The organism is Acinetobacter sp. 24-47-62, from assembly GCF_056779765.1.
In genome coordinates this window covers 1-57,671 of the sequence record NZ_JBWYIN010000010.1, presented here as the reverse complement: position 1 = coordinate 57,671, position 57,671 = coordinate 1, and the positions used below count along the sequence as shown (strand labels likewise).

Here is a 57,671-nt window from a genome sequence, read left to right as displayed (position 1 = left end):
ATATTATATTTTCACCTGAGTTTCTCAGAGAAGGAAAAGCATTGCTAGATAACTTATATCCTTCAAGAATTATAATGGGTGAAAATTCTGAACGAGCACATCAATTTGCAAACATGCTCATAGAGGGTGCTTATAAAAAAGATTGTCCAGTCTTGTTCACTGACTCCACCGAGGCAGAAGCAATCAAACTTTTTGCAAACACCTATTTAGCTATGCGCGTTGCATTCTTCAATGAACTAGATACTTACGCTCAAATATACCGATTGGACACTCGCCAAATGATCGAGGGTGTTTGTTTAGATCCTCGAATTGGTAAATTTTATAACAATCCATCATTCGGTTACGGCGGATATTGTCTTCCTAAAGATACTAAACAATTACTCGCCAACTACGACCAAGTTCCAAGCAATTTAATTCAAGCCATTGTAGATGCGAATATTACTCGCAAAGATTTTATTGCACAGTCTATTTTGGAAAGATGCCCTAGCGTTGTTGGGATATATCGTTTGGTCATGAAAAGTGGTTCAGACAATTTTCGATCTTCAGCAATACAAGGTGTTATGCGTCGTCTCAAAGCGCAAGGAATCAAGATCATTATTTACGAACCAACGCTTTCAGAGAAAAAATTTCAAAACTCAAAAATCATCAAAACACTGGAAGAATTTAAAAAAAGAGCAGATTTAATTATTAGTAATCGTCATTGCGATGAACTAAATGATGTTGCAGATAAAGTGTATACCAGAGATATTTTTGGTAAAGATGATTAAAAAAGGACTCAATTGAGTCCTTTTTCAAAGCATTAATTATTTCACATATGTTAACCAGTGAGCATATTTAGGGTCTTTACCTTGTACGGCATCGAAGTATGCTTTTTGGATTTGTGTTGTGATTGGACCACGAACACCCTCACCAATTTGACGGTCATCATATTCACGGATTGGCGTTACTTCAGCAGCAGTACCCGTAAAGAATGCCTCATCAGCAATGTAGAACTCATCACGCGTAATACGGCGTTCAACCACTTCATAACCAAGGTCTTTCGCAATCGTAATAATCGTTTGACGTGTAATACCATCAAGAGCACCACCAGCGATATCAGGGGTATGAATCACGCCATCACGCACTAAGAATACGTTTTCACCTGAACCTTGACACACATAACCTTGTGGATCAAGTAACATTGCTTCGTCGTAACCTGAGTGCGCAACTTCTTGGTGTGCCAAGATAGACAGCGTATAGTTTCCTGATGCTTTCGCCTTACACATCGTCACGTTAGGGTGATGGTGTGTAAAAGAAGAAGTTTTTACACGAATACCCTTCGCCATTGCTTCTTCACCAAGGTAAGCGCCCCAGCTCCACGCAGCAACCACTGCATGAATTGTATTATCCGTCGCTGCAATACCTAGCTTTTCCGAACCAATAAAGATAATTGGACGTAAATAGCAAGAAGCCAATTTATTTTCACGCACCACATCAATTTGAGCTTGTTCTAATGCCGCCTGATCAAACGGAACTTTCATTTGATAAATTTTGGCAGAGTTTAAAAGACGTTTAGTGTGTTCTTTTAAACGGAAAATTGCCGTTCCATTCGGAGTTTCGTAGGCACGGACACCCTCAAACACACCCATACTGTAGTGTAAAGTGTGTGTTAAGACGTGAGTTTTTGCTTCACGCCAATCAACTAATTGTCCATCTTGCCAAATAAAACCATCACGATCAGCCAAATTCATGACCTAAACTCCAAATTTTTATACACAGTCATTTCTATCCAACTACTGATGCAGTTGGATCTATTAATCTTTGCCATAGCTTGCAAACGACCTTACGGGTATCGAGCCAATTCGCAGCACTCACTTGCATGGATTGATTTGCAAGGGCTAAACGATGACTCTCGGCACGTTCACGGAGATAAGCTTGAATCAATGCTGTCGCATCGGCGCTGGATAAGCAGCCAGTTTTTGCGGCATCCTCAAGGATTCGTACATTGTCGGAGTAATGGGCGAGATCAGGATTCGTCCCACTCCATGCTAATACTGCATACTGTGCCATAAATTCGATATCAACGATACCACCTGCATCCTGTTTTAAATGAAAAATTCCATCTTTTTTTTGCTCATTTGATGAGCCTAAATGGTCTTTCATTTTTTGACGCATTTTTAGCACTTCTGCTCTCACCGTTTCTTCATTTCGAGGCAAAGTTAAAATACGACAGCGTAATTCCTCAAACTTTTCTCTTAAGCTTTGCTCACCCGCTATACTACGCGCACGAACAATCGCTTGATGCTCCCAAAGCCATGCATTTTTAAGTTGGTATTGCTCAAAAGCCTTAAGGCTTGTGACGAGAAGCCCAGCTTCTCCTGAAGGACGCAATCGTGTATCAATCTCATACACACGACCATCTAAAGTTTGGGTTGTCATCAGCGACATGAGCTTTTGCCCAACACGCATCGCAAATTCAAAACCACTAATTGGTTTCAAGCCATCTGTATCTGCCTGCTCATCCATATAGTGGATAAAGACTAAATCAAGGTCTGAACCATACCCAAGTTCAATACCGCCTAATTTCCCATACCCAATGACACTGAATGCCATATGATTTTTTGAACAACGTTGACCATCTGCATCTACTGGGTAACCATGTTTTTTTGCTGTAATTTGATATGCTAAATTCAAAGTTGCTTGAACTGAAACCTCAGCAATATCGGTGAGCGCATCAGACACACGCATCAGTGGACTTTCAGCCAATACATCACTTGCTGCTACAGTCAAAACATTCGATTTTTTAAATAAGCGCAATACGCGCATTTGATCTTCCACTTGATCAATTTCAATACGCAGCAGCTGCTGTCTGAGTGAATCCTCCAAATCTTGGCGTTTAGGTAACTCAAAATCCATCGATAAAAACTCATCGAGTAAAACTGGATAATGAGTTAACTCTTCACAAATCCATGGGCTTACAGTCGCCATTTTAACGAGTCGCTGTAATGCTCCTTTGCTTTCAATTAACATCACTAGATAGACTGTTCGCCGCATCACAGATTCAACCAGTGGCATGAGTCTTACCAAAGCGACTTGTGGATTATCCGATTCGAGAACAGCTTGAATCAGATGAGGCCAAAACTCTTTTAAACGATTAACTGCTTTAGCGGGTAATTTTTTGATGGCATGTCCATACCAAAACTCACGAACCAAATTTTTAGCAGACTCATCTAAAACTTCATTCAATTGCTGCTCTATTTGGCTAAAGCTTTCAACCAATGGATCTACTTCTTTTTCTTTAATTAAATGCTCAAACTGATAAGTTACTATAGCGCGCTGATCATTGAGAACATTTAAGAAAGCATCCCAACTCTCAAATCCAAGTGTCTCTACGATGCGATTTCTTTGGTCAGGTTCTGTAGGCAGTGATTGAGTTTGTTGGTCGTTCAACGCTTGAATGGCATGTTCCACACGACGCAAGAATAAATAAGCATTTTCAAGCTCATCCACCACTTCAGGTTCAAGTAATCCAACACCCCCCAAATGATGTAGACTCACTAAACATTGACGGTCTTGTAGCTCAAGTTTTGAACCACCATAAATCAACTGGAAAACTTGAACGATAAACTCGACTTCACGAATACCACCTGCACCAAGTTTAATATCATCTTCAATATTTCTACGTTGAACTTCACGCTCAATCATCGCTTTCATTTCACGCATCGCTGCAAAAGCGGTGTAATCCACATAACGGCGGAATACAAAAGGTCGAGTCATTTCCAGAAGCTCATCCCCTTCCTTTCCTCCTGTAACAATACGCGCCTTTATCCATGCATAACGCTCCCACTCACGCCCATGTTGACTGAGATACTTTTCAAGTGCCGCATGACTGATTGCAAGTGCTGAACCATCGCCCCATGGGCGTAATCGCATATCCACTCGGAACACAAATCCATCTGCGGTGATATGTTCCAACAAATAAATAATTTTTTGCCCCCAAAGGATGCAAAATTGCTGAACATCAATACATTTACGACCATTTGTTTCACCTTGCTCATCGAAGGCAAATATAAGATCAATATCACTGGATAAATTAAGTTCCTGAGCCCCCAATTTACCCATTGCAATCACGATAAGGTCTTGAAGCTTACCGTTATAGCCGATCGGCTCTCCATGTTTGGCTTGCAATGGACGATAAGCGAAGCTTTTGGCTGCATCAATACTGGCATCGGCAAAGTCTGAAAGTTCACGAGTCAATGTAATAACTGAAATGAGGCGGTTCGCATCCTGCCAAATCCACCGAAACATTAAACGTGCTCGCAAAATTCGAATTTTTTGCATCCATTCTTTTTCATCCTGAATGTCAGCAAGTTCTTTTTGTACAATGTGATAGATTTGTTCAGTACTTAAAAATTTATTAAATTGATCAGATGAATAATCTTGTTCTAATAATGTTTGATGTAAATTATAAACTTGTTCCGCGTATTGACTGGCTCTAAGAGTTTTTTGCAACTGATCAGCATTCATTTGAAAAAAAGCCTGAATAAATCTAAAACTCTTTTATATCAGTCCTTACGCAATTTGTGGACTATTTAGTTCACTTTTTCCAAAGATGTTTGATTACTCGTATTGGGGGTGGTAGGTAACGCTGCATGAGTGTCTGCTTCAGGTAATATGACTTTAAAAGTCGTACCTTGACCTTGTTGAGAACTGACACCAATTTCACCATGATTCAAATCAACAAATCTTTTACATAACACCAAACCTAAACCAGCACCTTTTTCACCAGATGTACCACGAATAGATACCTTCAAATCCGGTTGAAAAAGCTTCTCAATTTGCTGTGATGTCATACCTAAACCTGTATCGCGAATGGCAATTTCGACACCTTGATCGCATTTTGATGCTTCGATATAAACTTTTCCAGTTCCATCCACATGAGTAAACTTCAAAGCATTGGATACCAAGTTTTGAATCACTGATGTGATCATATTAATGTCGGCAAAGACTTTTAACTCTTGCGGCACACTTTCAATTAATTGAATATTTTTTTTCACAGCCAACGTGTTTAAAACGTCAAAAACGATTTTTGTCACCTGTTTAAGCTCAAACTGAATAGGGTGATAGACAAATCTCCCGCCTTCAGCCATTGCCCAATTTAATAGGCTTTCCAATAAGTTATAAGTCGATTGAGCGGTATCATGTAAATACTCAGCGATATTCTGTACACTGTCCTCATCCAAACTTTCACGCTCATTGGCCAATACATCAGAAAAACCTAATAAGCCATGAAATGGTGCACGTAAATCGTGTGCAATGATTTGAAAGAATTTTGTTTTACTGAAATTAAGCGCCGATTGTTGTTCATATAATTCTTTGAGTTCCGCATAATCCGAATGAAGCTCTAATATACGAATTAAGCTCATGGAAAAATCATAAACCAGTTCTAAATTATGATCATCAAAAGGTTGGTGCTGATTATCAAATAAAATCACTTGACCAATTGAAAAATCATCATTCACTTTTAAATCAATGGCTATAATTCGCTCGTGATCAACTCCGAGTTGATGAATATGTGCTGAAAAAGATGAATAATTAGGATGATCACGACTGATCGAAGTTTGACCCGCGAAATATGGTAATAATTTTGCTTTTTTATTGGCATTAAAAGCTTTAAATCCATTTGGAGAAGAATGCCACACATATGGTTCATCATGAAAAGCTAAGATTGCTGACTCCGCATTTAAAATGCCACGCGCAAATCTTAAAAAACTCTCAAGTTGATTTTTTGGCGTTGATACACCGAGTAAAAGAGACATTTTGCAGGCACTGAGCTGATCAGCTTGATCGACATCTATAAATTCTATTTTCATGTCTACATCCTGCCATGGAGTAAAGGGGAATAATGATCGATTACATTTTATTTTTTCATTTCGCAGTAAAGAAATGAAACCTTATTTCATCAAGACTAATACATTCTCAAATATTAAGAAAGTGCATTTTTGAGGACTGAATATCTAGCTAAAGCATGAGTCATACTTTATAAAACGTAAGCGTCTAGTGAAGATCGATTGAATAAACCATAACTATTTATTATTAAAATAAAATTTACTCAATCCTTATCTTATATTATTCATCAAATCTTCATTTGAAATTTTAAAATTCCTTAATTTATTTAAAACAAATAAAAAGGCCCTCAAGTCTGAATATGCTTGAAGGCCTTTAAGTATTTGGTCCCGAGGGTCGGACTCGAACCGACACGTCATCTCTGACAGCGGATTTTGAGTCCGCCGCGTCTACCAATTTCACCACCTCGGGAAAGGTTGTGTTCGGTATAATATCGTTTTTCTTTTCTTTGTCAATGCAAAACCTGACTCAAGCGCCTATTTTTAAATCAATAGCATGCATTATGCTTTTTTAACCACCAAACTCAACTCGAACTGGGCAAAAAAAGCATATACTAATGCCAAAATTTTTGCTGATTCCATTTTTATATTCTTATGCAACTTTCTGATTTTAGCTTTGAACTCCCAGACGAACTTATTGCCCGTTACCCTCTTGAAGAACGAAGTGCTTCTCGCCTGCTTCATCTTAAGGCGGATGGTCAATATGACGATCACCAATTTACCGATATTTTAGACCTGTTTAATGAAGGTGATTTATTAGTTCTCAATGATACTAAGGTAATGAAAGCTCGCTTGAAAGGTAAGCGTGCTTCGGGTGGTGCGATTGAGGTTCTGGTTGAAAGAATGCTTGATCAATTTATTGCTCATTGCCATATCAAAGCAAGTAACTCACCAAAACCAGGTGCTGAACTTTTTGTCGGATCAGATGAGGTTAAAGTTACGGTTCAAGGGCGTCATGAAAATCTCTATGTGGTGGAATTTTCCAAACCAATCTTAGATGTATTGGATCAGTATGGTGCATTGCCTATTCCACCTTACTTCAACCGAGAAGCAGAAGATATTGATACTGTTCGTTATCAAACCGTATTTAATGATCCTACAAAAATTGCTAGCGTTGCTGCTCCAACGGCGTCTCTACATTTTGATGAACAACTATTAAAAAAACTTGAAGATAAAGGTGTAAACAAGACATTTGTCACCTTACATGTGGGTGCAGGTACCTTCTTACCAGTACGCACCACTGATATCGAAAATCACATCATGCACAGTGAATGGTGCCAAGTCAGCGATGAAGCTATGGCGTTGATTAAGGCGACTAAAGATCGAGGCAATAAAGTGATTGCCGTCGGAACGACTGCAACACGGGCAACTGAAAGTGCGGCTCAAGCCAATGATGGCCAACTGAAGGGCTGGACTGGTGATACTCAGATTTTTATTTATCCTGGTTATGAATTTAAAGTAGTAGATCGCTTAATTACTAACTTCCACCTTCCAGAATCAACATTATTAATGCTTGTCTCAGCCCTGTCCAATCGTGATTATATTTTGAATGCGTATCAACATGCTGTAAAAGAACGCTATCGTTTCTTTAGTTATGGTGACGCAATGTTGATTGACCAAGCAAAAGATTAGGATCTGATCTATGCCGATTGATTCTGTTCAGCAACTGCTTCACCTTCGCACCCGAAAGAACAAGCAAATTATGGCCAGTGTTGATCGGCTTTGGGCTCTTGGACGTTCTGCTCAACATTCTGATGACATCCTGCAAGGATTACATCCATGGGGTTCGAATACCCAACTCTTTTTTCACAATGGCATACCTAAATTTTTAGTTACGCTTGCCATCATATTCAGTGTTTTTTCGCTCTTTCCTATTTTTGACACATTAAAATGGATGGCATATAGCGCATCGGCGATACTTATCCTGATTGCATATATAATTTATGAACCGAATAAACCTATTCATGAAGTGATTTCATTTCTTGAAGAGCGAATGATTGGTTTTAAATTCGGTATAGAAGCTTATTCAACGCCATCACACCTTGGAACAAATAGACATAACACCTTGATCATAAGTCAGCTAAGGCAAAAATTTCCTTTGTTTAACCAAGGTAACCATGCCAATGATATTTTAAAGTTTGCCTCCACCACGTGGAAAAACGCGCAAAATCAAGATTTTCCTGTTATGCTTTTTCATTACCGATTTATTGATGAAATCAATCTGCCTGAACAAAACAAAACACCACAAAAATTAAAAAAAATTGAACGTCATCGTTGGGGCGTATTTGTATTTGATATATCACCACTAGGATTAGCGACAACCAGTAGAAAGAAAAGGTTCACAGCACCATATACAGAGCACTGGGAGAGCAGCGATTTAGAGCTACGTAAAAAAGTTCAGATTTACGGTACAGACCGCTTACAACTCGCAAAGATCATGACACCATCAACCACACTCAAACTAATTGAATTTTATCGACTTCACCAGGGCGACTTAATTTTCCACCCTCATGACCAAATCATGTGCTATTTGGGAGAGCGCGATTTATTTGAAGTCACGCACAAGCTTGAAATCAAAGACATTAAAAATATATCCGCTTTGCGCGGTTACTTAAGAACATTAACCATGCCAAATTATCAACAACTCAAACAGAGCATGCTAAACTTAGTTGCATAATAACGATCATATTAGGTAATGCGTGTGGGCTTATTCATTTTTCTTTCCATCTTTGTTTTGATTATTGTTTGGGGAATATGGGTTCGAAATAATATCGTTCGATATTTGAATGCTTCTCAGCGTGCTTGGTCAGATGTCGCAAATTTTGAACGTCAGAAAATTAAAACATTAGAGCATCTTGAGCAAAATTTATCTCAATACACTGAGTTTGAAAAATCAACATTAGAAAATATCACAGCCTTACGCCAACAAATCCTAAATCTCAATACACAATCAACTGATGTAGCTCAGCTTCAGCATATTGAAGCGCTAAGTCAGTCGTTAATGAAAAGTTTAAATGTGGTTGTTGAGAATTATCCAGATCTCAAAGCTGATCAGCTTTACAACCAAATGATGTATGACATTCAAGAGCAAAATGAAAATGTTAGTGCTGCAATTTCAATATTCAATCGAAATGTCGAAGAGTTTAATAACTTGATTCAAGTTTTTCCGAATAACTTAATCAACAGTATCAGCCTCGCAAAGAAACCTATTCGCCCATTTACCGATCATCAAGCGCAACAAAATTTTGATTATCGCCCTAATTTCAAATAAGGATTCCACCTTAAAAAGTGGCAATATCTTAGAGAATCACGTTGTTTATCCATTACGATTTATTCATATTAGGATACGCTAAAAACTGTATAGCTGGGCGAAAAATAAACAGATACCTTCATTGTTTAGCAAGATCATGAATCTCTTGTAATTTTTCATAAACAAAAATCCAAGTCGTTAAGAATAATGTAATTTTTCTAGCATAAACTGCGCGAATCTAGGAAAATAGAGCGCTTTATCGCTATCAATCAGCGAACTGTTTTTTCGCCTCGATTTGGACAATTTATGAAGTTTGAAAAATTAGGTCAGTCTGGTCGTGCTCGACGCGGACGCTTAACCTTGGAACACGGTGTCGTTGAAACACCGATGTTTATGCCTGTCGGAACTTACGGTACCGTCAAAGGCATGCTCCCACGTGATATTGAAGAAATTAAATCACAGGTCATTTTAGGGAATACCTTTCATTTATATCTACGCCCTGGTCTAGATGTCATTCGTGAGCACGGTGGTCTACATGGTTTTATGAAATGGAATAAACCAATTTTGACCGACTCTGGTGGCTTCCAAGTATTTAGCTTAGGCGCAATGCGTAGTATCAAAGAAGACGGCGTAACATTCCGCTCTCCAATTGATGGCTCTAAAGTCTTCCTTTCTCCTGAAATTTCGATGGATATTCAACATACATTGAATTCAGATATCGTGATGATTTTTGATGAATGTACACCCTATCCAGCGACTCACGAAGAAGCTCAGAAATCGCTACAACTTTCATTGCGTTGGGCAAAGCGTTGTAAGACTCAACATCATGATGTGTTAAAAAACCGCAATGCTCTGTTTGGTATTATTCAAGGCGGCATGTATGAAGACCTCCGCCAAGAATCACTAAATGGATTAAAAGAAATCGGTTTTGATGGTTATGCGATTGGCGGTCTTTCTGTAGGCGAGCCAAAAGAAGAGATGATCAAAGTCCTTGATTATCTTCCAGAGCAAATGCCTGCGGATAAACCACGTTATTTAATGGGTGTTGGCAAACCAGAAGACATCGTTGAAGCTGTTCGTCGTGGTGTAGACATGTTTGACTGTGTAATGCCAACTCGTAACGCACGTAATGGACATTATTTTTTTACGGACGGTTTAGTGCGTATACGAAATGCGAAATACCGCCATGATCAAAGCCCACTTGATCCGCATTGCGATTGTTACACCTGTACCAACTTTACCCGTTCGTATCTATACCATTTAGAAAAATGTGGTGAGATGCTTGCATCAATGCTTGGCACAATTCATAACCTTCGTTATTACTTGCGTTTAGCAGAAATGATGCGTGATGCATTAGATAACGGAACATTTGATGATTTTGTTCACGATTTTTATGCACGCCGTGGGCTTGAAGTACCCCCTTGTCCGCAAGATTAATACATCAGTATTTGCGCTGAGCAAAAAGACAATGTAAATTGCTGAACAAGCCGATTTTTTATCATCTTTTTTGATATTTTTAGTTTAGGAAAATGAAATGAGCCTTTTTATTTCGACTGCACACGCAGCTGGTGAAGCTGCACAACAACCAAGCTTAGTTGCTAACTTATTGATGATTGCAGTATTCATTGCAATTTTCTACTTCTTAATTTGGCGTCCTCAAGCAAAACGTGCGAAAGAACATCGCACTTTGGTTGAGAGCTTAGGCGTTGGCAGCGAAATCGTTTTTGCAGGCGGTTTAATGGGCCGTATTACTAAACTCGAAGGTGATTTCGCTGTGGTTGAATTAAACCGTGGCAACGAAGTTAAAATTCAGCGTGCAAGTGTGATTTCAGTATTACCTGAAGGCACTCTAAATAACCTTTAATTATAAAATAGTCGTGCAGCTGCACGACTTTTTTCATTTTAAGAAGAAAGCGAATGCGTTACCCAGCATGGAAATATTTACTCATTCTAGTTGTACTAGTCGTGAGTACATTATATGCCCTGCCAAGTTTGTATCCTGATGAACCAGCTGTCCAAATTTCTGGTGCAAAAGCTGGTTCTGTCATTGATGACACAGTGATTCAAAAAGCAGAGCAACTATTAAAAAGCAACAATATCCAGTCCCACAATAACAGCTTTACTCAAAATGCTGCCCTTCTACGTTTAGACAGTTCTGAAGCCCAATTAAAAGCAAAAGATATCCTACGTGAAGGTCTGGGTGAAAACTATGTTGTTGCATTAAACCTCGCACCAACAACACCTGAATGGTTACAGAAAATCGGTGCACGACCAATGAAACTTGGTCTTGATTTGCGCGGTGGTGTCCACTTCCTCCTTGAGGTGGATATGGACAAAGCTATTGCGCAGCGTATGGAAACTTCGGCTGCTGATTTGCGACGCGAATTCCGTGAGAACAAGATCAAATTCAATAGTCTTTCATTGAATAACAATGCGATCACTGTTCAATTTGCTAACAATGAAGATCGTGCAGCAGCGATGGATCAACTTCGTCGTAACGGCAATAAATATACTCAACAAGCACTTGCAACTGAAAATGGTGCCAGTCTTCGTTTAACCTATACAGACACCACGAAGCAAGAAATTCAGTCATATGCGTTAGATCAAAACTTAACAACACTTCGCAATCGTATTAATGAACTTGGTGTTGCAGAAGCATTGGTTCAAACCCAAGGTAGCAACCGTATTGTGGTTGAATTACCAGGTGTCCAAGACACCGCTGAAGCAAAACGTATCTTAGGTCGTACAGCAAACTTAGAATTCCGTTTGGTATCTGATCTAAATGATCAATATATTGATCCTTATTCAGGGAAATATAATGGTCAACCCTTACCTCCAGGGACAGAAGTATTCGCCTATGAGTCTTTAGACAGTGGTCGTGAACTTTTACTTAACCGTAATCGTATTCTGACGGGTGAGCGTGTACAAAATGCTTCTTCAGGCTTTGGACAAGATAGTGGTACAGCAGAAGTTAACATTACCCTTGATAATGCAGGTGGTAAGTTAATGTCAGATGCGACTCGTAGCGCTGTTGGTAAGCGTATGGCGGTACTGTTCATTGAGAATAAACAACGTATCAGTTACGTTGAAGATCCTGAAACAGGTGCACAAACTGAAGTACGCACACCATATACTGAATCTGTCGTCATTAATGCAGCAAATATTCAAGCAGTACTGGGTTCACAGTTCCGTATTACTGGTTTAGATTCACCTCAAGAAGCAGCTGAGCTAGCTTTAATGCTTCGTGCAGGTGCGCTCGCTGCGCCAATGTACTTTGTTGAAGAGCGTGTTATCGGTCCAAGCTTAGGTCAAGAAAACATCGATAAGGGTGTACTATCCACTCAAATTGGATTTATCCTAGTCGCAATTTGGATGGTGGTATTCTTCCGCTTATTCGGTGTCATTGCGAACTTCGCTCTAGTATTCAACTTAGCCATGATCTTGACGGTTATGTCTTGGATCGGTGCTTCATTAACGCTGCCAGGTATTGCAGGTATCGTTATTACCATCGGTATGGCGGTGGATGCAAACGTTCTAATTTGCGAGCGAATACGCGAGGAAATCAAATGGGGAGCATCGCCTAAACAGGCGATTGTTGCAGGTTATGATCGAGCTTATAACACCATCTTTGACTCGAACTTAACCACATTCCTTGTTGCATTTATCCTCTTTGCCATTGGTACTGGTCCGATCAAAGGATTTGCCGTGACACTCATGATTGGTATTGTTTGCTCGATGTTTACTGCGATTACAGTAACCCGTGCAATTGTACAGATCATTTACGGTAAAAAACGTAACTTGAAAAAGTTGAGCATTTAGGAGATCTATCATGACTGAAAATACTCAACTCGAATCAAAACAATACGGCCGTCCAGACAACGAACGCGTAATTCCTTTCATGAAGATTGCAAAGCCAGCAGCTTGGCTTTCAATCATCCTGACTATTGCAAGTATCTTCTTTATCGCGACTAAAGGTCTGAATTTAGGATTAGACTTTACTGGCGGTGTTGCAGCTGAATTGAATTATGCCAATCCTGTAAAACCCTCTGAAGTGACGCAAGCATTAAGTGATGCGGGTTTTAATGATGCTGTTGTTCAAACCTTAGGTTCTGAACGAGATTTAATGGTTCGTATGCCCGTACAAGAAGATATTGAAGCGGAAGATCTAACCAAAGCAATTACCACCGCAGTTCAATTAGACAATAATACCGTGACTGTACCTAAGGTAGATGTTGTTGGTGGTCAAGTCGGAAACGAACTTTACATTAAATCAGCAGGTGCTGTGGCTTTGGCTCTGATTATCATGCTGATTTATGTGACGATTCGCTTCGAATTCAAGTTGGCAATGGGTGCAGTTCTATCGCTATTTCACGATATTATCGTGACTCTTGGTATTTTTGCATTGATGCAGTGGCCATTTGACCTAACCGTTCTAGCTGCTCTTCTAGCGATTATTGGTTTCTCATTAAACGATAATATTGTTGTCTCGGATCGTATTCGTGAGAACTTCCGTAAAATTCGTGGGGCAGAACCTCTTGAGATCATCAATATTGCATTGACTGAAACCTTACGTCGTACCATCCACACTTCGATGACGCTATTGCTTGTGGTCGTTGCTATGATGATCATGGGCGGCGATGGTTTGAAATGGTTCTCGATTGCAATGTTTGTCGGTGTTTTTGTCGGAACATATTCTTCGATTTATATCGGTACTGCATTTGCATTGTGGCGTGGTCTGAACCGCCAAGACTTTATTGTTCAAGTAAAACCTGAATTTGAAGAGGAAGAAGAAATTCCTCAATAAACATTCAATACAAAAAGCCCATCAAATGATGGGCTTTTTTAATGTTGAGTGATTTGAATTTGAGGAATTGCAAAACCACGGCAAGAGTATTCACTTCGCCATGCGACTGTCAGCATACAATCCATGATTTCAAAATTCTGATAAGCAAATACCCCTAAGACTGGATGCTCACAAACCCCACCCATGTGTGTGGTATGGGCATTGGTATTCAACTCATTTAAGCTCATGCGGATTCCCATCCCATGTGCCTTCAAAATTGCTTCCTTAATGGTCCAGACCTTAAACCAATAGCGAGAATCAAACTCCAATTCTGCCCATATCGCATATTCCAGTGGATGAAATGCATGTTTGGCTAAGGCTTCGAATCGAATTGATCGATTCAGCTCCTCAATATCCACACCCAAATCTCGAATATGATGTGATGTAACTAAAGCATAATAATTTTGACTATGACTATGGTTAAACTCAAAGTTTGAGATTTTTTTCAAAAAAGGTTTTCCATCTTTCGTTTGGTCAATATCCTCATTTTTTATTGTTTTATTTAATTTACTTCCTAGTAAGCAGTTACGATATTGGTGAATCATGTTTTTTCTAAGACTGATTTCTTCAGTACGTGTTAGATTTTCAGGAACTTGAAAAAAAGAAGAAATTTTAGAAATATCAATTTGAATATGACGGGTCATAATAACGTTCTCAGTGATTCCATTTATCTTAATTTATTCGCATGATAAAAAAAGCCCAAACTTCACATTTGGGCTTTCTGGACTAAATTTACAATTGATTAACCGCGTTTGAACTTCTTCTCGGCTTTCTTAAACTTCTGTACATAACGACGTTTACGTGCCGCAGTACGCTCGTCAATTTGAGATTTACGACCTTCAAATGGGTTTTCTGAAGTTTTAAATTCAATTTTTACAGGTGTACCCTCTAGTTTATACACTTTACGGAACACGTTTTCTAAGTAACGACGATAGTCAGCTGGGGTTTTGTCAACTTTATTACCGTGAATCACAATCGTAGGCGGGTTTTGACCGCCAATATGCGCATAACGCATTTTAATTGCACGACCTTGAACTTTAGGTGGATGATGCGCATCTGTTGCATCTTTTAAGATCTCAGTGATTTTCGCTGGAGATACTTTCAAACGTGATGATTCATATGCACGATGGATTGAAGGATAAAGCTCACCCACACCTGTACCATGCAAAGCAGAAATTAAATGGATTTTCGCCCATGGAATAAAGTCAAAACGACGCTCGACATCCAACTTACATTGTTTGCGATCATATTCTGACATATTGTCCCATTTATTGATCGCAATCACCATCGCACGACCAGCTTCAATCGCATATCCAATCAAATGCAAGTCTTGCTCAACAATACCTTCACGCGCATCAACAACAACAACAACAACGTTGGCATCTTTCATTGCTTGTAAAGTCTTTACGATTGAGAATTTCTCAATCATTTCATCCACTTTGCCTTTACGACGAACACCAGCAGTGTCAATGAGCGTATATTTTCGACCATCACGCTCAAATGGGATGTAAATTGAGTCACGTGTAGTACCAGGCTGGTCAAAAGCAACGACACGTTCTTCACCTAACAGGCGATTAACTAATGTTGACTTACCTACGTTCGGACGACCGATAATCGCTAGACGGAGCCCAGTATCTTCATCACGCTGTTCACTTAGGTCATCTTCTGGTACATCTTCAAGTACTTCTTCGAGCATTTGTTGAACACCACGCCCATGGCTTGCAGCCACTTGCATCGGTTCACCCATACCCAACTTAAAGAACTCAACCAATGCTGCCTCTGCATGAACACCATCAACTTTGTTGGCAACTAAAAATACTTTTTTACCGAGTGTACGTAACTCACGCGCAATCTGTTCATCAGAAGCTAGAAGACCTGCACGCGCATCGACAACAAAGATAATCATATCTGCTTCATGAATCGCAGTTTTAGACTGCTCTGCCATGTAAGAGTCGATCCCACCTTCGTTTTCACCGATACCGCCAGTATCTACAACGATAAATGATTTATTTTGGTAAACTGCATCACCATATTTACGGTCACGAGTAAGACCGGCAAAGTCTGCAACAAGCGCGTCACGACTTTTGGTAATCTGGTTAAACAGCGTTGATTTTCCGACGTTCGGACGACCAATGAGCGCAATAACGGGTTTCATAGATTAACCTTTAACAAGATCAGCCAACTCAATTGGCCTGAACATCAGAAACTGTGGAAGAAGTTAGACGAATCATCTACTTAAAAATAAAAATGTCGGGGTCTGAAAATTCAACACCCCGAACTTAAAATATGTATTCAGCGACTAGTTTACCATAAGCAGAGAAAAAATTAACGATTCTGCCAAATTGTAAGTGCGCCTGTACGTGTCACTGAGTAAAGCTGATTGTTCACTACACGCAACGAACGTACTTCACCACGCGTTTTTTCGCGACCAACAAGTTGACCATTTTTAGGATCTACAAGGTGGAGTACCCCCTCATAATCACCTACCACTAAATACTGACCCAACATTACGGGGTTGCTTAATTGACGGTTAAGCAATTGATCATTAGTCCATAATGGCTGACCCGTCACCAGATCAAACGATGTAATTTTACCATCTGTTTGCGTGACGAATATTTGGCGACCTGCAACTTCAGCACGGTTAATACTGCTTGCATCTTCACTCCAAATCACACGTTGTGAAACTAGATCTAGTACAGTGACTTGACCTTGATAGCTGGTGGTTACAACCAATTGTCCTGCAACAATTGGATCTGCATCCACATCAACTAAACGCTGTATATCAGAACGACCATCGCTGACTGCCACACGTCTTTGCATACGCAAAGTTCCAGTGAGACTATCAATTGCGTATACGTATGCATTTGACGAGGCCACTAATACTGTTCGTGGGTCTAAGCGCACAGGTGAAGCTTGACCGCGTAAGCTCAATTGTTCGTTTGGCATACGATAGGTCCACACTTGTTGACCTGTTTTCTCATCCAGGCCAAACACCGTACCGTCATTTGCAACAACGATCACTCGACCAGTCTGAATAAGCGCCGCACTCAAAATTGCACCACTTAATTGCGCAGTCCAACGGAGATCACCCGTTTTTTGATCGAGAGCAAACAGTTGACCTTTCTTGTTACCGACGATCACTAACCCATTGGCCGCTTCAACACCTGAACTTAAACCAAGCTTGGTAACTTGTTTTTCCCAGACACGCTGCTTACCTTGATATGCAGAAACCTGTCCCTTAGGATCTAAAAAGTATAAAACACCTTGATCATTCGCCATTCTCAAACGCAATGGATCAGCAGCATCCGTCGCTGAAACATTATGTGAAAAAATAGGTGCTAAGCTCACCGATTGCTGAATTTTAGGCAACGGATTAGGTTTCACCTTTTCTTCTTTCACCGTATTGCTTGTACACGCCATTAGTGCACACGACAATGTCGCTAGAACAAAAGAAATTTTATACTTTCTATCCATTAAGACTCATCCGTTTGTATATCTAAAATTGGGCGCTCAATTTCAGGATCATCTACTAATATGCCAACACTTTCGAGTTTAATTTGTAAGATTTGGCGTTCTTGTTTAGTTGCAATTAAGTTATCCCACGCGCTCTGATAAGCTTTTTTCGCATTTTCAATATCATTCTTAGCAATATAAATATCGCCACGTGCTTCATCTACAGTTGTTTTGAAAGCGGGCAAAGTCAAACCAGACAATGTTTTTAAAGCTTCATCATATTTTTTTTGTGCCAGTTGAGCATCTGCTAAACGAAGCTTAATGATGTGTTGTAAACCTTCATCTTTGATTTGAGCATTTTCAATTTTTTTCAATTCACGTTCAGCTTTGGCATAATTCTCTTGGTCATAAGCCAATTTTGCCATTACAAATTGCGTTTGAACCGCATGAATCGAATCAGGATTTTCTTTTACAATTTTTTCAGCAGTTCCATCCAAAGCAGTCGCTACTTTAGGATCAGTTGTTGCAGCTTTCGCTTCATCAACCAAGAGCTGTACTTTAGCAGTCTGTATTTGATCTTCTGCTGCGTTTTTCTTTTTCCAATATTCCCATCCGAAAAAGGCGATCAGGGCAAGAAGAATCAGCGTAATCAACGCCGATCCATATTTCTTAAAAAACGACTTCGCTGTATGCAGTTGTTCTTCGTCAGTCATTGCGCTCATATGATCGCCCTTTCCTTATGTTCTTAAATTTATTTTGAAGATAGTTTATCAATGATGAACGGCACAATGTCATTGACCGCTACTTGTGTCTGCTCTGCTGTAGCTAACTCTTTGACTGAAAGTTGTTGCGCCTCAGCTTCACGCTCACCAAAGATTAAGGCATAAATTGCACCAGACTGATCCGCTTTTTTCATTTGACTTTTCATCGAGCCTTGAGAGCCGACTTTCAGACGCACTGAACTGCTTGCAGCTTCAAATTGATCTCGGATTTGTTCAGCTAGAACTAAAGCTTTGCCTTGCGTCGCAGGATCTGCAAGTAAAAATACTTCACAATCACGTACTGGTGTATTGTCTTCTACTTGTTCTAAAAGAAGCAATAAACGCTCAATACCCATTGCAAAACCAACCGCAGGAACCGATTGATCTGGTTTACCTTTTAACTGACCCACTAAACCATCATAACGACCACCAGCACAAACCGTACCCTGTGAACCGAGATGTGTCGTCGTCCATTCAAATACAGTTTTATTATAGTAATCCAAGCCACGAACCAACTTTTGGTTAATGACAAATGAAATACCTGCATCAGTTAGATATTGCTGTAATTGTTGGAAATGTGCCAGCGTCTCCTCACCCATAAAGTCATGAAGTTTAGGCGCATTTTCTAAAATGCTTTGAGTTTTTGCATCTTTAGAGTCCAAAATACGCAGTGGATTCGTCGTTAAACGACGCTGCGAATCTTCATCTAAATCTGACTTATGTGATTCTAAAAACTCAACCAAGGCTGCACGATAAGCTGCACGCTCATCTGACTCACCTAAAGTATTAAGCTCTAATTGAACTTTGTCCGCAACACCCATCCGTTTCCACAGACGCGCAGTCATCAAAATCAGTTCAGCATCTTGATCAGGAGTTGCAACACCAAACGTTTCCACACCAAATTGATGGAATTGACGGTAACGACCTTTTTGCGGTTTTTCATAACGGAACATCGGTCCAATATACCAAACACGCGGTGTCGCACCACGAAGCAAATTGTGTTCGAGCATAGCACGTACACAACCCGCAGTACCTTCAGGACGTAAGGTCAAAGACTCAGGAGGATTACCTTTATCTAAGAACGTATACATCTCTTTTTCAACGATATCCGTTGCATCACCAATAGAACGCTTGAACAAGTTTGTCTGTTCAACCATCGGCAAACGAATTTGTTGATAGCCATAGGCATCCATCAAACCAGACAGATGCTGTTCAAGACGTCTCCAAGCTGGGGTTTGCGTTGGGAGAATGTCATTAAAACCTTTGATTGCGACGATTGAACTCATGATCTACTCAGAAAAACCTGTGCGAATAATCTCTTTTGATTTAGCTTTTTCAAGCTCGTTAACACGTTGACGAACCATATTTTCGATTTCATCAACCAATTGATTTGTGTCAATTAAATGACTCTTTTCACCATTACGATACACCAGTGAACGTGGACTTGCACCCACTACACCAATATCAGCTTCTTTAGCTTCACCAGGACCGTTGACTTTACACCCGATGACAGAAACATCCATTGGAGTACGTACATCTTCCAAACGCTCTTCAAGCATTTGCATCACTTTGATGACATTAAATTCTTGACGTGAACAACTTGGGCAAGCAATAAAGTTAATACCATTTGAACGTAAGCCCAAAGATTTAAGAATATCAAAACCAATTTTGATTTCTTCCTCAGGTTCCGCTGCTAATGAAATTCGCATGGTGTCGCCAATGCCTTCCATTAACAATCCGCCCAGTGCAATTGCCGACTTCACCGAACCAGTACGGTAAATTCCAGCTTCAGTCACCCCTAAATGTAAAGGATTGTCAATTTGTTGTGACAACAAACGATAAGCATCCATCGTCAAAAAGACATTCGATGCTTTCACTGACACTTTAAACTCTTGGAAATCCAAACGATCTAAAATATCAATATGACGCATTGCTGACTCAAGCAAAGCTTGACCTGTTGGCTCACCATATTTCTTTTGAATATCTTTTTCGAGAGAGCCTGCATTGACTCCAATTCGCATTGAAATATCGTTGTGACGAGCCGCAGCAACCACTTCACGAATCTTTGCTTCTGAACCGATATTCCCTGGGTTAATACGCAGACAATCTGCACCCAAATCTGCAACAGCCAAAGCAATTTTATAGTCAAAATGGATATCGGCAACGAGTGGAACTTGCACTTGTTTACGGATTTCTCCAAAAGCAGTAGCGGCTTCCATACTCGGTACAGACACACGCATAATATCCGCACCAGCATCCACACAACGTTGAATTTGTGCAACTGTTGCAGCTACATCACACGTTTCAGTATTGGTCATGCTTTGAATACTGATTGGCGCATCGCCACCCACATACACAGAACCTACGCGAATTTTACGCGTTGGTTTGCGTCGAATCGGATTCTCGATCATCGTTTTACCTTTAACCCATTAACGTGATAAACGGAATTCAGCTTTTCCGTTTACGGTATATGGTGACAATGAAATATTTTCATTATTTAAACTCAATGAAACGGCTTGAGCATCATCTAATCGAATTTGGAATGGAGACTGTCCATTCAAACTAATCGCAGTTGATTGGCGTCCAGTTGCTAAAACTTTACCCGTACTGTCCACAATGTGTACTGATGTAGGGCGGCTAAAACTGAGATTCATCGTATCGCCTGATACTGCTTCAGTCGTGCCTGTACCATTGTTTAAGGTCAGAATTTGGACATTGTTGGATTGATTCGTATCAGAGTTTGACGAATCGCCTTTAGCCGCCCATTTTTGGATTGCGGAGATTAATAGCCAAGCCACGCCCAAAATAATTAACGCAATCACGATGCGTTTAATCCACTTGCGATTACGTACGCTTTTCGAGCCAGGAAGTTTCCCCATAATTTTAATTGGAGAATTGTTCAAAGCATGATTTGGCAGTAAACCTGTATCATTTTGATAGATTTCATCAAAACGTTGAATCAAAGCAGAGGCATCAACTTTGAGATACTTCGCATACGAACGATAATATCCCTTAATGAAAGTCGCTTCTGGCAACGATTTGTATTCGTCTTGCTCTAACGCTTCAAGCGTTTTTACTGGCATTTTCAAATCACCAGCAACTTTGACCAGATCACGTTGTTGAGAAATACGGATTTGACGCAAATACTCGCCAGGGCGTTGAATATTTCCTAAAGCATTAGGTGCTACGTTTGAACCAGTAGGTTGCTGTGAATTAGGATTTACTTCCATACGGCCTCAGTATTGAACTGTAATTGCAAATAACGTTGAAATTCTTGACTATTTGGAAATAAAGTACGCAACTGATTCACCAGCACATACATTCCCGTTCTATCACCATTGGCACGTGCGATACGTAAACCAATCCAGAGTGCTCGCGCACCTTGATTTTGCTGGCCAACTTTGAGTACAAATTGCTCATATAGCTGACGCGCGGCAATATTATTCTTTTGCAGATAAAATATCTCTGCTAACTCTATCATTGAAACAGTCGAGTCACGATTGACTTGCAGTGCTTGTTTGAACGTTTTTTCAGCATTCGGTATATCCCCTAGAATGAGATAAATCCGCCCAAGGTTTTCTAATGCACGATGACGTTGGTCATATCCAAGCGTTGCGCCTGCAATTGAAAGCTGTTTAACAGCATCATTATATCGCTTCACTTGATACAAATACGTACCATAGTTGTTACGTGCTTGCGCATTTTTAGGATCAATTGAAATAGCACGAGAAAAATAATGATCTGCACGTTGCATGTTGATGTCACTTCCTTCTTGCTGAAGCAACACCCCCATCATCATATTTGCAGTTGAATCGCGCGAATTAACCTCTAATGCCTGATCAAGCACACGTTTGGCAGCATCTAAATTCCCATTCCGAATATATTCAGCCGCCATTTGGGTACGAACTTTCACTGATTTCTCAGGATCCTTTTTGCTCGTATCGCCACTGGTAGTTTGGCATCCAAAGAAAAGCAATCCAGATAAAGCGACTGTCATCGTCATGACTATTTTTTTATACATCGGCTTGCTCAAATGATGCCTCCCTCTTTTTAATCATTCACATCTAAATGATACAACTAGCCTTGTGAACGCATAATTTCATTACGTTCTAGCACTTTTTTCTTCCATTGTTCTGCACGACGAGTACGGTCAGCCACTTGACCTACCAATTGACCACAAGCTGCGTCAATATCATCCCCACGTGTCTGACGAATCGTACACACAAAACCAGCATCAGACAAAGTTTTTTGGAAAGAAATGATGCGATTTCGGCTCGAACGCCCGTATGGTGCATGTGGGAATGGATTAAATGGAATCAAGTTAATTTTACTTGGTAAATTTTTCAACAACTTAATCATCTGCTGTGCATGTTCAGGATGATCGTTGACTCCGTCTAACATGACATACTCAATTGTGACATGCTTACGTGCACTTTCATTACCATCTTTAGTGATGTAACGCTGACACGCTGCAATGAGTTGGTCTAACGGATATTTTTTATTAATTGGTACTAATTCGTTACGTAACTCATCATTGGTTGCATGCAATGAAATTGCAAGCGCAACATCAATATCTTGAGCCAATTGATCTATCTTCGGCACAACCCCTGAAGTTGACAGTGTGACACGGCGTTTAGACATTCCATAGGCGAAATCATCAAGCATGATACGCATTGAGTTAAGCACAGCATCATAGTTCAGTAATGGCTCGCCCATACCCATCATTACCACGTTGGTCACAGAACGCTCACGCTCAGCAACAGGCACATCTTCCATATAGGAATAGTTCGCCATCCACAACTGACCAATGATTTCAGGCTGTGTTAAATCGCGTTGGAAACCTTGTTTTCCTGTTGAACAGAACGAACAGTCCAAAGCACAACCGACTTGTGATGAAATACATAAGGTTTTACGCGAACCCGTTTTATCCTCAGCAGGAATCAGTACTGTTTCAACCAAAGAACCCGCACCATCACCTACACGGAATACCCACTTACGTGTTCCATCTTTAGAATAGTTTTTATGCACGACTTCTGGTGCTTTAATTTCACAAATCTTTTCAAGTTTTTCACGTAATTTCCCTGAAATATTGGTCATTTCAGCAAAATCAGTAACGAAGAACTGATGAATCCATTTCATCACCTGACCCGCACGGAACTTTTTCTCCCCCATATCCTCAAAGAATTTTTCCATTTGCGGACGTGACAGGCCAAGTAAATTCACTTTCTGTACAGTATCAGCCTGCTGTACTTGAACAGTAGTGGGCTGTTGTTCATCTAAATTGACGGATGAAGCGACAACTTCAGAATTCATGAGTATTACCTAAACCATAATGTGGGATAAAAGAACATGCTCAATTTTCAAGCAATAAAATCTTTCAGAAATAAAAAAACCAGATAAGCAGTATAGCACTTATCTGGTTTGAATACTGCGAATTAACGAGTACGTGGAGCGATCTCAGTTTGAGCGAAGAAGTAGTTAACTTCACGATCAGCAGATGCTACAGAGTCAGAACCGTGAGCAGCATTTTCGTCGATGCTTACAGCGAAGTCAGCGCGGATTGTACCTGGAGCAGCTTCTTTAGGGTTAGTAGCGCCAAGGATGTCACGGTGAGCAAGAACTGCGTTTTCACCTTCAAGAACTGATACAACAACTGGACCAGAAGTCATGAACGCAACGAGGTCAGCAAAGAAACCACGTTCTTTGTGCTCAGCATAGAAGCCTTCAGCTTCAGCTTGAGTTAAATGTTTCATTTTAGTCGCAACGATTTTAAGACCAGCTTTTTCGAAACGAGCAAAAATGTCACCGATGTGGTTTTTAGCAACTGCATCTGGTTTAACGATAGATAAAGTACGTTCAATAGCCATGATTGGCTCCTTTAGTCAAATTGACATGAAAATTTTGGCGCATTATACCGAATAATGCGCGATTATCTGCTTTTCGCGTGTAAAAAAATGGTTTTTTTCGATCGATGAATTATCGAGCTTCGTCAATCCAAGCCATTTGAATTGCTTCTAACAATCCTTCTGTTGATTTGTTTGGATCATCTTCAAACTCTGGAAGCGCACAAACCCATGCATGAAGATCAGTAAAACGGATCCATTGTGGATCTACATCTGGATGGGCTTCATACAGTTCAATTGCGATATCAAGGGTGTCTGTCCAACGTAAACCCATACTTATTCCTAAATCATCTTTGGTGAATTCATGGCTTAATTTTAGCAAAAAGCAAATCAAGACGTACAATTATATTGCTTTTGTACGCCTTATCATGCAATCAACATACCCTCACAATATGATATTCAATGCTGGAGCAGCCAAGATAATACCACTAGCAACCGTCGCCCCAATTAAGGCACCAACTAAAACATCAGTTGGGTAATGCAATCCCAATACCATGCGCGACAACGCAACCAAAATGGTAAATGGCATCATCATCACCAGCAAGACAGGCTCTACATAACCCAATACGATTGTTGCCATTACTGCATGCAATGTATGACCAGAAGGAAAGCTAAAATGATCTAGTGGTCTTTCGCCAATATGAATAACTTGGTGAACTTGGTATGGTCGTGGACGTACTGTTTTTGTTTTTAAAATTTTATAAATCAGCGTACCTAACGAAGCAGCAACAACAATATATAAAATTTGAATAGTGTATTGCGGTCCTTGCAGTAGCCACACCAACGCCACCATCATGTACCAAAAAACGCCATCTCCGAGCCGACTAATAATTTTAAATATGAGCGCAATACTTTGTGTATGCGATAGATTATTGAAATAGAGACATCCTCTTAGATCAAGATCGAGTATTTTTATTTTGGTATTTTTAAAATTCATTTCACTCTACTCCTATCGTTCAGGCCGTGAGCGTTTTCTGCTGCACGACACGATAAAATGCATGTTCGAGTTGTTGAGCTGGATGTTGCCATCCGACTTGTTGTACTTTTTTCATTGCTTGCATCCCCATTGCATGCAAGCGTTTGTTCTGGGGCAGATTAACAATATATTGAACCAAAGTTGCAGGCTCACCCAAAGGTGCTAACCATGCTGTTTCCGCATCTAAATACTGCTTAGCACAAGCATAATCATAAGCAACGACAGGCAATGCACTCGCCATCGCTTCAAGCACGACATTGCCAAATGTCTCTACTTGACTGGCAAAAACAAATACATCTGCGCTTGCAAATGATTCAGCAAGATTTGTACCACTTAAGCTTCCAGTAAAGATGATATCGGTATGTTTGCTCTGACGAACCAAACGCGAATAATCGGGCCCATCCCCCACGATGACCAACTTAAATCTGCGCGTTGTTTGTGTTTTAAGTTTTAAATAGGCATCAATTAACACCTGAATTTCTTTTTCAGGTGAAACACGACCAACATAAAGTAGCACAGTTGTATTTTCACAAGCATCCCATTGTCGTCTGAGTTGCACACTTCGAAAAGTAGGTGAAAACTTTTCAACATCCACCCCAGTTTTAATCACTTCAACTTGACATGTAACACCAAAGCTACGTATCGCATCAGCCGAGTCCTGACTTGGCACACAGGTCAATTGCGTATTGTTATGAAACCATTTGAGATAGTGCTGAATCGGCTTGACCATAAAAGCAAGATCATAAAACCGACTAAAGTCATGAAAAGCAGAATGAAAACCGCTACTCACAGGAATCTTTTTGTTTTTTGAGAGCTGAAGTACCGCTAAACCTAATGGTCCTTCCGTCACGATATGCACCAAATCTGGTTGAAATTCATCAAATGCTTTAGCCACTTTGCCATACTGTGGCCAGCCAAATTGCATATGGGCATATTTCGGAATGGTTTGACCATTCACCAAACACTCACGGTTCGGAGAAAATTCCGAACATATTTGTTTTTGTGAAGGTCGTACCAATAGAATTTTGTGACCAAGCTTCTGTAGACCTTTGCAAATCTGTAGTAAAGACAATGAAACACCATTCAGCTCTGGTGGCCATGTCTCCGTAACGACAGCTATTTTTAATCTAGATCGCCCCAATTGCTCAAGCACCGATACATCCCGATCGGAGTTTTGATTTTTAAATTTTAGCCTCTGGTGATCATATTGCGTTGTCGATCTAGGCAATACAGTGTCCATGATTCCCATCATCACACCTCTTTTGTATTTTTTTCATACTTTTACTTTAGAGATGGATCATTTCATTATGATGATGATTTCATTAAATACTTGTCATAATTAGAATAGATGACTGATTCACCGACCACCCTCAAACACGCGACAAGAAACTACGAATTCAAAATAATTTAGTGAAATAAAGTACGATGCACAGCAAAAAATAACGCTTGCTCAAAATCAATAACAGGTTTCAACCATCCTGTTGCAGCAACTGCAAGATGCGCTTTCTCACCCATTATTTTTAAATCGGGTTGATTCAATGTTGCTGTCATTGCTCGTTCGAACATATCTAGATCACCGAGAGGGATCAGCCATCCCGTTTCATTGTGCACAACATGCAGTTTGGCACATGCATAATCATAAGCCACCACAGGCAAGCCACTTGCCAATGCTTCAAGCGCGACATTTCCAAAGGTTTCAACTTTACTTGGAAAGATAAACACATCTGCACTGGCATATGCACAAGCCAAGTCTTCGCCAGTCAAACTTCCCATAAAAATAATATCAGGGTGATGATTCGCAAGGGCTTCAAGCCTTACTCGATCTGGTCCATCTCCGACAATGACCAATTTAGTATAATGTTCAACCTCACCTTCCATTTTCAAAAAAGTCCGAATAATCAGGTCTACTTCCTTTTCAGGTGACAACCGACCAACGGAAATCAGCACTCGTGTATGCTCATTTGCAGTCCATTGCTCTCTCGATAACTTCGATCTTTTATTCGGATTAAATAATTGGGTATCAACACCTCTCCCCACCACCCTTAACTCACCGCTTACTCCCATTTGTTTTAAAGCATGCTGTGTATCTAAACTTGGCACACAAGTCACGTCTGTCTTATTGTGAAACCATGTTAAATATTTTGAGATAGGTTTAACGAGAAAAGGAAAATCAAAGTATCGACTAAACTCTTGAAAGGCAGAGTGAAAACCACTTGAAACAGGAATATTCTGAGACTTAGCTACCATTAGACTCGCAAATCCCAATGGTCCCTCTGTCACAATATGCACAATATCTGGCTGAAATACCTCAACCGCTTTTGAGATTTTAGAAAACTGTGGCCAACCGAACTGTAAGGTGGGATATTTCGGAATCGCCTGAGCATGCACCCAACACTCTGCATCAGGTTTAAACCGTTTACATTTCACTTTGGGTTGGGGACGAATCAACAAAATTTGATGACCTCGCTTCTGCAAACCCAGACATAAATTCATCAGTGAGTTTGCAACACCATTAATCTCTGGTGACCATGTCTCAGTCACAATGGCAATTTTTAATTGAGGATGTCGTTTAGGCTGATCAGCATCAGGAAGATGAATAAAATCCTCAAATGACGTATTTTTTTTAATGTCCAATAATTCAAATAATTTTTTTTGTTGTGTTACTTGTAAATTTAGGAGTGCCATCATCACACCTTTTATTCATGCTATGCCTAAAATTTATAAGAACATAATGTCAATATGATGATGGTTTCATGACAGCCTTGTCATAAGGCTCATTCAGATTTTCACATTTTTAAGGCTCTTGCTCTTGAACACGATCTACATCGCTGCCTAGCTCATTCGCTTGCTCTTGACCAGAGTTAACTGGTGGTTCTTCAATCCGTTTTTCCAAGTTTTCTCCTTGAAGAGCCACAGAGGATTCTGATGATGTCCGATCTGCTAATTGTTTAGTTTCTTAATCAGCATTAACTGCAACTGGTTTCAAAATGCCTTCAACAATTGTATAAACCTGTCCATTAGAAAAATCAATGTGCTGTTTACCACCATGTAACAGTGGGAATCCAACGATTTGCTCGTACTGCTCTGCACGTTTAAATTTTTGTTGAACAGAATCATAAATCCAGTAAATAAAACGACGATCTTGAAGCGTTTTATTCGATGCCTTATTTTAGTAGATGGAAAATAATGTCTGATTTAAAATTGATATTAAGCGATCATTTTCCTTATCTCTCTAAAGTTGGCACAACGTACTCAAAAATATTTTCTTTTAGGATTCTTACTTTTCCTGAACTGTCTTTTTCCAAGGAAATACCGATCCCTTTTGGGTACGATTCAGAGAATAGATAAATTTTCTCTGAATCTATTTTAATTTTTTCAACCCTTTGATTAAATAAATTTAAATGTGTGAAGCATTTTTTTTGAGTTGACCATACACAAGCTATATTTGGACAATCATCTCCATCACGAACATAAAATAAATTATGATTCTCTCCTTCTATGAGGCGTTCACGCTTAACTTCAATAGAATTATTAGCAATATTTCGTAAAACTTCTACAAGATTATTATTTTTTTTAATTTCGTCAAAAATCCAATTCTTACTAAAATTAATAAAAGCTCTATTTTGACCATAAGCTTTAATTTCATAATGAGTAGCCACACTCAGCAATAGGGATGTTTTCATTAAACATGTGTCATCATATAAAGACATATGCTCAAAAAATTGAAATTTCTCAACCAGCTTCTTATATTCCTTGAAATTATGTTCTTCAGTATTTAGGAAACAATTTATTAGCAATAATTGTAAAATTTCATCAGGTATAAGACTCCTAACGATATTTGAATACTTTTTCTTTGTTAAATAATCATCAAGCCCATTATCAATATTTTTTAATATTTGATATAAAAAAATAAAGAGTGTTGTAACCTCTCCATCTTCGATAATTTTTTCACGTTTTACTCTATTTGATTCATAATTAATGATTAACTTTGAAAATAGAGCTTCTACTTTTACTGGGTAGAGTAATCCAATTTTTCGAGATAACTCTGAAAGCAATGTACTAAATAAGCTATCAAATTGTTGCAATGATTGTGTTTTCAATTGTTCATTCATTATAACTTTGGAATCTTCATGAGCCTGAGCTGACCTTTCCAAGGTTTTCCTAGTTTCAGCCAATTCCTCACGATTTAGTTCTAACTGCTCTTCTGTCTTATTTAATTGTTTGCGTTGTAAATCAAGCGTAATTAAAAGAGCCATAAAACTAAAAAATCCAAGTATTGGATTGATGGTTCCACCAACATAGTCACCAAATGCTCCCCAATTCCCAACTTCAGATGAAATCGGATTATTTTTAAAATTGAGCCAATATGTAATTAGAACGGCTACAACTAATAAGCAAGCAATCCCAAACACCATATCCAAAGGATCTATTTTTTTCTTTTGTTTATTATCATTCATAAAAAAACCCCGCTTTCGCAGGGTTTTTTATAGCATAAAAATCAGCTAGATAAGAAAATTAGTTTTTCTCTTTATCAACGATTTTGTTTGCTTGAATCCAAGGCATCATCGCACGCAATTTAGCACCAGTTACTTCGATACCGTGAGCAGCGTTTTGACGACGACGAGCAGTCATAGATGGGTAGTTTAATGCACCTTCTTGGATGAACATCTTCGCATATTCACCAGATTGAATACGCTTAAGCGCATTACGCATCGCTTCACGAGACTGTTCGTTGATTACTTCAACGCCAGTTACATATTCACCGTACTCAGCATTGTTAGATACAGAGTAGTTCATGTCCGCAATACCGCCTTCGAACATTAAGTCAACGATCAATTTAAGTTCGTGTAGACATTCGAAGTAAGCCATTTCTGGTGCATATCCAGCTTCAACAAGAGTTTCGAAGCCCATTTTAACCAATTCAACAGCACCACCACAAAGAACTGCTTGCTCACCGAAAAGGTCAGTTTCAGTTTCTTCACGGAAAGAAGTTTCGATAATACCTGTACGACCGCCACCAACACCTGAAGCGTAAGAAAGCGCAAGGTTACGTGCATTACCAGAAGCATCTTGGTGAATCGCGATAAGATCAGGAACACCTGAACCACGTTGGTATTCAGAACGTACAGTGTGACCAGGTGCTTTTGGAGCAACCATGATTACGTCTAAGTCAGCACGTGGAACAACTTGGTTATAAAGAACAGAGAAACCATGAGCAAATGCAAGAGTAGCACCTTGCTTGATGTTTGGCTCAATTACATCACGGTAAAGTTGAGCTTGGAATTCATCTGGAGTCAAGATCATTACTACGTCAGCTTGAGCTACAGCAGCAGGAACTTCAGCAACTTTAAGACCAGAATTTTCAGCTTTTTTCCAAGAAGCAGAACCAGCACGTAAACCAACAGTTACGTCAACGCCAGAATCTTTAAGGTTAAGCGCGTGAGCATGACCTTGTGAACCGTAACCAATGATTGCTACTTTCTTAGATTGAATGATAGATAAGTCGCAGTCTTTATCATAAAAAATTTGCATTGCTGTCTCCGCTAAAATGCTTTGGCTTCCGTTTGATTAGCGAATGTTAATGTGGTTCGCCAACCCCCTCCTCTCGGAGGAGGGAAGAATTTGTTAATAAAAAATTAGATTGTTAAAACTTTTTCGCCACGTGCGATACCAGATACACCTGAACGTACAACTTCAAGAATGGTATTCTCTGCCAAAGCATCAATAAAACCATCAATTTTCTCAGTTGTACCCGCGATTTGAATCGTGTAAGTCGTTGGTGTTACATCCACGATTTGTCCGCGGAAGATATCTGCTGTGCGTTTAATTTCAGCACGCGCAGAACCCAAAGCTTTTACTTTGATTAACATCAATTCACGTTCAATGTGTGAACCTTCAGAAAGGTCAACCACTTTAACCACTTCAACAAGTTTGTTGAGTTGTTTTGTGATTTGCTCAATCTTGTGATCATCACCATAAGTCGTCAATGTCAAACGAGACATTGTTGGGTCTTCTGTCGGCGCAACGTTCAAAGTTTCAATGTTATAGCCACGTTGTGAGAACAAACCCACTAAACGTGAAAGCGCGCCAGATTCGTTCTCAATGAGAACAGAGATGATATGTCTCATGCTGTGCGCTCCCCTTTAGATAACCACATATCTGTCATAGATTGACCCGCGATTAACATCGGATAAACATGCTCAGTACGGTCAACCATCACGTTGATGAATACACATTTATCATTAATCGCCATTGCTTCTGCAAGCTTCGATTCAAGCTCATCGGCATGATCAATTTGAATACCTACATGTCCGTAAGCTTCCATCAACTTCGCAAAGTCAGGCAATGACTCAACATATGAACTTGAGTGACGACCTTCATAATTCATATCTTGCCATTGTTTCACCATACCTAAAGCACGGTTGTTTAAGCACAAGATTTTAACATTTAGGCCATATTGCTTACATGTTGAAAGCTCTTGGATACACATCTGAATGGATGCTTCACCTGTAATACAAACAACTTGTTGGTCAGGGAATGCAAGCTTAGCCGCCATCGCATATGGAAGACCAACACCCATCGTGCCTAAGCCACCTGAGTTAATCCATTGACGTGGACGTGTGTATTTGTAATACAACGCACCAAACATCTGATGTTGACCAACGTCAGAAGTGATGATTGCTTGGCTGTTCGTTACTTTATCTAAAGCTTGAACAACTTGTTGAGGTTTCATCGTACCGTCAGTTGGTTTTTCATATTTCAAACCATGAACCTGACGCCACTCATTGATTTGTTTCCACCAATCCGCAATAGCTTCAGGGTTCGGCTTAGAAATATTCAGCTGTTTTAATTGCGCTAACATTTCTTGAAGAACTGGCTCTACCGCACCCACGATTGGGATATGCGCCATGATTGTTTTTGAAATCGTCGCAGGATCGATATCAATGTGAATCACTTTCGCATTTGGACAGAATTTTGCAGGATTATTGGTTACACGGTCATCGAAACGCGCACCAACACATAGAATCACATCAGCGTGACCCATGGTCATGTTCGCTTCATATGTCCCATGCATACCCAACATACCAATAAATTGAGGATCATTACCAGGGAATGCACCTAGCCCCATCAATGTATTGGTTACTGGATAACCCAATAGATGTGCTAATTCAGTCAATAAATGTGATGCATTGCCTTGAACAACACCACCACCCGTATAAATAATAGGACGTTTAGCATTGATCAATTCATCAATAGCTTTGCGGATCTGACCAGTATGACCACGGTGTGGCGGCTGGTAAGAGCGCATTTTTACTTTTTCAGGATATTCGTATGCAAATTTTTCAGCAGGGTTTGTTGCATCTTTTGGAATATCAACAACCACAGGACCTGGACGACCTGATGACGCGATATAGAAAGCTTTTTTAATAACCGCTGGAATTTCACTCGCATGACGCACTTGGAAACTGTGTTTCACGATTGGACGAGAAATACCCACCATATCCGTTTCTTGGAATGCATCTTCACCAATCAAATGGCTTGCAACCTGACCAGACAAAATCACCATTGGGATTGAGTCCATGTAAGCTGTCGCGATTGGTGTCACAGTGTTAGTCGCACCTGGACCCGAAGTCACCAGTACAACACCTGTCTTACCTGTTACGCGCGAGTATGCATCTGCCATATGACCAGCAGCTTGCTCATGACGCACGAGGTAATGATTAATTTTGTCTTGTTTGAATAGCGCGTCGTAAATGTGTAAAACTGCGCCGCCTGGATATCCAAAAACATGTTCAACGCCTTCGTCCGCCAATGCGCGAACAAGCATTTCACCACCAGATAAAAGTTCCAACGTATTCACCCTAATCTTATTTCCACGACGTTTATGGGAGACATAAGTCGTGTTTCATTCATTCGTTTGTATGCACTGTTATAGCACACATATTTCATCGTTTTTGCTGCAATAATAAAATTTTTCGATCACAACCGTTTGAGTTGCGACTGCATATTCAACATGTTGGGATAAACATATTTCTGCTATTTCATTGTCTCGGCTTAGAGACAACGTTATTGCAAGCTATGATATTTATTCGAAGGGTGATCGAACAAAACATATAAAACTAGAGCAGCATTTTTAGTTTTTTCACGACCAAAGTCAAGGTTTGCCGAAACCTTTTTATTGTTTATTTACCAACCGATTATTTTTCAAACGATAACTTTTGGTTGGATGATTTATAAAAAAAATTTCAAACACTTATTTTTAATATTTATATAAAACAATTTATACGCAAAATGATTTTTTTGATTAAAATAAAACCAATTAATCTTCATCAGTATCCAGCAAAATGCTGCGATATAAACGTGTAAAAGAACTCACTCCCCTCATATTTCTTTATAGGTGAAGTCATGAATTCACTAGCATCATCTTTAAAACTTTCTTGTTTAGCATCAACGGTTGTTTTCGTTTCTATTTATTCATCTATGGTGCAGGCAAAAGAATATTACAAATGGGTCGATCAAAATGGTTCAACCCACTACACCACTACCCCGCCACCAAAATCAGCAAAAAAGAAAGGTAAAGTTGAAACATATGGTTGGAAAGCACCAACAACATCTGTCAATACAAATACAAACGCGAGCGAAGCTCCTCAAACCTCACAGACTCAAACGATACCAACGCAACAGCAAACAAACGGTGCTTCAAATACTGCGTCACAAAACACAAATGCTGCTCCATTAAGCGAAACTCAAGTTTCAAATGAGTGAAATTGTCTTTTTGATCTTAATTTAAGTTTTGCATCCATTTTCAGTCTGTAAAATTCACTTTTAGGTGCGTTTTGCGCTATGCTGTGCGCTAAATTTTTTAACCGTTCTCTTGTATTACGTATATGACTACTCACATTGACTCTGAATACCAAGCCAGTGCGATTGAGCCCCAAGTTCAACAGGACTGGGAATCTCGCAAAGCCTTTAAAGTTGCCGACACTGTAGAAGGTCCACGTCGATATATCCTCTCGATGTTCCCTTACCCAAGTGGCAAACTGCATATGGGTCATGTACGTAACTACACGATTGGTGACGTGATCAGCCGCTTCCACCGTTTAAAAGGTGAAACTGTATTACAACCAATGGGTTGGGATGCGTTTGGTTTACCTGCTGAAAATGCTGCGATTGCACACCAAGTTGCACCGGCAAAATGGACCTTTGAAAATATCGATTACATGCGTAATCAGCTTAAAAAATTAGGTCTTGCGGTTGATTGGGATCGTGAATTTGCAACGTGTACACCAGAATATTATCGCTGGGAACAATGGTTATTCGTTCAGCTTTATAAGAAAGGCTTAATCTACCGTAAGCTTTCAACAGTAAATTGGGACCCTGTAGACCAAACTGTACTTGCAAATGAACAAGTTGAAAATGGTCGTGGTTGGCGTTCAGGTGCATTGGTCGAAAAACGTGATATTCCAATGTACTACTTCCGCATCACAGACTATGCGCAAGAATTACTTGATGATTTAGACACACTCAAAGACGGTTGGCCACAACAAGTCCTTACGATGCAACGTAACTGGATTGGTCGCTCACAGGGTATGGAAATTACCTTCCCTTCAGCAAATACTGACGTATATGCAGATGGCTTAACTGTATTTACTACACGTGCTGATACTTTAATGGGTGTGACTTATGTTGCAGTTGCAGCAGAACACCCGATGGCGCTTAAAGCTGCGGAAAATAATCCTGAACTTGCTGCATTTATTGAAGAATGCCGTATGGGTTCTGTGGCAGAAGCCGACCTCGCTACTGCTGAAAAGAAAGGCATGGCAACAGGTTTGTCAGTTAAGCACCCTGTAACAGGTGAAGAAGTTCCTGTTTGGATCGCAAACTATGTATTGATGTCATACGGTTCAGGTGCGGTGATGGCGGTGCCTTCACACGATGAACGTGACTTCGAGTTTGCTAACAAATACGGCTTAACTATTAAGCAAGTCATTGATGCGAAAGGCGCTGATGATAATGATTTTGATGCGAAAGAGTGGCAAGAATGGTACGGTTCAAAAGAAGGTAAATTGGTCAATTCAGGCGAATTTGATGGTTTAGACTTCCAAGGTGCATTTGATGCTTTCCTTGCAAAATTAGAACCACAAGGTCTTGCAAATGTAAAAGTTCAATTCCGTTTACGTGACTGGGGTGTTTCTCGTCAGCGTTATTGGGGTTGTCCGATTCCAATGATCAACTGCCCAACATGTGGTCAAGTGCCAGTACCTGAAGATCAACTTCCTGTTGTACTTCCAACTGACGTTGTACCAGATGGTTCAGGTAACCCTCTCAACAAGATGCCCGAGTTCTATGAAACGAAATGTCCAAGCTGTAACGGCGACGCACGTCGTGAAACAGATACACTTGATACATTTGTAGAATCATCTTGGTACTATGCGCGTTATGCATCTCCTGACTTTACTGGTGGTATGGTTAAACCTGAAGCGGGTCAAACTTGGCTTCCTGTAAACCAATACATCGGTGGTGTTGAACATGCGATTCTGCATTTGTTATATGCACGTTTCTTCCACAAATTGATGCGTGATGAAGGTGTAGTACAAGGTAACGAACCATTCACCAACTTGTTAACGCAAGGTATGGTACTTGCTGATACCTATTACCGCGAATCTGAATCAGGTAAGAAAACGTGGTTCAACCCTGCTGACATCGAACTTGAGCGTGATGAAAAAGGTCGTATCACATCTGCAAAATACAAAGGTGATGGTCAAGACGTTATCGTTGGCGGTCAAGAAAAAATGTCGAAATCGAAAAATAACGGTATCGACCCACAATCTATTATTGACCAATACGGCGCAGATACGGCACGTGTATTTATGATGTTTGCTGCGCCACCAGATCAATCTTTAGAATGGTCTGATGCAGGTGTAGAAGGTGCTAACCGTTTCTTAAAACGTGTATGGCGCTTGACAACTGGTTTCCTTGAACAAGGTAATACTGCATCAGCGATTGATAAAGCTGCGCTTTCAACTGCGGCTCAAGACTTACGTCGTAAGACTCACGAAACCATCCAAAAAGTGGGTGATGACATCGAACGTCGTCATGCATTTAACACTGCGATTGCAGCGATGATGGAACTTCTGAATGCAAACAATAAGTTTGAAGCGAAAGATGACAACGATGTTGCTGTTGCACGTGAATCTATTACAACGCTTTTAACTTTACTTGCTCCATTTGCACCGCATTTAAGTGAAACATTATTGGCGCAGTTTGGTATCGAGTTAAATGCAACATTATTCCCTCAAGTGGATGAATCTGCATTAACACGTAATACACAAACCATTGTGGTTCAAGTGAACGGTAAGCTTCGTGGCAAACTTGAAGTGTCTGTAGATGCATCGAAAGATGACATTCTGGCGCAAGCAAAAGCATTGCCTGAAGTACAACAATTCTTAACAGGTCCAACCAAGAAAGAAATCGTTGTTCCGAATAAATTAGTGAATTTGGTGGTTTAAGAACCTTAAAGCCTCCCTGAGTAAGATATAAAGCACAGCTTTAGATCAAAGCGCAAGAAAGGGAGGTTTGGAGGGATTTAATCTCCCTTGCGAAGCATTGCTTCTCACCTCTTTTAAAAAGAGGGGAATATAAGGATTTCACAATTCCCAAACAAAGCCCGTTGCCAGTCAACGGGCTTTGCACATACAATCAGAATATTCAGAATTTATCCTGAGTCTCAGGAAATACACAGAGGATCTACAATGCATTTGAGCAAACGTTTAGCTATTGCTGTTCTAACTTTAGGCTTAAGCGCAACTATGGTCGGCTGTGGATTTCATCTAAAAGGGACCAATCCAACTTCAACGCCACTGGCTTATACAAAGCTTGAATTGGCACTCCCTGCCAATACTTCTGATTTAGAGCGTAAACTCAGTGTTTATCTCACTGCTGCAGGTGTGCAACTGAGTAATTCCAACGATGCATATGTATTGCGTATCATCGACTATAAGCCAATTCGCCATGAGCTCAACGGCAAACTCATTGAAGTTCTACTTAGACTTTCTGTGACTTTCCAAATCGAAGATCGTCAAGGTAACTTGGTAACAAAACCTCGAACTTTAACTGCGACACGTACATATCAATATAATGTTGCAACCGTGAACACAGATGATCAACAAAATAAATATCTCAGTGAAATCTTAATTGACGATGTCGCTCAACAGATCTCTCGTCAAATTGCTGCAAACCGTCTGCCAAAAGCAGAAGCAAATGTACTGTTACCTGTGCAACAAACTTTTGAACCTACTGCCTCTGAAAATCCGTAACTCAGAATGAAGTTAGATTATCTACAAGCATTAAAACGTGTAAACGAAGCACGTGGTGCATGGGTATTACATGGTCAAGAACCTTTACTTGAGCAAAATCTTTTAGATGCTTTCCGTCAAAGTTGGATCATCAATCACGTGGAAAGAGAACGCTATGACATCCAAAGCGTTGCTGATTGGAAAAATGTATTTAATGCACTCAACAGCCTTTCGCTGTTTTCACAAAATCTCGCAGTAGAGGTCCATGGCAACATTAAGCCAGATGCCAATGCGTTAAAGTTACTCAAGCATTATATCCAGCATAATGAACACAACTTGTTGTTGATCATTATGCCTAAGCAAGATAGTAGCAGCTTAAAGTCGGCGTTTTTTCAGACTATTGAAGCCAATGGTGTCGTGGTTCCCCTTACAGCAACCTATGCGCAAGATCGTCAGCGTATACTCAGCATAGAAGCTGATAAAATTGGAATTCAACTGAGCCAAGATGCATGGCAATGGCTCGAAGTCCACCATGAACATAATTTATTGGCTGCCAAAAACAGCTTAATGCGTCTGGCAGACACGTTCCCCGATGTACAGCATCTTGAAATGCAACATTTGCTCGAATGCTTACAAGATCAATCACGCTATACCACTTTTGATTTAAGCGATGCATTGATTTCAGGCAACCTAAGCCAAGCGATTAAAATATATCAATATTTAGTCGAAGCTGGCGAACCACATAGTTTGGTCTTATGGACGGTAAGCAAAGAAATGCGCTTATTAATGCAACTCTTTGAGCAACCACAAAATGCATTACAACTCGGCATTTGGAAAACCAAAGTCAGTCTTTACCAACAAGCCTTGAGACGTCTTAATCCCAAGCAATTTCTCACATGGCCACAGTTGCTATTAAGAATCGATGCTGCCATCAAAGGCAAAAATATTGAAAATCCAGAACACCTCATACAACAAGCGATTGCTGAATTATGTGGAAAAACCTTGTTTGCTTAGTTAACCAGCAAGGTTTATTTATAAATATAAGAATGATTATTGATTTTATTTAAGAAAAATACACTTTTTATCCTTATTTCATCATTATAATTCTCTCAATTTCTGTCATTTTTCAATATCGCCATGCAAAAAATAAAACCAACGAAATTGATTATCATCGCGATCATTGCGATTGCAGCTATCGCTTTAGCTTGGCATTTCTTTAAACCTAAAGATGAGCAACCTCAGTTGATTACCGCTGAAGTGACACGTGGTGATATTGAAAACTCTGTCCTTGCAACAGGTGTATTAGAAGCGACCAAAATGGTTAGCGTTGGTGCACAGGTTTCAGGTCAGGTAAAAAAAATGTATGTGCAACTGGGTGATCAAGTCAAACAAGGTCAACTGATTGCTCAAATCGATTCCGTTCGTCAGGAAAATGATCTAAAAACAGCTGAAGCTAGCATTAAAAATCAGTTGGCTCAATTGGCAGTCAAACAAGCAAATCTGACTAAAGTTGAGGCGGAATATAATCGCCAAAAAGCCATGTATGCCCAAGATGCAACTTCTCGTGCCGAATATGAGTCGGCCTTAGCAAGTTATAAAACTGCACAAGCCGATATCGTCGCGATGAATGCTCAAATCGAGCAATCTCGTTTGTCACTGGCGACGACCAAAGAAGATTTAGGCTATACCCGTATCGTTGCTCCGATGGATGGCACAATTGTGGCAATTGTGACCGAAGAAGGTCAAACAGTGAACGCGAATCAAAGCGCGCCTACCATCGTGAAATTAGCAAAACTTGATACCATGACGGTTAAGGCTGAAATTTCTGAAGCAGATGTTATGCGTGTTGAGGAAGGTCAAACTGTTTATTTCACGACTCTAGGTAATAGCGAGAAAAAGCACTACGCGACACTGCGTCAAGTTGAACCTGCACCTAACTCCATCAATACAGAAAGCAACAACTCAAATTCATCTTCATCAAGTACAGCTGTGTATTACAACGCTCTATTCGATGTTCCTAATGAAGATGGAAAATTGCGTATTGATATGACTGCACAAGTTTATATCGTGTTAGATGAAGCAAAGAATGCACTGACTATTCCATCTTCTGCTGTTCAAAGCTCTAATCGTCCTGCTCGCCAGCGTGGTGCAAATGCGGGTTCAAATGCACCAGAACGTAATGAACAAGCTCGTGGTGAAGGGCATGCCGAACGTTCATCAGCTGATCGTCCTAAGCGTTTAGAATTAACCGCTGAGGAAAAGGCATTAGTCGATCAAGGTAAAGCTTCCATGGCTATGGTACGCGTACTTCAAGCAGATGGTACAGCGAAACCAACCCCAGTTCTTATCGGTCTAAATAACCGTGCGACAGCGCAAGTTTTACGCGGTTTAAAATTAGGCGATAAGGTGGTGATCGCTGATGGCTCTGACTCATCAAATGACTCAGCTAAACGTGGCGCACGTGGTGGCGCTGGTCCAATGAGAATGTAATTATGAGTCAGACGAGAACACCTCTACTTGAGGTCAAAAACCTGACCCGTGAATTCCCTGCTGGTGAATCTACTGTGCAAATTCTAAAAGGGGTAAATCTTGAGATTTATCCTGGAGAATTGGTTGCCATTGTAGGTCAATCAGGCTCAGGAAAATCAACACTGATGAACATCTTAGGATGTTTAGATAAACCGACCAATGGTAGCTACAAGGTTAAGGGCCGCGAAACACGTGAGCTAGAACCTGATGAACTTGCTCAATTACGCCGTGAATATTTCGGATTCATCTTCCAGCGCTACCATTTACTTGGTGACTTAAATGCAGCTGGTAACGTCGAAGTCCCTGCGATCTATGCCGGTGCTGATGCTTCTGAACGCCATGATCGTGCAGTTCAGCTTTTGTCCGATTTAGGTCTAGGTGAAAAAACCCAAAACCGCCCGAGCCAACTTTCGGGCGGTCAGCAACAGCGTGTTTCGATTGCTCGCGCGTTGATGAATGGCGGTGATGTTATTCTCGCCGATGAGCCTACAGGTGCATTAGATAAAAAAAGCGGTATTGAAGTGATGCGTATTTTACGCGAACTGAATGCCAAAGGTCATACCATCATTCTCGTTACTCATGATCACAATGTTGCCAAAAATGCGACTCGTATTATTGAGATTTCAGACGGTAATATTATTTCAGATGAACCCAATGTTCCTGAGATTGATGATGGCTTTGAACGTGAAGAATTGATTCGTGCTGAGCAAAAGAAAACATCGTCTTGGCGTTCAGCTTTAGACCGTTTAGGTGAAGCTTTCCGCATGGCACTTCTGGCCATGAATGCTCATCGAATGCGTACTTTTTTGACCATGCTCGGAATCATTATCGGGATCGCATCTGTCGTTTCGGTTGTCGCACTTGGTAATGGATCACAAAAACAAATTTTAGAAAATATTAGTAGTTTGGGCACCAATACCATTACGGTCTACCAAGGACGTGGTTTTGGTGATAACTCCCGATCTTCTCAGGCCAAGACCTTAATCCCTGCTGATGCTGATGCGTTAGCGGAACAGCCTTACGTAGATGGTGTAAGTCCTTCAGTCAATAGTTCTGTCACGGGAAGATATAAAGATGTAGAGGCATCCACGACAGTCAATGGCGTGAGTGAAGACTTTTTCTATGTGCGTGGTTTAACGTTTAAATCAGGTCAACCATTTGACAAACATAGTGTTACTGAACAAGCCCAAGATGTTGTGATTGATACCAATACCCAAAAGACATTCTTTAGCGATGGTACGGATCCTATTGGTCAAGTAATTCTATTGGGCAGTGTACCTAGTCGTATTATTGGTATCGTAGATGCTCAACAAGGTGCAATGGGTAATTCAGATAGTCTTAATGTCTATCTCCCTTACTCAACCGTCATGAGTCGAATGCTTGGACAGTCGAATGTGAGAAGCATCATCGTTCGTGTAAAAGATGAATATTCAAGTACAGCTGCTGAAAATGCAATCTTGAATTTACTCGTTCAACGCCACGGGGCGCAAGACGTGTTCACTCAAAATGCGGACAGTATTCGTGAAACCATCCAGCAAACTACCGCTACAATGACTTTACTTATTTCTGCGATTGCTGTGATTTCTTTAGTCGTTGGTGGTATCGGTGTCATGAACATTATGTTGGTGTCTGTCACTGAACGAACGCAAGAAATTGGTGTGCGAATGGCCGTTGGTGCTCGACAAAGCGATATTTTGCAACAATTCCTGATTGAAGCCGTATTGGTCTGTATTTTAGGCGGTATCCTTGGGGTGTTATTATCACTGGGAATTGGTCAGCTGATTACACACTTTGCTGGTGGCACGTTCCAAATGGCGTATTCAACCACATCAATAATAGCTGCATTCGTTTGTTCAAGTTTAATCGGGATCGTATTCGGTTTTATCCCAGCACGAAATGCTGCTCGTTTAAATCCTGTCGATGCACTGTCAAGAGAATAATAAGGTATAACTATGCGTAATCAACTTCATAAACTGTTCATGACCTTAGCATTAACAGGCTCTTTAGTCGGCTGTGCGGCTGTAGTGAAAACGCCTTATCAAGCTCCTGCAGTCGATATTCCACAGGGCTTTCAAAACAGCCAACAACTCAGCCAAAATATCCACCAACAGGCTTTTCATGATCAATGGTGGACATTATTTGGTGATGCACAGCTCAACCAATTGGTTGAACAAGTGATTGCCCGTAATACTGATTTAGCTGTTGCTGGGATTAATTTGCAACAAGCACGCATTCAAGCCAAGCAATCTGAAAGTCAGCAAGGTGTGCGTATTGGCAATGCAGGTGCATCGGTCGGTCATCGTTTTAGTTTAGATGGTGATGGTGATTCTTCAAATGGTATTTCACTGAACTATCCTGGCTTAAGCTATGAGCTGGATTTATTCGGTAAATTGGCCAATCAAACTGAGGCTTCTCGTTGGGAAGCGCTTGCGACAGAGCAGGATTTACAAGCCACTGCACAAAGCCTGATTGCGACAACTGCACAATTGTATTGGCAATTGGGATATCTCAATGAACGCCTATCTGTGGCTCAACAAAATTTAGCGAGTACGCAGAAAACTTATGAATTAGTGCAAACACAGTATAGAGCTGGGGCGGTATCAGGTCTTGATTTAACGTCAGCTGAACAAGCGGTTCAAAGTCAAAAAGCCACGTTAAGCCAGATCGAACAGCAAAAAGTTGAAACACGGACTGCTCTTGCAGTTTTACTGAATCAACCTGTTCAACAGTTGAATATTGCGGAGCCACAGCGCTTACCACGTTCTGCCCTACCTCAAATTCAATCGGGCTTACCTGCTGAACTTTTATCCCGTCGTCCTGACTTGCAGGCAGCTGAGTTACGTTTACGTAAAGCATTGGCGAACAAAGATGCCAATAAGGCCAGCTATTATCCTTCGATTAATTTAACTGGCAGCATTAGCACAGGAGGCGCAAGCACGTCACTCAGCAACGTGCTGTCGAATCCTGCTGCGATATTGGGTGCGGGTCTTACGCTCCCTTTCCTGCAATGGAATGACATGAAGCGTGATTTGCGTGTCAATGAACTTGAATATGAAAAGTCTATTATTCAATACCGTCAGACGCTATATAAAGCATTTGCCGATGTTGAAAATGCGTTATCCGCACGTAATGAAATAGACAAACAAGTGGCACTACAAGAACGTAATGTGCAACTGGCTGAGAAAACAGAACAACTGACCCAAGTCCGTTATAAAAATGGTGCAATTGCACTTAAGAATTTGATCGATGCCCAGCGCACGACACGTGAAGCACATTTGAGTTTGGTTCAGGCTAAACAGACGCAGTACAATGCTTATGTGACGTTATTGCAGGCTTTGGGCGGTAGTCCGATTCAGCAATTGCCTTAAATAAAAAAAGCCCGTCAGGGCTTTTTTTAAACTCATCTATTTTCAAGTTGTATTTCAAACTCTAACAATATAAATACTATAAATTTGATCATCATAATATTACAAAACCAAAATTATCCATATCTATACTTTTAATATGATAATACTCATAACCTCTGTAATTTGCTGAATAATAAAATGATGAAACAAAATTTAGTTGCTCTTTTATGTTCTACTCTTGCACTTACTGCTTGTGCAAAAACAACCACTGAACCTAGTAAAGAACCATTAAATAAACCAAGTCAACCTACTTCTCAAGATCCTAATTTACAAAAGAAAATCAATGAGCTTTTAGAAAAAACTAAACGAGAACTTATTTAGTAAAAGGTGGAAGTTTTATGATGGGCGACTTTGGTCCTCAACATAGTCAAGATGGGCTTCCCTACGAAGGAGATGGAGATGCAACACCATTACACAAAGTGACCTTATCAGATTATAAGTTGAGTGCGACTAAAGCAACTTATGCTGATTTTGATATATATACTGCTGCAACAAATCAACAACCCATTGGCATTTTTGACGAATTTTCAAAAGTAGATCGAATTCCTGAAGTTGCTGCTGGCGTAAATTGGTATCAGGCACGTGATTATTGCCAATGGCTAGGCAAACAACTCAATTTAAAAATGGATTTACCAACAGAGGCGCAATGGGAATATGCAGCTCGTAATCGTGGTCAAATGATTATGTATCCAACCAACAATGGAAAATTAGAAAATGGTAAAAACATTTGGAGCTTTGACCAAAGAAGTGAAATTAAATCCAAATATAAGACTATAGAAGTTGTACCTCTCCTAAAACAATTCCCTCCAACAAAAATGGGATTTTATGACATGATTACCGATAATTATGAATGGATGCTTGATTGGTATGACCCTCAATATTACAGTAAATCTCCTGAACATAATCCGCAAGGCCCCCAAACAGGCACTAAAAAAGTAGTCCGAAGTACTTACCCAGATGATGGACAAAACATTAAAATGTCAGGAGGGCTTACAATTAGTCGTCATGCTTTATATCCCACAGCAGATCCAAAAGATCTCGAATACTATAAAAACTCTAAATACAAAGACTCAATTGATTTAAATAAAAATAACTCTGTGCGTTGTGCTGCAAACTTATAAATTTGAAAAAGAGTATAACTTAAACGTTATACTCTTGATACTCAAACGGGTTTGATTCCATCAAGTTTTATGGCTTTTGAAACCACAGTAAAACAAAGAAATTTAATTAGTAGACAACTAATTAGGCATCTTACTCATTTAATTTTGGTTCAAACCAAACAGACTCAGTACAATGCTTATGTGACCTTGTTGCAAGCTTTGGGTGGTAGTCCGATTCAGCAATTGCCTTAAATAAAAAGCCCGTAAGGGCTTTTTATTATAGAAAATTCCAAAATTTCAAATAATTATCAAACCCACGACCTCGTGTTTGCATAATAAATTCAATAAACGAAGAAAAGCACAATAGCCCTATATAGGCGCATAGAATACATATTAAATAGTGAGTGAATCCAAATTTAGTTGAATTTAAGCTAACACCTTCAACCTCACGAGCATCATGATCATCTTTAAAAGAATAATTTCTATTAAACACATGAATAAATAGATTACCTAATAATGAAATAAGATAATAAAAGAAAAAGAAAGATCGAGCATAGTCAATAATTTTGTTTCTTTTTAAACTTCCAGCCTCATCAATCACATATTCATATTTCGAATTAATATTATTTTCTTTGAAAACATAATCATTGTCAAAGAATGTATACCAAGATTTTTTAAATATACCAAACCCTTTTGAATAATAATTTTTTTTCTTAATATGTTTATATTCCTCACCTTCCATGTAATTCATTACAAACTGCCAGCAAGATGAAAATTTTAAAAGATCTTTTTCATCACCCACTCTTCTAACCAAATAAAAAGGTTGCTCAATACTTTCTTTAGACTTAAATTTAATTTCATGATATTCGATATCTGATTTTATATTGATTTTCTCTACAGTCACAGTTAAATCACACCAATCAACAACAAACTCTTTATCATCAATTTTAGGGAAATATACTTTTTTTAAAGTTCGATTGAATCTAATGGGAAATTGACGAAATGAAATAAAATTTTTCACTCCAATCAACCATATTATGAATATAAATCCTACAATAAGTATAAACACTGATAATACTATAAAAATATACTGATCTTGTAAAAATTTAGTGAATAAATCAGGTATTAAATAAGTTAGTGGCATTAAAATAAAAAATAGGCCGATTAAGCCTAATCCTACAATTCCGCCTCTTCCATAAAAACTTTTATCATAAAATTCAATATAATCATTGGTTAATTCTCGAATATAACCATAATCAACAGGCTCTACCTTAGGCAAGTCGTTAATTAAATACGACTGTGATTGATCTATATTTTGAGCTTTTGGATATTTGGTAGTAACACCATATAGCTTATGATAGAGCATAATATTCCTATTAAGCGATTGCTTTTAGTGAAATGTCAAATTGGGATTTCAATTGATCTAAAGTTTTGTATCTATCATTTTTTAGAGTCCCAAACGAGCTCCTTTCCACCCAATCTTGTAGTGCATTATCTTTATATTTAGCTATCATAATTGACAATCCTATCATTATACCGGCGATAATTAATCCATAAACTCCCAAAATGCTTAATCCTTTGAATAATGCATAACTCAAACCTAAGCCAAGAATTCCATTTATAAATTGTAAAGTCATTAATTTGTAATTACCTTCTACACGAGAATCGGTAGCGTCTAATAAATCCATGACTCCAACAACAAGAGCAGCTCCCCCACCTAATAATCTAGCGCTTAGATTAAGTGAAGTTTTCATAAATCCAGCTTGTTTTTTTAGTGCATCGCCAAACTGAGCAAACGAAGCAATTGCTGCCATCGCACCGGCATAAGCTCTGTAACTATTATTCTGGGCATCATGCGCCATCACTTCATCACCATAGGCATCATCCCATAACTTTACAAAAACCCAAGTTTGGAATGCACCAATGATTAAAGAACTACCAGCTAAAAACATCTTAGTTACATTGGGGGCAGATCTATTTAGAGTTTCTTGAACTGACGTTTTTACTCTATCACGCCATTGCAGATCAAAGTCACTTGAGACTGCATTTTTAAGATCTATATTATCTACTGTCACCGCTTTTAAAGCTTGTTCAAAACTTGTAACGTTCTTAAAAACTCCTTTTACAATTACAAGGTTTCTTTTCACCACATGTTTTTTCAAATTTGTTTTTGTTGCTAAATCCAAAATATGTTGATCAATCATGAATTTTAAATTTCTTGGATCTGTTTTAATACTCTGCGCTAAAGCAGGATTTTCTCTGGCTGCTGCTAGAATCATCTCTTTTCTTAACACTGAAGCCAATTTACTTGTTCTGATGTTATTTGTAATAAATGGTTCGAATTTCACTCTGTACAATCCAGCATAACTGATTGCGGCTAAACCTGTATTTAATCCATTTAATATACCTTGAGCTAACAGTATATATAAGGAACCAAAAACGACTGCAAAACCACTACCTAATTTATCAACATGACCCTCAACAGTATTTTGAAATGCACCTGCGAAACTTCCCCAAAGCCCATCCCAGGGTATATCTCTAAACTTATTTTCAACATCTGGTTTTAGTTTTTTAAGGCTTTGTTGCAGAAAGCTATTCTTAAGGGCTTCTTCAGCCATATAATTTTCAAATGAAGAAGCCTACACACAAAATCTACCGCACAACCAATTGGCCCGCATATAACCGAGCACTCATTAATCGCGGAAATATTGCCATTTGGTTTGATCCTACTACGCAATGGTATGCTCTATCAAAAGGCAAACAAGGACGAAATAAAACCTACTCCGACGCAGCCATCCAATGCTGCTTAATGATTAAATCCTTATTTCGTCTGTCTTTACGTATGGTCACTGGCTTTGTGCAAAGTCTGATTAAACTTTGCGGATTAAATTGGACCGCACCAGATTACAGTACGCTTTGTAGAAGACAAAAGCATATTGATATTGCAATCAGCTACCAAAAAAGTAGCGATGGGCTGCATCTACTCATGGACTATACAGGCTTGAAGTTTCTAGGTGAGGGTGAATGGAAACGCAAGAAACATGGACCTAGATATCGTCGCCAATGGCGTAAGCTACATATTGCTATAGATGCTGAAACTCTTCAAATACGTGCTATTCAGCTCACAACCAGTAATATCAGTGATTCACAGGTACTCGGTGACTTACTTGATCAGATTCCACAAGATGAGCAGATTGACTCTGTTTATACCGATGGAGCTTATGACACCAAGCAATGCCGTCAGGCCATTGCAGATCGGCAAGCGCATGCGGTGATTCCACCTAGAAAAAATGCGAAACCATGGAAAGATAAAAAGAGTAGCTCGCTAGAGCGAAATGAATTACTTCGAACAGTTAAACGTTTAGGTAGGACACTATGGAAAAAATGGTCAGGCTATCATCGGCGAAGTTTGGTTGAGACTAAGATGCACTGCATCAAATTATTAGGAGATAAACTCAGTGCAAGGAGCTTTGATAGCCAAGTCAATGAGGTTCATCCACGTGTAGCAGTCCTCAACAGATTTACGGAATTAGGTCGACCACTTACCCAAGTTACGCCTTAAATTTGGCTCAATTAGGGGCGCTTTGCCTTTCAAATCTTTGTGCAACAAAGCCCTCTTTATTAAATACATCAACAAATCCCTACATTTTTAGATATTCTTTATTTTACACTCCCACCTGCAGACCCACCCACTATAACCCTTTAACTTTTATAATCTAAAAAAATATTTTTTAAAATAACTTAATTATTTTTTCAGAAATTATGGTTAATTTCTAATTATAAAATATATAAATATAAACACCCCTAAAAAAAATAAAAATACAAAAGCCGTAAAATTAATTCTCAACCAAACAATATTATTTTTGGTAAAACTCACGAGATCCTCCATGTATACATTAGGGAAATACTTAAATGGTTTTATGTTTTTTTTTCTTGATGGAAAAATATCATCCGCTTTTTTAATCATTTTGAATGAATGCAAAAAAAATAATATAAAAAAACTATAAACAGCAACATTAACACCTTTTTTTAACAACTTATAATTAGCATCATCAGGTTGTATACCATAAAAAAAATTCATAAAATATTCAGACCTAGCTTTTGTATAGAAATTATTATAAATCACTATTAAAAAAACTAATATACCAGAAAAAAAAATACTTAAAGCAACTAGAATTAATACTTTATCATCAGTAACTATTATATTATTTAACATAAAATTAATCACATACACCTGTTATTTCTCTACCAATATTAGTACCAGCATAGTTTCCAGCAAAGCCACCAGCAACTGCTCCAACAGCTGCACCTATTGCACCTGCAACACCTACACTAGTACCTCCAGTTGGTATACCTAAAATTAAACCAAATTTGGATCCTGCAACCCAACCAGCCGCACCACCAGCAATCATTGCACCTAAAGCCCCACCAGCAACTCCTCCTGTAATATTCAAAGTTTCAACAGTTGCAACTTTCAAAGTATATTCACTATCGCCTGTCTGGTAAGCTCCATATATTTTAGTTGCCGAATCAAGGATATAAAAATAAAATACAACTTTTAAACCTAGTTTCATACTTATTGTTGCATTTCCAATATGTTCCATTGATTGCACTACAGGTTTAAGACCACCTAAAAAATCTTTTCCTCTGACACCAGAATTATCATTCACAATATTTTTTAAAGTTTTAGCAAGCTCTCTATTTTGTATAACTAGCGCAAAGTTTTGAGATAACGACTTTTCTTATTCTGCTATATAAACTTCAGGGTAAGGATCATAATCAATCGCTCTACGGTATTCATAAACCGATTCTAATATTAATTTTGTATTATCATCTTGATGTCGAGCCGTCAGCAAATAAATCTCTTTTGGATTTTTAAATCCATACATCTTAAAAACTTGTTCTGACTTTTCATTCATATGGCGTAATGAATTAAATGCATTTTTAACAATAAACATAAAAATAAAATACTAGCTACAGCTAAAATTAAAAACATTTTCTGGGTAAGATCACCATTAAATATAAAAATTAAAAAAACTCCAATAACACTAATTGCATACCAGACTACTCCACCTTTCATCATTGACTTATATGCAGGTTTATCGGCTGCACCCATTCCGACTTGCATATGCAGTAAACCTGTTTTTGGACTAAGTACTGAATATAATGCATATACATTGGGTTCAATTTGCTTAGCAATACAAATGACATATTCATTTGCTGCTAACAATGCACAGTGAAACTGACCCACACAAACTTTGCCACCTATGTTCATCACCACAGTTTGGATATGTAAACGGCTTTGCGTGGTTAAAAAAACCGTTTGTGCACCTAATGAAACGCTACCAGCAACCGTACTTAAAATCGCTGAAGACTTAATGAGATGATCTCCTGCTCCCCCCAATGTATTCAGTACACCATTATGTATTTCTAACGCTTCAATACGACCTTCAAACTTCAACAAATCATACATATTCACACACTCACTACCGCTTTTACAAACTCTTGGTACTCTTCATCTTCATTTTTAAAAGGCGTCTCTTTACTATTTGCTTTCCTAAAAGGTGTTTTTTGACACCAATCTTCAAATGCATTATCCAGTACATAGTTTTTTAGACCATACTCTAAAGCCACCAACACAACTGAAAACACAGTCAAACCCGCAACTACACGTGCGCCAGCAAGCGCAGCAACAACAGTATTTGAAGAAAATCTTAGCGCTGCACGATTTAATATACCCTTTCCGACATATGGAGCAACGGAGCTTGCCAATATCCCAACTTGCCCTAAAGTTAAAGCAAAATTAACTACTAACTTTGCTAGAGATAGTAACTTTAAGCTATTAGAATTAGTTTCTTTAAAAGTCTTTCCATCGACATACAAACCAATTGCTCCCCCTATTGTTCCCAACATCCCAGCAAAAATTCTAAAGGCTGTCGCAGATGAGGCAACAGCTTTGCCTTGAGTATGGAAATTTTCACCCATAGCCTCAAATGCCACAGCAAGTAAAGACATCGAAGAACCAACCAATTGCGCTGCAATTTCTGGTTTATTTTCAACATCTTTTTGCCAAGCACCGTATTGAAAATAAAAATTCAACATCTCAAAAATACCGACAATTGCCAATATACGATTCTTAGTTATATGTGGCGATGATTTGACCGCTAAATTGACCTTTGTTCGAATATCGACGGCAGCAGCCACTGAAAAATTCTGATTCCCAGCGTACTACTCGTGAAGCACGTTTGAGTTTGGTTCAAGCCAAACAAACTCAGTACAATGCTTATGTGACGTTATTGCAGGCTTTGGGTGGAAGTCCGATTCAACAATTGCCTTGAATAAAAAAAGCCCGTAAGGGCTTTTTTTATTTATTGTCTAAATAGCTTTCGGGGTATGGATCATCTTGAATCACACGTCTGTATTCATAAACAGATTCTAGAAATCTTCGCTCATTTTTATCCCTATAACGAGCAGAGAGTAAATATATATTTTCTATATCATTAAAATCATATTTTTCAAAAACTTTTTCAGAAATTTCCGATAATTTCATTGCTGGCACTATAGCCCATTTTATCAAATATAATAATATGAAAAAAAACGATATTAATATTAATATATTTTCAACCGTAAAACCTGTTGAGAATAAATACAAAGGTATAAATAAACTAGCAGTTATAAAATAAAGAAAAAAGAATCCCTTCTTTGTTGATTTTTTTGCCGGTTTTACGGATGCTCCCATACCCACTTGCATGTATAACAAACCCGACTCTGGACTCAATACCGAATATAATTCATATATATTATTTCTAATGTTTTTTGCAACACATACAACATAATCACCTTCTTGCAAATATATTCGGTGAAACTTGCCAACAAATACCTTTCCATCAACCTCCATAACCATGGTATCTACCAGCAATTTACTTTTACTTGCTAAAAATAATGTTTGTGCTCCAAGTGAAATACTCCCTGTCATACCACTTAGTATTGCAGATGAGGTAATAAAACTGTCCGTGCCGCTACCCAATGCATCTAGCATTGCGTCACTTAATTCTATGCGATTAATACGCCCTTCAAATTTAAATAGGTTATGCATTATTTTTTTGTTTTAGATTTAACATAGTTTTCTGGGTATGGATCATCTTGAATCACACGTCTGTATTCATAAACAGATTCTAGAAATCTTCTTTCATTAGGATCTCTATATCTGGCAGTTAACATATAAATTTCATCAGTATTTTTAAACCCAAATTTATCGAATACTTCTTCTGAAACTTCGGATAGCTCAAAAACTGGTTTAGATGCCCATTGAAGGATATAGTGCAATGTAAAAAAATAAAGAATTAGAATATTTTCAGTTGAAATTGAAGAAGATAATAAAAATAAAGGAATAAAAATAAAGGCTGTTATAAAGTAAAGTGTAAAAAAGCCTTTCTTAGTTGATTTTTTTATAGGAGAGATAGCCCCGCCCATCCCCACTTGCATACACAATAAGCCCGACTCTGGACTTAATACCGAATATAATTCATATATATTGTCTCTAATATTTTTTGCAACACATACAACATAATCACCTTCTTGCAAATATATTCGGTGAAACTTGCCAACAAATACCTTACCATCAACTTCCATCACCATAGTATCTACTAGCAATTTACTTTTACTGGCTAAAAAACCGTTTGTGCTCCAAGCGAAACACTACCAGTCATGCTACTTAGGATTGCCGAAGAGGTAATAAAACTATCTGTACCATTACCTAAAGCATCTAGCATTGCGTCACTTAATTCTATGCGATTAATACGCCCTTCAAATTTAAATAAGTTATGCATTATTTTTTTGTTTTAGATTCAACATAGTTTTCTGGGTATGGGTCATCTTGAATCACTCGCCTATACTCATAAACAGATTCTAATGAACGTCTATCTCGCTTGTCAAAATAAGGTGCTTTCATTAAGTAGATACTATCTGAGTTAAGAAAACCATATTTTTCAAATATTTCTTCAGATAATTTAGATAGCTCTATTACAGGCTTGATGGCCCATTGAAATAAATAAAATAAAATAAAATAAAATAAAATAAATACTGGAATTAACAAATACAAAAATTCTAAATCTAATCCTCTACCGTATATGACAATCAACAAAGTACCAATTGTAGAAACTCCATAGAGCCAATGAATATTTTTTTTTGTTGCACGTTTTAAAGGAGCAACAGCAGCCCCCATACCGACTTGCATATATAATATGCCAGATTTTGGGCTTAATATTGAGTAAGCTTCATATATATTTTTCTCAATATGTCTAACAACACAAATAACATATTCATTTTCAACTAATAGACTTCGATGAAATTGACCGATACAAATTTTATCATCTATTTCCAATATAATTGTGTCAGTACGTAATTTACTGGAACTAGCTAAAAATAAAGTTTGTGCTCCTAGTGATACACTCCCACTAACAGCACTCAAAATTGCAGAGGATGTGATCAGATTATCACCACCACCAATAGCATTGAATACGCTATCTTTTACTTCAATGCGTTTAATGCTACCTTCGATTTTATTTAATAATGTCATTTAAATACTCAATATTGCTTTACCAAAACCATCAAATTCTTCATCTACATTTTTATAAGCATCTTCTTCACTGTTCAATTTTCGAAAAGCAGATTTTTGACACCAGTTTTCCATTGAGTCATCTAAATAATATTTTTTAAGTACCAATTCTAAACTAATAAGTAGAATATTTAATACTGTGGCACCAGCCACTACTCGCGCTGCAATTAAAAAAGTAAGAATTCTATTATTTATAACTTTCTCAGCCACATGTATTGCCGTTTGTTTTCCTGTTAGATTTAGAGCCACACTAAATAGATGTGTTGCCATCCCGACTGTTAAACCAAGATTTACAACAATTCGACAAGCTAAAATCATAAAGATGCTTTTATCGTTAGTTTCAGTAATATTTTTTCCATCCATTATTAAACCTACCACACTACCCAATGTTGCAAAGCTTCCACCTGCCAATCTTGTTGCGTTTCCCGCAATAGAGACCTTGGGTAAATTTTCACCAACCAGCTCTAGCGAGGCACCCATAAGATTAAAAAAAGATCCAGTTAACTGTACAGCTAATTCTGCTTCCCCTTTAACGTCTTCTTGCCATGCACCATATTGATAATAAAAACTTAACGCCTCAAACATAGCGACAACAGCCAAAATTCGATTCTTGCCAGCGTTACTTTTGCCTCGTATAGAAAGCTGAATTTTATTTTCGATATCTACAATTTTTGTATTTCTATAATTTGCCCATTTACCGTCTTTTCTAGCAGGAAAGGCTGCTTTGACTCTATTTCTGAAGTCCAACTGGTGCATAAGTTCTGTACGATTAATATGTTGCGCATAATCGCCAGATTTCAAATACAATAAATTTGCTATATGTGTTTTTTTAGCCTCAACAGAAGTTAGCTTAATACTGTGCACAGATATTGTTTTCTTACCTATATCTGAATATGTTTTAAAAGCATTATTCAATCCGATAGATATCCAATAGAAAAATTTATCTGGAGCTTTAAACTCACGACTAAGTATGAATTTTTTTGCTTCTGTACTTTCTATCCAACTATCAAAAGCCTTATCTGCTTCAACAAAAGCCAGAAAAGTCTCTTTACCCCATTCGAGATATGTATCTGTACTACTAGTAGATTCAAAAATTTTATTATAATTATCCATTAATTTCGTGTTGTTATAACAATATGCTCTCAAATATAAATTACTATTTTCTACTTTTTTACTATTCATCCACTGATTTATTAAATCTTGACCTTTAGATATGAATGTTATGCCATACATGAGATCATAAATAATTGCATGAAATAAGTATCCATTTGAATCTTTAAGCTCACCACTTCGCAACTTACTTTGAGTCAATGTTTCACTTTTATCAAAATAATAAATATTATTGAGTAAGTTATTTGAAGTAATCCATTTATAATGATCTTCAAAGTATTGTGTTGCGCTATTAAAGCTAGTTTGAGAAAGTTTATTTAATTTGTTCTTAAAATCTCTCAATGCATCCATATCTAATTGTTTTTGATATTTATTCCAAGCTTTCTCACCTTTAATCATTCCAGCGCTTGCGATATTATTTAATTCATTTCGTTCATTAGTTGCTCTATTTTTATTTATCTCTGATATTTCTCGTTCTAACTGTGCGATGCGCACCTTATCATTCGCCTTTTTTGCAGCCTCAAGTGCAGAATTTTTTCTCATATCCAATGCACTATGGTTAGAGATATCTGTGTTTCGATCAATAATTTGTTTTGATTTGACTGAAATATGATTATCTACAATCATATTCTGCATATTTTCAACAAGCATCATTGTTTGTAACCGATGATTATTGGTGAAATTACCTTCTTTTTTTTGCAAAAATTGATTTACATTACTAAAAGCTATTCTATTACGATTCTCATTTAATTTTTTTGTAATTCCTACCGCATCATAAAGTGCAATTGCACAATATTCTTTATTTTTTTCTTGAAATAATTTTGTAATCGATTTCCATTTTTCTGCACCAAAGGTTTTATTAATTTCATTTATATGGACTAAATTACTCATCGTTAAGCAGTGTTTTTGATTTTGACTGCCACCACGCCATTGTGAAATATCAATTTTCTGCCAATAGCCTTTTGCAACAAAAGCATCTGCATTTTTACTAAACTCTAATCTTTTTGCTTTTGTTAAAGGCGCATGTGTATGAATAATATAAACTTGCTTAATTTCATTTGGTTTAGTTTCTGGTACCGTAATTAAAGAGGCTTTCGCACTATGACCAGAACTTTGGCATGCAAAGTCACGCGCTACTAATGGAGGCTTTTCTTCTATTTTAAATTCTTGATGATATCCTTTTTTATTAGTGATATAACCTTTCCACTCATCAATACCTGCTCGCTTGAAGTACAAATAAATATATCCTTCAGTGATCATCTCTGCGATATATTTATGTTTACTAAGTTTAATATTAGTGACATTTTCACCCAAGTTACTTGGTAACACTTTTAAACTATTTGTTGCAATAGCATATCGAACTGGCAGTATCGTGAACCCAGGTTTACGACAAAAGTGTGGACAATCTTTGGCATTTTGGCTGGCTGATGCACTTTGCTTGTTGCTAGGGACATTGACAGTCGAAATTTTAGATTGTTTTGCTTCTTTTTCTAAATTTTTTTTAGTGTCATTCGATTTTAGTGTAACTGGCTTACCTTTTAGAGCTTTAGACCATTGCTCCATCTTAGCTTTAGCTTCTGCATCCGTCATTTTTTTTTGATTAAACAAATTTGTATTTGGTTTTTTTTTCTGATCTAATATCAATTTAGACATATTCTTCACTCTCTAATTTTTTTAAATCTTGTTTGATTGAGATCCAATCTTCTTTTTCTAAAAATTCCATTGTTTCTTTAAAACTATAATTAGCTGGTTCAACATTCCAATATCTTGTCAATAAATCTTGAATCTCAGGATGTATAAAAAACTGATTACCTAACAACTCAGCATACAGACCGTAAGTGAATAAATCCGTATAATTATTAATTCCATACGCCTGATACGCCTGGTAAATATTTTCTAAAATAGTTTGCGGTTGTATTAGGTAATGGTCTATTTCAGGATAATTAACAGCTTCTTTAAACACTAAATTACTAATTTCGATTAAATCTAAAGCTAGTGATTGAGATGCAGTCAAACTATAAATTTTATTTTTAACAAATACTTCGTTATATTTTTTTATCCACTCAAAATACCCTATCGGATGTATAAAATGCCAATGATCAAAAATTCCCAATAGGCTATTAAGTTGATGTTCAGAAAAAATTGCATCTAAATAAATTAATACTCTCGGGTCATACCATCTAAACAAAAATTCAGACTTTTGGTCACTCAATACTAAGCTTTTTTTAAATCTATCATTTAATGTTTCGTTATCTAGTTTTGATGAACCGAAGCCACAAACCAAATATGCACTATTATCATAGTTATAATGTAAACTTATTCTTTCTACTAATTGAAGCTTCACTTTATCAAAAACACTTTGTTCTTTAATTTCTATAAAGAACACAGGCGTATTATCAGCTTTTTGTCCCTTAGCAAGTGGTACATTAACAATATACTCCTTGCCTACTTCAGCCTTGAGCTGGTCAAACGTATCTGGTTCTAAAGTTGTATCAACCAATATCACCAATCGATGTGTCTGATCAAAAACCTTCTGCATATTATTTGCAATTTGTTCTATAGTGAAAGGCTTATCCTGTTCCACGCTAGTTAATGAGAACATTATAAAATCACCTTGGCAGAACCCAACTCTGCAGCTTGACCTTGCTTCGCTGAACAATCAGGTAAATTTAATGCAGGAAGATTAACCGAGGCTGGTGAAGTAAACTTATGTTGCCCCGCTTTCGCCTCAAACTTCCCACCAGTCGTTGGTAATATCCCAGAGCTATTTAATTTTACTTGTGAGCCGCCTGCGGTTAGATTAATTTCATTCGGACTGGTGATATAAATCGTATCTTCCGTGGAAATAATCTGCACCCCCTTTCTTGCAATCAGGTCAGCACCATCCCCTTGGGCTTGAATCTCAATCTTCCCTTTCCCTGCATACAGTCGTGCTCCTTCTTGAGCGGCAAATAAGCTGATCTTTTTGCTGGCATGTCCGATGATGCTGTCTTGGGTGCTGGTGTTGATGCTTCCTTGTGCAATCTGGTTGATCTGTCCATCTGCACTGAGGTGGATGTCTTCGTTACTTTCTATGGCAATTGAACTTGGTGAAGCCAAGAGCATGATCGCTTGTTTGAAGGCTGCGGCTTTGCTTTGGTCTTCGCTCTCTAAGTTCTTGAGATAGCCCTGTAGGTTTTCGAGTAAGCTCAGTGGATCAGTTTGTTGATTTTGTGCCACTTCACTGAGGGCTTTGGCGTTGTTTAAGCTACTTTCGAGTTGTTGTTTGGCTTCGCTTGCATCGAGATGGTTTGCTTTGGCTTGTTCTTGTTTGTAGGTGGAGATGAGTATGCCTTCGCCCGCTCGTACTGCACCCCATTGGTCAGTTCTGAGTTCGAAACCTTCACCGCGTCCTTCACTTTCTGCAGTTGCTTTGGGATGACTGAGATTCCCTAGGTTGAGTTGGCTCGCCCCGTGGGTGTTTTGCAGTTGGGTGGAGATTTGTCCTGTGGTGTCATCAAAGCGGAGTTGTCCATAGCCTTCGCCTTGGACTTCTTTACTT

At 38.7% G+C, this 57,671-nt stretch carries 48 protein-coding genes, 1 tRNA gene and 4 pseudogenes (1 of these 53 running past the window's edge); 19 read left to right on the top strand and 34 right to left on the bottom strand.

What is annotated here, in order from left to right; all coding sequences use genetic code 11:
• Positions 1 to 767, top strand: partial view of a nucleotide sugar dehydrogenase gene (locus tag AC1M87_RS09185; RefSeq protein WP_481593528.1) — the 3' portion only. Its footprint begins 403 nt before the window's first position; 767 of the gene's 1,170 nt are visible here — the last part of the coding sequence; its start codon lies off the left edge, out of view; it ends in the stop codon at positions 765 to 767.
• A gap of 36 nt (positions 768 to 803) precedes the next feature.
• On the opposite strand, the gene AC1M87_RS09180 is transcribed toward AC1M87_RS09185, so the two are convergent.
• From AC1M87_RS09180 to AC1M87_RS09165, 4 genes are all read right to left on the bottom strand, one after another.
• A complete protein-coding gene (locus AC1M87_RS09180; RefSeq protein WP_122899522.1) occupies positions 804 to 1,730 on the bottom strand; it encodes a branched-chain amino acid transaminase in 927 nt (308 codons plus the stop codon).
• Between the two features lie 34 nt (positions 1,731 to 1,764).
• The gene (gene glnE, locus AC1M87_RS09175; RefSeq protein ID WP_481593527.1) at positions 1,765 to 4,506 is read right to left on the bottom strand and encodes a bifunctional [glutamate--ammonia ligase]-adenylyl-L-tyrosine phosphorylase/[glutamate--ammonia-ligase] adenylyltransferase; all 2,742 of its coding nucleotides are present in this window, start codon (positions 4,504 to 4,506) and stop codon (positions 1,765 to 1,767) included.
• Between the two features lie 65 nt (positions 4,507 to 4,571).
• Complete coding sequence (locus AC1M87_RS09170; RefSeq protein ID WP_481593526.1) at positions 4,572 to 5,852, bottom strand: sensor histidine kinase; 1,281 nt, start codon at positions 5,850 to 5,852, stop codon at positions 4,572 to 4,574.
• Positions 5,853 to 6,210: 358 nt separating this feature from the next.
• Positions 6,211 to 6,297, bottom strand: a tRNA-Leu gene (locus AC1M87_RS09165).
• A 182-nt stretch (positions 6,298 to 6,479) separates the two neighbouring features.
• Between AC1M87_RS09165 and queA the strand changes: the two genes are divergently transcribed.
• From queA to secF, 7 genes are all read left to right on the top strand, one after another.
• Positions 6,480 to 7,517 (top strand): tRNA preQ1(34) S-adenosylmethionine ribosyltransferase-isomerase QueA, encoded by a 1,038-nt coding sequence (queA, locus tag AC1M87_RS09160; RefSeq protein ID WP_481593525.1) that lies wholly within the window; start codon positions 6,480 to 6,482, stop codon positions 7,515 to 7,517.
• Between the two features lie 10 nt (positions 7,518 to 7,527).
• Positions 7,528 to 8,562, top strand: coding sequence for a hypothetical protein (locus tag AC1M87_RS09155; protein ID WP_481593524.1), 1,035 nt, complete (start codon positions 7,528 to 7,530; stop codon positions 8,560 to 8,562).
• A gap of 24 nt (positions 8,563 to 8,586) precedes the next feature.
• Positions 8,587 to 9,156 carry a LemA family protein gene (locus tag AC1M87_RS09150; RefSeq protein ID WP_481593523.1) on the top strand — a complete coding sequence of 190 codons (570 nt, stop codon included), beginning with the start codon at positions 8,587 to 8,589 and terminating at the stop codon, positions 9,154 to 9,156.
• Positions 9,157 to 9,441: 285 nt separating this feature from the next.
• Positions 9,442 to 10,572, top strand: coding sequence for a tRNA guanosine(34) transglycosylase Tgt (gene tgt, locus AC1M87_RS09145; RefSeq protein WP_481593522.1), 1,131 nt, complete (start codon positions 9,442 to 9,444; stop codon positions 10,570 to 10,572).
• Between the two features lie 97 nt (positions 10,573 to 10,669).
• A complete protein-coding gene (gene yajC / locus AC1M87_RS09140; RefSeq protein WP_035265599.1) occupies positions 10,670 to 10,999 on the top strand; it encodes a preprotein translocase subunit YajC in 330 nt (109 codons plus the stop codon).
• A gap of 53 nt (positions 11,000 to 11,052) precedes the next feature.
• A complete protein-coding gene (secD, locus tag AC1M87_RS09135; RefSeq protein WP_035265600.1) occupies positions 11,053 to 12,954 on the top strand; it encodes a protein translocase subunit SecD in 1,902 nt (633 codons plus the stop codon).
• A gap of 7 nt (positions 12,955 to 12,961) precedes the next feature.
• Complete coding sequence (gene secF / locus AC1M87_RS09130; RefSeq protein WP_179999020.1) at positions 12,962 to 13,939, top strand: protein translocase subunit SecF; 978 nt, start codon at positions 12,962 to 12,964, stop codon at positions 13,937 to 13,939.
• Between the two features lie 38 nt (positions 13,940 to 13,977).
• Here the strand turns inward: secF and AC1M87_RS09125 are convergent, their stop codons facing one another.
• The 18 genes from AC1M87_RS09125 to AC1M87_RS09040 all read right to left on the bottom strand — a co-directional run bounded on the left by AC1M87_RS09125 (position 13,978) and on the right by AC1M87_RS09040 (position 32,923).
• The gene (locus tag AC1M87_RS09125) at positions 13,978 to 14,622 is read right to left on the bottom strand and encodes a 4'-phosphopantetheinyl transferase family protein (RefSeq protein WP_481593521.1); all 645 of its coding nucleotides are present in this window, start codon (positions 14,620 to 14,622) and stop codon (positions 13,978 to 13,980) included.
• A gap of 98 nt (positions 14,623 to 14,720) precedes the next feature.
• Positions 14,721 to 16,133: a ribosome biogenesis GTPase Der gene (gene der / locus AC1M87_RS09120; protein WP_035265604.1), complete on the bottom strand. Its 1,413-nt coding sequence runs from the start codon at positions 16,131 to 16,133 to the stop codon at positions 14,721 to 14,723.
• A 170-nt stretch (positions 16,134 to 16,303) separates the two neighbouring features.
• Positions 16,304 to 17,452: an outer membrane protein assembly factor BamB gene (bamB, locus tag AC1M87_RS09115; protein ID WP_481593520.1), complete on the bottom strand. Its 1,149-nt coding sequence runs from the start codon at positions 17,450 to 17,452 to the stop codon at positions 16,304 to 16,306.
• The gene (locus AC1M87_RS09110) at positions 17,452 to 18,153 is read right to left on the bottom strand and encodes a YfgM family protein (RefSeq protein WP_481593519.1); all 702 of its coding nucleotides are present in this window, start codon (positions 18,151 to 18,153) and stop codon (positions 17,452 to 17,454) included. Before AC1M87_RS09110 ends, bamB begins: the two co-directional genes overlap by 1 nt.
• A 29-nt stretch (positions 18,154 to 18,182) precedes the next feature.
• Positions 18,183 to 19,478, bottom strand: coding sequence for a histidine--tRNA ligase (hisS, locus tag AC1M87_RS09105; RefSeq protein ID WP_481593518.1), 1,296 nt, complete (start codon positions 19,476 to 19,478; stop codon positions 18,183 to 18,185).
• Positions 19,479 to 19,481: 3 nt separating this feature from the next.
• The gene (ispG, locus tag AC1M87_RS09100) at positions 19,482 to 20,603 is read right to left on the bottom strand and encodes a flavodoxin-dependent (E)-4-hydroxy-3-methylbut-2-enyl-diphosphate synthase (protein ID WP_481591683.1); all 1,122 of its coding nucleotides are present in this window, start codon (positions 20,601 to 20,603) and stop codon (positions 19,482 to 19,484) included.
• 18 nt (positions 20,604 to 20,621) lie between these two features.
• The gene (locus tag AC1M87_RS09095) at positions 20,622 to 21,422 is read right to left on the bottom strand and encodes a RodZ domain-containing protein (RefSeq protein ID WP_481591682.1); all 801 of its coding nucleotides are present in this window, start codon (positions 21,420 to 21,422) and stop codon (positions 20,622 to 20,624) included.
• Entirely contained in the window at positions 21,413 to 22,213 is an 801-nt protein-coding gene (gene pilW / locus AC1M87_RS09090) for a type IV pilus biogenesis/stability protein PilW (protein WP_179998933.1), read from the bottom strand. Before pilW ends, AC1M87_RS09095 begins: the two co-directional genes overlap by 10 nt.
• 56 nt (positions 22,214 to 22,269) lie before the next feature.
• Positions 22,270 to 23,505, bottom strand: a complete 1,236-nt coding sequence (gene rlmN, locus AC1M87_RS09085) for a dual-specificity RNA methyltransferase RlmN (protein WP_481593517.1) — start codon at positions 23,503 to 23,505, stop codon at positions 22,270 to 22,272.
• 122 nt (positions 23,506 to 23,627) lie between these two features.
• A complete protein-coding gene (ndk, locus tag AC1M87_RS09080) occupies positions 23,628 to 24,059 on the bottom strand; it encodes a nucleoside-diphosphate kinase (protein ID WP_035265623.1) in 432 nt (143 codons plus the stop codon).
• 109 nt (positions 24,060 to 24,168) lie between these two features.
• The gene (gene iscX / locus AC1M87_RS09075; protein ID WP_035265625.1) at positions 24,169 to 24,369 is read right to left on the bottom strand and encodes a Fe-S cluster assembly protein IscX; all 201 of its coding nucleotides are present in this window, start codon (positions 24,367 to 24,369) and stop codon (positions 24,169 to 24,171) included.
• Between the two features lie 111 nt (positions 24,370 to 24,480).
• Entirely contained in the window at positions 24,481 to 25,032 is a 552-nt protein-coding gene (locus tag AC1M87_RS09070) for a phosphatase PAP2 family protein (RefSeq protein WP_035265627.1), read from the bottom strand.
• A gap of 19 nt (positions 25,033 to 25,051) precedes the next feature.
• Positions 25,052 to 26,323 (bottom strand): glycosyltransferase family 4 protein, encoded by a 1,272-nt coding sequence (locus AC1M87_RS09065; protein WP_481593516.1) that lies wholly within the window; start codon positions 26,321 to 26,323, stop codon positions 25,052 to 25,054.
• A 155-nt stretch (positions 26,324 to 26,478) separates the two neighbouring features.
• On the bottom strand, positions 26,479 to 27,756 hold the full coding sequence (locus AC1M87_RS09060) for a glycosyltransferase family 4 protein (protein ID WP_481593515.1): 1,278 nt from the start codon (positions 27,754 to 27,756) through the stop codon (positions 26,479 to 26,481).
• Positions 27,757 to 28,295: 539 nt separating this feature from the next.
• A complete protein-coding gene (locus AC1M87_RS09055) occupies positions 28,296 to 29,528 on the bottom strand; it encodes a putative phage abortive infection protein (RefSeq protein WP_481593514.1) in 1,233 nt (410 codons plus the stop codon).
• 58 nt (positions 29,529 to 29,586) lie between these two features.
• Complete coding sequence (gene ilvC, locus AC1M87_RS09050; protein ID WP_035265630.1) at positions 29,587 to 30,603, bottom strand: ketol-acid reductoisomerase; 1,017 nt, start codon at positions 30,601 to 30,603, stop codon at positions 29,587 to 29,589.
• Positions 30,604 to 30,707: 104 nt separating this feature from the next.
• A complete protein-coding gene (ilvN, locus tag AC1M87_RS09045; protein ID WP_035265631.1) occupies positions 30,708 to 31,199 on the bottom strand; it encodes an acetolactate synthase small subunit in 492 nt (163 codons plus the stop codon).
• On the bottom strand, positions 31,196 to 32,923 hold the full coding sequence (locus AC1M87_RS09040; RefSeq protein ID WP_035265632.1) for an acetolactate synthase 3 large subunit: 1,728 nt from the start codon (positions 32,921 to 32,923) through the stop codon (positions 31,196 to 31,198). Before AC1M87_RS09040 ends, ilvN begins: the two co-directional genes overlap by 4 nt.
• 554 nt (positions 32,924 to 33,477) lie before the next feature.
• Between AC1M87_RS09040 and AC1M87_RS09035 the strand changes: the two genes are divergently transcribed.
• From AC1M87_RS09035 to AC1M87_RS08995, 9 genes and pseudogenes are all read left to right on the top strand, one after another.
• Positions 33,478 to 33,837 carry a DUF4124 domain-containing protein gene (locus AC1M87_RS09035; RefSeq protein WP_481593513.1) on the top strand — a complete coding sequence of 120 codons (360 nt, stop codon included), beginning with the start codon at positions 33,478 to 33,480 and terminating at the stop codon, positions 33,835 to 33,837.
• Positions 33,838 to 33,959: 122 nt separating this feature from the next.
• On the top strand, positions 33,960 to 36,581 hold the full coding sequence (gene leuS, locus AC1M87_RS09030; RefSeq protein ID WP_481593512.1) for a leucine--tRNA ligase: 2,622 nt from the start codon (positions 33,960 to 33,962) through the stop codon (positions 36,579 to 36,581).
• Between the two features lie 243 nt (positions 36,582 to 36,824).
• The gene (locus tag AC1M87_RS09025) at positions 36,825 to 37,388 is read left to right on the top strand and encodes an LPS-assembly lipoprotein LptE (RefSeq protein WP_035270158.1); all 564 of its coding nucleotides are present in this window, start codon (positions 36,825 to 36,827) and stop codon (positions 37,386 to 37,388) included.
• Positions 37,389 to 37,394: 6 nt separating this feature from the next.
• The gene (gene holA / locus AC1M87_RS09020; protein WP_481593511.1) at positions 37,395 to 38,381 is read left to right on the top strand and encodes a DNA polymerase III subunit delta; all 987 of its coding nucleotides are present in this window, start codon (positions 37,395 to 37,397) and stop codon (positions 38,379 to 38,381) included.
• A gap of 123 nt (positions 38,382 to 38,504) precedes the next feature.
• Positions 38,505 to 39,857 (top strand): MacA family efflux pump subunit, encoded by a 1,353-nt coding sequence (locus AC1M87_RS09015; protein ID WP_481593510.1) that lies wholly within the window; start codon positions 38,505 to 38,507, stop codon positions 39,855 to 39,857.
• 2 nt (positions 39,858 to 39,859) lie between these two features.
• Positions 39,860 to 41,836 (top strand): MacB family efflux pump subunit, encoded by a 1,977-nt coding sequence (locus tag AC1M87_RS09010; RefSeq protein WP_092767651.1) that lies wholly within the window; start codon positions 39,860 to 39,862, stop codon positions 41,834 to 41,836.
• Between the two features lie 12 nt (positions 41,837 to 41,848).
• Complete coding sequence (locus AC1M87_RS09005; RefSeq protein ID WP_481593509.1) at positions 41,849 to 43,264, top strand: efflux transporter outer membrane subunit; 1,416 nt, start codon at positions 41,849 to 41,851, stop codon at positions 43,262 to 43,264.
• Between the two features lie 177 nt (positions 43,265 to 43,441).
• A pseudogene (locus tag AC1M87_RS09000) lies at positions 43,442 to 44,424 on the top strand (formylglycine-generating enzyme family protein).
• A gap of 138 nt (positions 44,425 to 44,562) precedes the next feature.
• Positions 44,563 to 44,655, top strand: a pseudogene (locus AC1M87_RS08995) (hypothetical protein); the annotation flags it as partial.
• Positions 44,656 to 44,680: 25 nt separating this feature from the next.
• Here AC1M87_RS08995 and AC1M87_RS08990 read toward each other — a convergent pair.
• Both AC1M87_RS08990 and AC1M87_RS08985 read right to left on the bottom strand, forming a co-directional pair.
• Entirely contained in the window at positions 44,681 to 45,769 is a 1,089-nt protein-coding gene (locus AC1M87_RS08990) for a hypothetical protein (RefSeq protein ID WP_481593508.1), read from the bottom strand.
• 10 nt (positions 45,770 to 45,779) lie between these two features.
• On the bottom strand, positions 45,780 to 47,021 hold the full coding sequence (locus AC1M87_RS08985; RefSeq protein WP_481593507.1) for a hypothetical protein: 1,242 nt from the start codon (positions 47,019 to 47,021) through the stop codon (positions 45,780 to 45,782).
• Between the two features lie 11 nt (positions 47,022 to 47,032).
• On the opposite strand from AC1M87_RS08985, the gene AC1M87_RS08980 reads away from it, so the two are divergent.
• The gene (locus tag AC1M87_RS08980; protein WP_481593506.1) at positions 47,033 to 47,965 is read left to right on the top strand and encodes an IS5 family transposase; all 933 of its coding nucleotides are present in this window, start codon (positions 47,033 to 47,035) and stop codon (positions 47,963 to 47,965) included.
• A gap of 204 nt (positions 47,966 to 48,169) precedes the next feature.
• Here the strand turns inward: AC1M87_RS08980 and AC1M87_RS08975 are convergent, their stop codons facing one another.
• The 4 genes and pseudogenes from AC1M87_RS08975 to AC1M87_RS08960 all read right to left on the bottom strand — a co-directional run bounded on the left by AC1M87_RS08975 (position 48,170) and on the right by AC1M87_RS08960 (position 50,607).
• Positions 48,170 to 48,619: a hypothetical protein gene (locus AC1M87_RS08975; RefSeq protein WP_481593505.1), complete on the bottom strand. Its 450-nt coding sequence runs from the start codon at positions 48,617 to 48,619 to the stop codon at positions 48,170 to 48,172.
• A gap of 4 nt (positions 48,620 to 48,623) precedes the next feature.
• Entirely contained in the window at positions 48,624 to 49,073 is a 450-nt protein-coding gene (locus tag AC1M87_RS08970) for a hypothetical protein (RefSeq protein WP_481593504.1), read from the bottom strand.
• A 72-nt stretch (positions 49,074 to 49,145) separates the two neighbouring features.
• Positions 49,146 to 49,876: pseudogene (locus AC1M87_RS08965) on the bottom strand (putative type VI secretion system effector).
• Positions 49,877 to 49,878: 2 nt separating this feature from the next.
• Positions 49,879 to 50,607, bottom strand: a complete 729-nt coding sequence (locus AC1M87_RS08960) for a hypothetical protein (RefSeq protein WP_481593578.1) — start codon at positions 50,605 to 50,607, stop codon at positions 49,879 to 49,881.
• An 11-nt stretch (positions 50,608 to 50,618) separates the two neighbouring features.
• Between AC1M87_RS08960 and AC1M87_RS08955 the strand changes: the two are divergent.
• Positions 50,619 to 50,741: pseudogene (locus AC1M87_RS08955) on the top strand (hypothetical protein); the annotation flags it as partial.
• Positions 50,742 to 50,767: 26 nt separating this feature from the next.
• Here AC1M87_RS08955 and AC1M87_RS08950 read toward each other — a convergent pair.
• The 6 genes from AC1M87_RS08950 to AC1M87_RS08925 form a co-directional block, all read right to left on the bottom strand.
• Positions 50,768 to 51,499 (bottom strand): putative type VI secretion system effector, encoded by a 732-nt coding sequence (locus AC1M87_RS08950; protein ID WP_481593503.1) that lies wholly within the window; start codon positions 51,497 to 51,499, stop codon positions 50,768 to 50,770.
• Positions 51,499 to 52,035 carry a putative type VI secretion system effector gene (locus tag AC1M87_RS08945; protein ID WP_481593502.1) on the bottom strand — a complete coding sequence of 179 codons (537 nt, stop codon included), beginning with the start codon at positions 52,033 to 52,035 and terminating at the stop codon, positions 51,499 to 51,501. Before AC1M87_RS08945 ends, AC1M87_RS08950 begins: the two co-directional genes overlap by 1 nt.
• 196 nt (positions 52,036 to 52,231) lie before the next feature.
• A complete protein-coding gene (locus AC1M87_RS08940) occupies positions 52,232 to 52,981 on the bottom strand; it encodes a putative type VI secretion system effector (RefSeq protein WP_481593501.1) in 750 nt (249 codons plus the stop codon).
• Entirely contained in the window at positions 52,982 to 55,783 is a 2,802-nt protein-coding gene (locus AC1M87_RS08935) for a T6SS effector BTH_I2691 family protein (protein WP_481593500.1), read from the bottom strand. It abuts the gene before it with no gap.
• Positions 55,776 to 56,732, bottom strand: coding sequence for a DUF4123 domain-containing protein (locus AC1M87_RS08930; protein ID WP_481593499.1), 957 nt, complete (start codon positions 56,730 to 56,732; stop codon positions 55,776 to 55,778). The genes AC1M87_RS08935 and AC1M87_RS08930 overlap by 8 nt, the downstream gene beginning before the upstream one ends.
• A partial coding sequence (locus AC1M87_RS08925) for a DUF2345 domain-containing protein (RefSeq protein ID WP_481593498.1) occupies positions 56,732 to 57,671 on the bottom strand: 940 nt, incomplete at its 5' end. The genes AC1M87_RS08930 and AC1M87_RS08925, both read right to left, overlap by 1 nt.

What these genes read in the sequence shown, in the direction of transcription:
- AC1M87_RS09180 (WP_122899522.1), bottom strand. Translation starts at nt 1,730, where the DNA reads ATGAATTTGGCTGATCGTGATGGTTTTATTTGGCAAGATGGACAATTA.
- glnE (WP_481593527.1), bottom strand. Translation starts at nt 4,506, where the DNA reads ATGAATGCTGATCAGTTGCAAAAAACTCTTAGAGCCAGTCAATACGCG.
- AC1M87_RS09170 (WP_481593526.1), bottom strand. Translation starts at nt 5,852, where the DNA reads ATGAAAATAGAATTTATAGATGTCGATCAAGCTGATCAGCTCAGTGCC.
- queA (WP_481593525.1), top strand. Translation starts at nt 6,480, where the DNA reads ATGCAACTTTCTGATTTTAGCTTTGAACTCCCAGACGAACTTATTGCC.
- AC1M87_RS09155 (WP_481593524.1), top strand. Translation starts at nt 7,528, where the DNA reads ATGCCGATTGATTCTGTTCAGCAACTGCTTCACCTTCGCACCCGAAAG.
- tgt (WP_481593522.1), top strand. Translation starts at nt 9,442, where the DNA reads ATGAAGTTTGAAAAATTAGGTCAGTCTGGTCGTGCTCGACGCGGACGC.
- yajC (WP_035265599.1), top strand. Translation starts at nt 10,670, where the DNA reads ATGAGCCTTTTTATTTCGACTGCACACGCAGCTGGTGAAGCTGCACAA.
- secD (WP_035265600.1), top strand. Translation starts at nt 11,053, where the DNA reads ATGCGTTACCCAGCATGGAAATATTTACTCATTCTAGTTGTACTAGTC.
- AC1M87_RS09125 (WP_481593521.1), bottom strand. Translation starts at nt 14,622, where the DNA reads ATGACCCGTCATATTCAAATTGATATTTCTAAAATTTCTTCTTTTTTT.
- der (WP_035265604.1), bottom strand. Translation starts at nt 16,133, where the DNA reads ATGAAACCCGTTATTGCGCTCATTGGTCGTCCGAACGTCGGAAAATCA.
- bamB (WP_481593520.1), bottom strand. Translation starts at nt 17,452, where the DNA reads ATGGATAGAAAGTATAAAATTTCTTTTGTTCTAGCGACATTGTCGTGT.
- AC1M87_RS09110 (WP_481593519.1), bottom strand. Translation starts at nt 18,153, where the DNA reads ATGAGCGCAATGACTGACGAAGAACAACTGCATACAGCGAAGTCGTTT.
- hisS (WP_481593518.1), bottom strand. Translation starts at nt 19,478, where the DNA reads ATGAGTTCAATCGTCGCAATCAAAGGTTTTAATGACATTCTCCCAACG.
- ispG (WP_481591683.1), bottom strand. Translation starts at nt 20,603, where the DNA reads ATGATCGAGAATCCGATTCGACGCAAACCAACGCGTAAAATTCGCGTA.
- AC1M87_RS09095 (WP_481591682.1), bottom strand. Translation starts at nt 21,422, where the DNA reads ATGGAAGTAAATCCTAATTCACAGCAACCTACTGGTTCAAACGTAGCA.
- pilW (WP_179998933.1), bottom strand. Translation starts at nt 22,213, where the DNA reads ATGTATAAAAAAATAGTCATGACGATGACAGTCGCTTTATCTGGATTG.
- rlmN (WP_481593517.1), bottom strand. Translation starts at nt 23,505, where the DNA reads ATGAATTCTGAAGTTGTCGCTTCATCCGTCAATTTAGATGAACAACAG.
- ndk (WP_035265623.1), bottom strand. Translation starts at nt 24,059, where the DNA reads ATGGCTATTGAACGTACTTTATCTATCGTTAAACCAGATGCAGTTGCT.
- iscX (WP_035265625.1), bottom strand. Translation starts at nt 24,369, where the DNA reads ATGGGTTTACGTTGGACAGACACCCTTGATATCGCAATTGAACTGTAT.
- AC1M87_RS09070 (WP_035265627.1), bottom strand. Translation starts at nt 25,032, where the DNA reads ATGAATTTTAAAAATACCAAAATAAAAATACTCGATCTTGATCTAAGA.
- AC1M87_RS09065 (WP_481593516.1), bottom strand. Translation starts at nt 26,323, where the DNA reads ATGATGGGAATCATGGACACTGTATTGCCTAGATCGACAACGCAATAT.
- AC1M87_RS09060 (WP_481593515.1), bottom strand. Translation starts at nt 27,756, where the DNA reads ATGGCACTCCTAAATTTACAAGTAACACAACAAAAAAAATTATTTGAA.
- AC1M87_RS09055 (WP_481593514.1), bottom strand. Translation starts at nt 29,528, where the DNA reads ATGAATGATAATAAACAAAAGAAAAAAATAGATCCTTTGGATATGGTG.
- ilvC (WP_035265630.1), bottom strand. Translation starts at nt 30,603, where the DNA reads ATGCAAATTTTTTATGATAAAGACTGCGACTTATCTATCATTCAATCT.
- ilvN (WP_035265631.1), bottom strand. Translation starts at nt 31,199, where the DNA reads ATGAGACATATCATCTCTGTTCTCATTGAGAACGAATCTGGCGCGCTT.
- AC1M87_RS09035 (WP_481593513.1), top strand. Translation starts at nt 33,478, where the DNA reads ATGAATTCACTAGCATCATCTTTAAAACTTTCTTGTTTAGCATCAACG.
- leuS (WP_481593512.1), top strand. Translation starts at nt 33,960, where the DNA reads ATGACTACTCACATTGACTCTGAATACCAAGCCAGTGCGATTGAGCCC.
- AC1M87_RS09025 (WP_035270158.1), top strand. Translation starts at nt 36,825, where the DNA reads ATGCATTTGAGCAAACGTTTAGCTATTGCTGTTCTAACTTTAGGCTTA.
- holA (WP_481593511.1), top strand. Translation starts at nt 37,395, where the DNA reads ATGAAGTTAGATTATCTACAAGCATTAAAACGTGTAAACGAAGCACGT.
- AC1M87_RS09015 (WP_481593510.1), top strand. Translation starts at nt 38,505, where the DNA reads ATGCAAAAAATAAAACCAACGAAATTGATTATCATCGCGATCATTGCG.
- AC1M87_RS09010 (WP_092767651.1), top strand. Translation starts at nt 39,860, where the DNA reads ATGAGTCAGACGAGAACACCTCTACTTGAGGTCAAAAACCTGACCCGT.
- AC1M87_RS09005 (WP_481593509.1), top strand. Translation starts at nt 41,849, where the DNA reads ATGCGTAATCAACTTCATAAACTGTTCATGACCTTAGCATTAACAGGC.
- AC1M87_RS08990 (WP_481593508.1), bottom strand. Translation starts at nt 45,769, where the DNA reads ATGCTCTATCATAAGCTATATGGTGTTACTACCAAATATCCAAAAGCT.
- AC1M87_RS08985 (WP_481593507.1), bottom strand. Translation starts at nt 47,021, where the DNA reads ATGGCTGAAGAAGCCCTTAAGAATAGCTTTCTGCAACAAAGCCTTAAA.
- AC1M87_RS08980 (WP_481593506.1), top strand. Translation starts at nt 47,033, where the DNA reads ATGAAGAAGCCTACACACAAAATCTACCGCACAACCAATTGGCCCGCA.
- AC1M87_RS08975 (WP_481593505.1), bottom strand. Translation starts at nt 48,619, where the DNA reads ATGTTAAATAATATAATAGTTACTGATGATAAAGTATTAATTCTAGTT.
- AC1M87_RS08950 (WP_481593503.1), bottom strand. Translation starts at nt 51,499, where the DNA reads ATGCATAACCTATTTAAATTTGAAGGGCGTATTAATCGCATAGAATTA.
- AC1M87_RS08945 (WP_481593502.1), bottom strand. Translation starts at nt 52,035, where the DNA reads ATGGAAGTTGATGGTAAGGTATTTGTTGGCAAGTTTCACCGAATATAT.
- AC1M87_RS08940 (WP_481593501.1), bottom strand. Translation starts at nt 52,981, where the DNA reads ATGACATTATTAAATAAAATCGAAGGTAGCATTAAACGCATTGAAGTA.
- AC1M87_RS08935 (WP_481593500.1), bottom strand. Translation starts at nt 55,783, where the DNA reads ATGTCTAAATTGATATTAGATCAGAAAAAAAAACCAAATACAAATTTG.
- AC1M87_RS08930 (WP_481593499.1), bottom strand. Translation starts at nt 56,732, where the DNA reads ATGTTCTCATTAACTAGCGTGGAACAGGATAAGCCTTTCACTATAGAA.